The 55,879-nt window shown below is 70.4% G+C and carries 49 protein-coding genes (2 of these 49 cut by a window edge); 29 read left to right on the top strand and 20 right to left on the bottom strand.

The genetic code is table 11. From position 1 onward, the window contains the following. The 3 genes in view from CDN99_RS14145 to CDN99_RS14135 are tightly spaced (at most 22 nt apart) and all read left to right on the top strand, a layout consistent with a single transcriptional unit that may run on beyond the window. A protein-coding gene (locus CDN99_RS14145) for a branched-chain amino acid ABC transporter permease (RefSeq protein ID WP_088385500.1) crosses the window boundary here: on the top strand, positions 1-892 show its 3' portion. The gene continues 143 nt to the left of window position 1, outside the view; 892 of the gene's 1,035 nt are visible here — the last part of the coding sequence; the start codon falls outside the window, past its left edge; the stop codon is at positions 890-892. 22 nt (positions 893-914) lie between these two features. Further along, positions 915-2,756, top strand: coding sequence for a branched-chain amino acid ABC transporter ATP-binding protein/permease (locus tag CDN99_RS14140; RefSeq protein ID WP_088385563.1), 1,842 nt, complete (start codon positions 915-917; stop codon positions 2,754-2,756). A 1-nt stretch (position 2,757) separates the two neighbouring features. Then, positions 2,758-3,489 carry an ABC transporter ATP-binding protein gene (locus tag CDN99_RS14135; RefSeq protein WP_088385499.1) on the top strand — a complete coding sequence of 244 codons (732 nt, stop codon included), beginning with the start codon at positions 2,758-2,760 and terminating at the stop codon, positions 3,487-3,489. Positions 3,490-3,714: 225 nt separating this feature from the next. Here the strand turns inward: CDN99_RS14135 and CDN99_RS14130 are convergent, their stop codons facing one another. Beyond that, positions 3,715-4,245 carry a VOC family protein gene (locus CDN99_RS14130; RefSeq protein ID WP_238139521.1) on the bottom strand — a complete coding sequence of 177 codons (531 nt, stop codon included), beginning with the start codon at positions 4,243-4,245 and terminating at the stop codon, positions 3,715-3,717. A 345-nt stretch (positions 4,246-4,590) separates the two neighbouring features. On the opposite strand from CDN99_RS14130, the gene CDN99_RS14125 reads away from it, so the two are divergent. Next, positions 4,591-5,688: an HDOD domain-containing protein gene (locus CDN99_RS14125; protein WP_088385497.1), complete on the top strand. Its 1,098-nt coding sequence runs from the start codon at positions 4,591-4,593 to the stop codon at positions 5,686-5,688. 3 nt (positions 5,689-5,691) lie between these two features. On the opposite strand, the gene CDN99_RS14120 is transcribed toward CDN99_RS14125, so the two are convergent. Both CDN99_RS14120 and CDN99_RS14115 read right to left on the bottom strand, forming a co-directional pair. Next, positions 5,692-7,290: an ABC transporter permease/substrate-binding protein gene (locus tag CDN99_RS14120; RefSeq protein ID WP_088385562.1), complete on the bottom strand. Its 1,599-nt coding sequence runs from the start codon at positions 7,288-7,290 to the stop codon at positions 5,692-5,694. A 65-nt stretch (positions 7,291-7,355) separates the two neighbouring features. Further along, complete coding sequence (locus CDN99_RS14115; protein WP_088385496.1) at positions 7,356-8,222, bottom strand: LysR family transcriptional regulator; 867 nt, start codon at positions 8,220-8,222, stop codon at positions 7,356-7,358. A 114-nt stretch (positions 8,223-8,336) separates the two neighbouring features. Here CDN99_RS14115 and CDN99_RS14110 point away from each other — a divergent pair, with 114 nt between their 5' ends. Both CDN99_RS14110 and CDN99_RS14105 read left to right on the top strand, forming a co-directional pair. After that, positions 8,337-9,293, top strand: coding sequence for a DMT family transporter (locus CDN99_RS14110; protein ID WP_088385495.1), 957 nt, complete (start codon positions 8,337-8,339; stop codon positions 9,291-9,293). A gap of 181 nt (positions 9,294-9,474) precedes the next feature. Next, positions 9,475-10,035, top strand: coding sequence for a hypothetical protein (locus CDN99_RS14105; protein ID WP_088385494.1), 561 nt, complete (start codon positions 9,475-9,477; stop codon positions 10,033-10,035). Here the strand turns inward: CDN99_RS14105 and CDN99_RS14100 are convergent. Next, positions 10,022-10,567: a proline racemase family protein gene (locus CDN99_RS14100; protein WP_088385493.1), complete on the bottom strand. Its 546-nt coding sequence runs from the start codon at positions 10,565-10,567 to the stop codon at positions 10,022-10,024. The genes CDN99_RS14105 and CDN99_RS14100 overlap by 14 nt on opposite strands. Continuing rightward, complete coding sequence (locus CDN99_RS14095) at positions 10,564-11,229, bottom strand: GntR family transcriptional regulator (RefSeq protein ID WP_088385492.1); 666 nt, start codon at positions 11,227-11,229, stop codon at positions 10,564-10,566. Before CDN99_RS14095 ends, CDN99_RS14100 begins: the two co-directional genes overlap by 4 nt. Before the next feature lie 355 nt (positions 11,230-11,584). Here CDN99_RS14095 and yajC point away from each other — a divergent pair, with 355 nt between their 5' ends. From yajC to CDN99_RS14075, 4 genes are all read left to right on the top strand, one after another. After that, a complete protein-coding gene (gene yajC / locus CDN99_RS14090; protein ID WP_088385491.1) occupies positions 11,585-11,908 on the top strand; it encodes a preprotein translocase subunit YajC in 324 nt (107 codons plus the stop codon). 141 nt (positions 11,909-12,049) lie between these two features. Continuing rightward, positions 12,050-13,948, top strand: coding sequence for a protein translocase subunit SecD (gene secD / locus CDN99_RS14085; RefSeq protein WP_088385490.1), 1,899 nt, complete (start codon positions 12,050-12,052; stop codon positions 13,946-13,948). Positions 13,949-13,987: 39 nt separating this feature from the next. Further along, positions 13,988-15,022 carry a protein translocase subunit SecF gene (secF, locus tag CDN99_RS14080; protein ID WP_088385489.1) on the top strand — a complete coding sequence of 345 codons (1,035 nt, stop codon included), beginning with the start codon at positions 13,988-13,990 and terminating at the stop codon, positions 15,020-15,022. A gap of 33 nt (positions 15,023-15,055) precedes the next feature. Next, positions 15,056-17,437, top strand: coding sequence for a DUF1631 family protein (locus CDN99_RS14075; protein ID WP_088385488.1), 2,382 nt, complete (start codon positions 15,056-15,058; stop codon positions 17,435-17,437). 82 nt (positions 17,438-17,519) lie between these two features. Here CDN99_RS14075 and CDN99_RS14070 read toward each other — a convergent pair whose 3' ends face one another. The 3 genes from CDN99_RS14070 to CDN99_RS14060 form a co-directional block, all read right to left on the bottom strand. Next, the gene (locus CDN99_RS14070) at positions 17,520-17,972 is read right to left on the bottom strand and encodes a Smg family protein (protein ID WP_088385487.1); all 453 of its coding nucleotides are present in this window, start codon (positions 17,970-17,972) and stop codon (positions 17,520-17,522) included. 128 nt (positions 17,973-18,100) lie between these two features. Next, positions 18,101-19,210, bottom strand: a complete 1,110-nt coding sequence (gene dprA, locus CDN99_RS14065; protein WP_238139520.1) for a DNA-processing protein DprA — start codon at positions 19,208-19,210, stop codon at positions 18,101-18,103. Between the two features lie 69 nt (positions 19,211-19,279). Further along, positions 19,280-20,440, bottom strand: coding sequence for a LysM peptidoglycan-binding domain-containing protein (locus CDN99_RS14060; RefSeq protein ID WP_088385485.1), 1,161 nt, complete (start codon positions 20,438-20,440; stop codon positions 19,280-19,282). Positions 20,441-20,655: 215 nt separating this feature from the next. On the opposite strand from CDN99_RS14060, the gene def reads away from it, so the two are divergent. From def to CDN99_RS14005, 11 genes are all read left to right on the top strand, one after another. Further along, positions 20,656-21,171, top strand: coding sequence for a peptide deformylase (def, locus tag CDN99_RS14055; protein ID WP_088385484.1), 516 nt, complete (start codon positions 20,656-20,658; stop codon positions 21,169-21,171). Positions 21,172-21,185: 14 nt separating this feature from the next. After that, positions 21,186-22,142 carry a methionyl-tRNA formyltransferase gene (gene fmt / locus CDN99_RS14050; RefSeq protein ID WP_088385561.1) on the top strand — a complete coding sequence of 319 codons (957 nt, stop codon included), beginning with the start codon at positions 21,186-21,188 and terminating at the stop codon, positions 22,140-22,142. A 144-nt stretch (positions 22,143-22,286) separates the two neighbouring features. Then, a complete protein-coding gene (gene htpX / locus CDN99_RS14045) occupies positions 22,287-23,135 on the top strand; it encodes a zinc metalloprotease HtpX (protein ID WP_088385483.1) in 849 nt (282 codons plus the stop codon). 132 nt (positions 23,136-23,267) lie between these two features. Then, a complete protein-coding gene (locus CDN99_RS14040) occupies positions 23,268-23,687 on the top strand; it encodes a hypothetical protein (RefSeq protein ID WP_375134442.1) in 420 nt (139 codons plus the stop codon). Positions 23,688-23,870: 183 nt separating this feature from the next. Further along, positions 23,871-24,656, top strand: coding sequence for a head GIN domain-containing protein (locus CDN99_RS14035; protein WP_158218847.1), 786 nt, complete (start codon positions 23,871-23,873; stop codon positions 24,654-24,656). Positions 24,657-24,801: 145 nt separating this feature from the next. Then, positions 24,802-25,548 carry an AzlC family ABC transporter permease gene (locus CDN99_RS14030; protein WP_088385481.1) on the top strand — a complete coding sequence of 249 codons (747 nt, stop codon included), beginning with the start codon at positions 24,802-24,804 and terminating at the stop codon, positions 25,546-25,548. Beyond that, positions 25,545-25,874: a branched-chain amino acid transport AzlD family protein gene (locus CDN99_RS14025; RefSeq protein ID WP_088385480.1), complete on the top strand. Its 330-nt coding sequence runs from the start codon at positions 25,545-25,547 to the stop codon at positions 25,872-25,874. The genes CDN99_RS14030 and CDN99_RS14025 overlap by 4 nt, the downstream gene beginning before the upstream one ends. Before the next feature lie 158 nt (positions 25,875-26,032). Beyond that, a complete protein-coding gene (locus CDN99_RS14020; protein ID WP_088385479.1) occupies positions 26,033-27,226 on the top strand; it encodes a phosphoglycerate kinase in 1,194 nt (397 codons plus the stop codon). 396 nt (positions 27,227-27,622) lie between these two features. Further along, positions 27,623-29,941, top strand: coding sequence for an NADP-dependent malic enzyme (locus CDN99_RS14015; RefSeq protein WP_088385478.1), 2,319 nt, complete (start codon positions 27,623-27,625; stop codon positions 29,939-29,941). 407 nt (positions 29,942-30,348) lie between these two features. Beyond that, entirely contained in the window at positions 30,349-31,779 is a 1,431-nt protein-coding gene (gene pyk / locus CDN99_RS14010; protein WP_088385477.1) for a pyruvate kinase, read from the top strand. Between the two features lie 110 nt (positions 31,780-31,889). Further along, complete coding sequence (locus tag CDN99_RS14005) at positions 31,890-32,717, top strand: substrate-binding periplasmic protein (RefSeq protein WP_158218846.1); 828 nt, start codon at positions 31,890-31,892, stop codon at positions 32,715-32,717. Between the two features lie 19 nt (positions 32,718-32,736). On the opposite strand, the gene CDN99_RS14000 is transcribed toward CDN99_RS14005, so the two are convergent. Continuing rightward, positions 32,737-33,756 carry an STAS-like domain-containing protein gene (locus tag CDN99_RS14000; RefSeq protein WP_158218845.1) on the bottom strand — a complete coding sequence of 340 codons (1,020 nt, stop codon included), beginning with the start codon at positions 33,754-33,756 and terminating at the stop codon, positions 32,737-32,739. Positions 33,757-34,162: 406 nt separating this feature from the next. On the opposite strand from CDN99_RS14000, the gene fba reads away from it, so the two are divergent. Then, positions 34,163-35,227, top strand: coding sequence for a class II fructose-bisphosphate aldolase (gene fba, locus CDN99_RS13995; protein WP_088385474.1), 1,065 nt, complete (start codon positions 34,163-34,165; stop codon positions 35,225-35,227). Positions 35,228-35,319: 92 nt separating this feature from the next. Here fba and CDN99_RS13990 read toward each other — a convergent pair whose 3' ends face one another. Next, positions 35,320-36,864 carry an alkaline phosphatase D family protein gene (locus CDN99_RS13990; RefSeq protein WP_088385473.1) on the bottom strand — a complete coding sequence of 515 codons (1,545 nt, stop codon included), beginning with the start codon at positions 36,862-36,864 and terminating at the stop codon, positions 35,320-35,322. A gap of 181 nt (positions 36,865-37,045) precedes the next feature. Here CDN99_RS13990 and CDN99_RS13985 point away from each other — a divergent pair, with 181 nt between their 5' ends. Then, positions 37,046-37,942, top strand: a complete 897-nt coding sequence (locus CDN99_RS13985; protein ID WP_088385472.1) for a phosphoribosylaminoimidazolesuccinocarboxamide synthase — start codon at positions 37,046-37,048, stop codon at positions 37,940-37,942. A gap of 7 nt (positions 37,943-37,949) precedes the next feature. Then, positions 37,950-39,086, top strand: coding sequence for a tetratricopeptide repeat protein (locus CDN99_RS13980; protein ID WP_088385471.1), 1,137 nt, complete (start codon positions 37,950-37,952; stop codon positions 39,084-39,086). Positions 39,087-39,158: 72 nt separating this feature from the next. Here CDN99_RS13980 and CDN99_RS13975 read toward each other — a convergent pair whose 3' ends face one another. Both CDN99_RS13975 and CDN99_RS13970 read right to left on the bottom strand, forming a co-directional pair. After that, positions 39,159-40,211 (bottom strand): extracellular catalytic domain type 1 short-chain-length polyhydroxyalkanoate depolymerase, encoded by a 1,053-nt coding sequence (locus CDN99_RS13975; protein ID WP_088385470.1) that lies wholly within the window; start codon positions 40,209-40,211, stop codon positions 39,159-39,161. Positions 40,212-40,258: 47 nt separating this feature from the next. Beyond that, a complete protein-coding gene (locus CDN99_RS13970) occupies positions 40,259-41,995 on the bottom strand; it encodes a M24 family metallopeptidase (protein WP_088385469.1) in 1,737 nt (578 codons plus the stop codon). Between the two features lie 81 nt (positions 41,996-42,076). On the opposite strand from CDN99_RS13970, the gene pdxR reads away from it, so the two are divergent. Both pdxR and CDN99_RS13960 read left to right on the top strand, forming a co-directional pair. Then, on the top strand, positions 42,077-43,693 hold the full coding sequence (pdxR, locus tag CDN99_RS13965) for a MocR-like pyridoxine biosynthesis transcription factor PdxR (RefSeq protein WP_088385468.1): 1,617 nt from the start codon (positions 42,077-42,079) through the stop codon (positions 43,691-43,693). 136 nt (positions 43,694-43,829) lie between these two features. Next, the gene (locus CDN99_RS13960) at positions 43,830-44,093 is read left to right on the top strand and encodes a hypothetical protein (RefSeq protein ID WP_088385467.1); all 264 of its coding nucleotides are present in this window, start codon (positions 43,830-43,832) and stop codon (positions 44,091-44,093) included. 12 nt (positions 44,094-44,105) lie between these two features. Here the strand turns inward: CDN99_RS13960 and CDN99_RS13955 are convergent, their stop codons facing one another. From CDN99_RS13955 to CDN99_RS13925, 7 genes are read right to left on the bottom strand one after another with little or no spacing between them, the layout of a single operon-like run. Beyond that, positions 44,106-45,179 (bottom strand): ABC transporter ATP-binding protein, encoded by a 1,074-nt coding sequence (locus CDN99_RS13955; RefSeq protein ID WP_088385466.1) that lies wholly within the window; start codon positions 45,177-45,179, stop codon positions 44,106-44,108. Between the two features lie 14 nt (positions 45,180-45,193). Beyond that, positions 45,194-46,036, bottom strand: coding sequence for an ABC transporter permease subunit (locus CDN99_RS13950; protein WP_088385465.1), 843 nt, complete (start codon positions 46,034-46,036; stop codon positions 45,194-45,196). Continuing rightward, entirely contained in the window at positions 46,033-46,866 is an 834-nt protein-coding gene (locus CDN99_RS13945) for an ABC transporter permease (protein ID WP_088385464.1), read from the bottom strand. The genes CDN99_RS13950 and CDN99_RS13945 overlap by 4 nt, the downstream gene beginning before the upstream one ends. Further along, entirely contained in the window at positions 46,863-47,804 is a 942-nt protein-coding gene (locus CDN99_RS13940) for an alkaline phosphatase family protein (RefSeq protein WP_088385463.1), read from the bottom strand. The genes CDN99_RS13945 and CDN99_RS13940 overlap by 4 nt, the downstream gene beginning before the upstream one ends. Then, positions 47,801-48,874 carry an ABC transporter substrate-binding protein gene (locus tag CDN99_RS13935; protein WP_088385559.1) on the bottom strand — a complete coding sequence of 358 codons (1,074 nt, stop codon included), beginning with the start codon at positions 48,872-48,874 and terminating at the stop codon, positions 47,801-47,803. Before CDN99_RS13935 ends, CDN99_RS13940 begins: the two co-directional genes overlap by 4 nt. A gap of 5 nt (positions 48,875-48,879) precedes the next feature. Next, on the bottom strand, positions 48,880-50,097 hold the full coding sequence (locus CDN99_RS13930) for an alkaline phosphatase D family protein (protein WP_088385462.1): 1,218 nt from the start codon (positions 50,095-50,097) through the stop codon (positions 48,880-48,882). A gap of 4 nt (positions 50,098-50,101) precedes the next feature. Beyond that, positions 50,102-52,345 carry a TonB-dependent receptor gene (locus CDN99_RS13925; protein WP_088385461.1) on the bottom strand — a complete coding sequence of 748 codons (2,244 nt, stop codon included), beginning with the start codon at positions 52,343-52,345 and terminating at the stop codon, positions 50,102-50,104. Positions 52,346-52,648: 303 nt separating this feature from the next. On the opposite strand from CDN99_RS13925, the gene CDN99_RS13920 reads away from it, so the two are divergent. Continuing rightward, positions 52,649-53,407: a DeoR/GlpR family DNA-binding transcription regulator gene (locus CDN99_RS13920; protein ID WP_088385460.1), complete on the top strand. Its 759-nt coding sequence runs from the start codon at positions 52,649-52,651 to the stop codon at positions 53,405-53,407. Between the two features lie 3 nt (positions 53,408-53,410). Here the strand turns inward: CDN99_RS13920 and CDN99_RS13915 are convergent, their stop codons facing one another. Continuing rightward, positions 53,411-54,373 carry a tetratricopeptide repeat protein gene (locus CDN99_RS13915; RefSeq protein ID WP_088385459.1) on the bottom strand — a complete coding sequence of 321 codons (963 nt, stop codon included), beginning with the start codon at positions 54,371-54,373 and terminating at the stop codon, positions 53,411-53,413. A 171-nt stretch (positions 54,374-54,544) separates the two neighbouring features. Here CDN99_RS13915 and purE point away from each other — a divergent pair, with 171 nt between their 5' ends. Both purE and CDN99_RS13905 read left to right on the top strand, forming a co-directional pair. Then, entirely contained in the window at positions 54,545-55,009 is a 465-nt protein-coding gene (gene purE / locus CDN99_RS13910; protein WP_088385558.1) for a 5-(carboxyamino)imidazole ribonucleotide mutase, read from the top strand. Continuing rightward, positions 55,009-55,879 carry the 5' portion of a 5-(carboxyamino)imidazole ribonucleotide synthase gene (locus tag CDN99_RS13905; RefSeq protein ID WP_088385458.1) on the top strand. Its footprint extends 290 nt past the window's final position, so only the first 871 of its 1,161 coding nucleotides appear in the window; the start codon lies at positions 55,009-55,011; its stop codon lies off the right edge, out of view. The genes purE and CDN99_RS13905 overlap by 1 nt, the downstream gene beginning before the upstream one ends.

Genomic DNA, 55,879 nt, shown 5'->3' with positions numbered 1-55,879 from the left:
CGCGTTGACGCTGGCGGGACTGCAACTCGGCCAGACGCCGTTGACGATCCACTTCCTGATCGGGATGGCGCTGCTGGCGGCCCTGCTCGACCTGGTGGCCGCGGTCCGCGCGGGCCGTGTGGTGGCGGAACTCAAGCCGATCGCGCTGCGTGCCTTGCCGGGCCTGGCGATCGGGCTCTGCGCGTTGTGGTTGGCGCCGATGAAGCTGCCGCTGGTGGCGCAGGCGCTGCTGACGCTGGCCGTCGTCACGCCGATGGGCGGACTGCTCTACAGGCTCGCCTACCAGTCGCTGGCGGATGCGTCGGTGCTGGTGCTGCTGATCGTGTCCGTCGGGGTGCACTTCGCGCTGACCGGTCTGGGGCTCGTGTTCTTCGGCGCCGAGGGCTCGCGCAATCCGAGCTTCTGGGATGCGAGCTACGCGGTCGGCCCGCTGCTGTTCTCCGGCCAGACGCTGATCATCGTGATGGCGTCGGCGGCGCTGATCGTGGCGCTGTGGCTGTTCTTCGAGAAGAGCCTCTATGGCAAGGCCTTGCGCGCCACCGCGGTGAACCGGCTGGGGGCGCGGCTGATGGGCATCTCCAGCACTTCGGCGGGGCGGCTGTCCTTCACGCTGGCGGCGTTCATCGGGGCACTGTCGGGCATCCTCATCAGCCCCACCACGACGATCTTCTACGACAGCGGCTTCCTCATCGGCCTGAAGGGCTTCGTGGCCGCGGTCTTCGCCGGCCTGTCGAGCTACCCGGGCGCGGCGCTCGGCGCGCTGCTGGTCGGTCTGATCGAGTCGTTCAGCTCCTTCTGGGCCAGCGCGTTCAAGGAGGTCATCGTCTTCACCTCCATCCTGCCGGTGCTGCTGTGGCGCAGTTGGCGCGACCCGCACCATGAGGAGCATTGACGTGTCCTCCGATCGCTCCGCCATGAAACCCACGTCCGTGACCGCCGTCGCGTCGCCGCCCACCGCCGCGCCGGCACCGACCCGCGCCTGGTCTCGCCATGTCGTGCCCGGGCTGCTGCTCGTCCTGATCGCCGTGCTGCCGCTGCTGCCGGTGCCGGAGTTCTGGATCACGCAGCTCAACTACATCGGCATGTTCGCGTTGGTCGCGCTGGGCCTGGTGCTGCTGACCGGCGTGGGCGGGCTGACGTCCTTCGGCCAGGCCGCCTTCGTCGGCGTCGGGGCCTACGCGACGGCCCTGCTGAGCGCGCGCTACGGCCTGTCGCCGTGGATGGGCCTGGCGGCGGGCCTCGCGATCACGCTGCTCATCGCGCTGGTGCTGGCGCTGATCACGCTGCGCATGTCGGGGCATTACCTGCCGCTGGCCACGATCGCCTGGGCGTTGAGCCTGAACTTCACCATCGCCAACCTGGAGTTCCTCGGCAAGTACGACGGGCTGCTCGGCGTGCCGGCGATCGAGCTGTTCGGCGTCAGCCTGGCCGATGGGCGCTCGATCTACTACCTGATCTGGCTGTTCGCCATCCTGGGCGCGATCGCCGTGCGCAACCTGCTGGACTCGCGTCCCGGCCGCGCGATCCGCGCGCTGGGCGGCGCGACGGTGATGGCCGAGGCGATGGGCGTGTCGACCTTCCGCTACAAGGTCATCGTCTTCCTGATCGCGGCGCTGCTGGCGTCGATGTCCGGCTGGCTCTTCGCGCATGTGCAGCGGACGGTGAACCCCAGCCCCTTCGGGCTGAAGATGGGCATCGAGTACCTGTTCATGGCCGTCGTCGGCGGCGTGTCCAGCGTGTGGGGCGCGTTCGTCGGCGCGGGCGTCTTCAAGATCATCGAGGACCAGTTGAAGGAGCTGCTGCCGCGGCTGCTCGGCAGCAACGGCAACTTCGAGATCATCGTGCTCGGCATCGTGCTGGTGCTGATGCTGAAGTACGCGCCCAAGGGGCTGTGGCCGTCGTTGCAGCAAGGGCTGACGCGCTGGTGGCCGTCGCGCCCGCGCGAGCGTGACTGGGCCGGCGCCGCGGCGCTGCCGGCGCGCGCCAGGCCGCAGGCGGGCTCGGTGCTGCTGAAGGTCGACAAGCTGCGCAAGCAGTTCGGCGGGCTGGTCGCGGTGAACGACGTGAGCTTCGAGTTGCGCGCCGGCGAGATCATGGGCCTGATCGGCCCCAACGGCGCGGGCAAGTCCACGACCTTCAACCTGATCTCGGGCGTGCTGTCCGCGACGAGCGGTCGCCTGAGCTTCGCCGGGGAGCCGGTCACCGGCCTCCCGTCGCGCCAGATCGCGCGACGCGGCCTGTCGCGCACCTTCCAGCACGTGAAGATGATCCCGGACATGACGGTGCTGGAGAACGTCGCGCTGGGCGGCTACCTGCGCTCGCGCAGCGGCACGGCGCGGGCGATGCTGCGGCTCGACCGCGAGGAGGAGCGCCGGCTCTTCGCCGAGGCCGAGGCGCAACTGCGCCGCATCGGCATGCAGGACCATCTGGACGAGCTGGCGGGCAACCTCGCGCTCGGCCCGCAGCGCCTGATGGAAATCGCGCGGGCGCTGTGCAGCGACCCGTCGCTGCTGCTGCTCGACGAGCCCGCCGCCGGTCTGCGCCACAAGGAGAAGCAGGCGCTGGCCGACGTGCTGCGCCAGCTGCGCGCGGAGGGCATGAGCATCCTGCTGGTCGAGCACGACATGGACTTCGTGATGGGCCTGACGGACCGCATCGTCGTCATGGAGTTCGGCACCAAGTTGATCGAGGGCACGCCCGCCGAGGTGCAGGCCAGTCCCGAGGTGCGGGCCGCCTACCTGGGAACGGAACACTGACATGAGCGAGTTGTTGAAGGTCAGCGGCCTGCATGCCGGCTACGGCCGCGCCGAGGTGCTGACGGGCCTGGACCTGCGGTTGCGCGAGGGCGAGGTGGTGACCGTCATCGGCCCCAACGGCGCCGGCAAGAGCACGACGCTGAACGCGCTGATGGGGGTGCTGCCGGCACGCGGGCAGATCCTTTTCGACGGCGAGGACATCGGCGGGCTCGGGCTCGAGGACCGCGTGATGAAGGGTCTCGCGCTGGTGCCGGAGAAACGCGAGCTGTTCACCACGATGTCGGTCGAGGACAACCTGGTGCTCGGCGGTTTCAGGCCGATGCGGATGGGGATCAAGGGCTGGCGCGATGACCTGGAGCGGGTCTATGCGCTGTTCCCCCGCCTGAAGGAGCGGCGCGCGCAGTTGGCCGGCACGCTCTCGGGCGGCGAGCGGCAAATGCTCGCGGTCGGTCGCGCGTTGATGGCCCGGCCCAAGTTGCTGATGCTCGACGAGCCCAGTCTCGGGCTCGCGCCGCTGATCGTGAAGGAGGTGTTCCGCATCGTCGCCCAATTGCGCGAGGCCGGCGTCTCCATCCTCCTGATCGAGCAGAACGCCCGGGCGGCGCTGGAAGTCGCCGACTACGGCTACGTGCTCGAGACCGGTGAGATCGCGCTGGAGGGCAAGGCGGCGGATCTGGCGAAGGATCCGCGCGTGATCGAGACCTACCTGGGGGCGAGTCGGAAGCAGGCGTGATGGGCTGTTGCTCGTGCTCGTGCTCGTGCTCGTGCGTCAGGCGCCAGTGCTGGCGTGCATGCACCCACCGAGCACGATCACACCGACCGGGGAGGCCTTTGCTCCATGTCCCCCTTCGTCAGCCTGCCGGCTGCCGAATTCCTCCTAATACTTGCGCAAAGGCCTCCCCGGTCGGCGTGATCCGATAAGGCTCGGTCTTCGGCGACTGGGAGGTCCGGGCGCCGTTCAGTGAGCTTGGTTTTCCGCGAACATCTTCGCGAGCCGCTCCTTGAGCTGCTGCTCGGAAACCTCCTCCTTGTGCGTGGCCACCATCCACTTGTGGCCGAACGGATCGGCGATCTGCCCCATGCGGTCACCCCAGAATTGATCCGCCACCGGCATCTCCAGCTTGGCGCCCGCGGCCTGCGCAGCCTTCACCGTCGCGTCGACGTCAGGCACGTAGACGATCACGCACACTGCCGTGCCGTTCAGGCTCAGCGGGCTTAGCGCGCCGCAGTGCGAGCGCTCCTCGGTCAACATGAACTTCGCGCCGCCGACGGTCAGCTCCGCATGCATCACGCCGTCCGGCGCATCCAGGCGCAACTGCTGCTCGGCACCGAAAACCTTCTTGTAGAAATCGATCGCCTCCGGCGCGTTGCGCACCGTCAGATACGGAGTGGCACCGTTGGCGGCAGGAACGGCGGACACGGTCTGAACAGATGAACTCATCTCAGTCTCCATGGTTGGGTGGGTCACATCCGCACGACGAGCCAGCATGCGCCGTTTCGACATGCCGACGAACAATGATTCCGCGTCAGACTTCGTCCCGACCGACCGACCGACCGACCGACCGACCGACCGACCGACCGACCGACCGACCGACCGACCGACCTTGACCCGACCCGACCCGACCCGACCCGAGGTGAGGTGAGGTGAGGTGAGGCGGCTGGGCTGGGCGCCATGAGCTTTGGGCTTCATGGATCCGACACAAATGGGGTGCCTCGCCGCAAGCGGCGTGACGGACGGCGCTGAATCCCCGAGTCAGGGGGGCGCGTGACAGCGACGCGCAAGCGAGTCCGATCGCTTGCCCACCATAATCCGCCGACCCGAGCCGACCCCACCATGGCCTTGCTGTCCTCCCTGCGCAAACTGCTGTCCGGATCCGCCGACGCGAAGGCGACCGGCGCGGCCTCCGGCGTGGGCGGTGCGTTTCGGGCGCCGTCGGCGGCGTCGAGTGCCCACGCCGGGCCATCGCTGCAGTCCCAGGTGCCGGCGTCCCAAAGCCCGGCTTCGCTGGCCGCCGGCGCCGTGCCGGGTGCGGTGATGGAGTTGCCCGCGCTCGATGCGTCCGCCGAATGGTTGCAGTTCAGTGCCCAACTGCTGGGCTTGCCGCGATTGAAGGACATCCCCCCGTCGGCCGGCGAGCAGGCGTTGATGCAGCGCCTCCAAGCGCAGCGCGGTTCGCAGTGGGCCGATCTGTTGCCGCGGCTGCCTGCGGTGCTGCCGCAACTGATGCGGCTGGTGCGGCGCGACGACGTGGCGTCGTCGGATCTGGTCACGCTGCTCTCCCGCGATCCGAGCCTCGTCGGCGAGCTGATGCGGCTGGCCAATTCGCCGCGCTACCGACCAGAACGCGAGATCACCGATCTGGCCGGCGCCGTCATGGTGCTCGGCCAACAGGGGCTGAACCAACTGGTGATGAGCGTCGCCATGCGGCCGATCTTCAACCAGGCCAAGGGCCGCTACAGCAGCCGCGCAGGCACGCTGCTCTGGGACCTCAGCGAGCGCACGGCCTTCGCGACGCTGCGCCTGGCCAACGCCGGTGACGACGAGTTCGCCGCCTACCTCGCCGGGTTGAGCTCGCAACTCGGGCTGATGGCGCTGCTGCGCGCGCTGGACGGCATGTCCGCGCCGGCGGTGCCGCCGCTGGATCGCGAAGGACTGCACCGTCAACTGCTGCCGCTCAGCGCCGCGTGGTCGGCGCAGATCGTGGCGCATTGGGGATTCCCGACCAAGGTCGCCGAAGCGCTCGCGCCGCAGCCGGGCCGGGGCGCCGAGTCCGTGCTGCTCACCCAGTTGGTGCGCCAGGCGCAGGCGGTCGCGCTGCGGCAGCTGATGCAGCCGGGCCTGCAGCCATCGCAACTCGGCGACTGGTCGGCGGCGCAGCAACGCTGCTATGCCGAGCTCGGGCGCGAATTCGGCGCCGAGGCGGCGGACTGACCTTCAGCCGCCGCGCCTCCGCGCGATCCATCCCGAGAGCAGTCCGAACAAGCCGTCCAGCACCAGCGCCAGCGCCGCCGCGGGCAGCGCGCCGGCCAGCAGCATCGTCTGGTCGTTCAGCGCCAGGCCGGTGACGATGCGCTCGCCGTAGCCGCCCGCGCCGATGAAGGCCGCCATCGTCGCCGTGCCCACGGACAGGCTGGTCGCCGTGCGCAGCCCCGCGAGCATCACAGGCAGCGCCAGCGGCAACTGCACCAGGCGCAAGACCTGTCCCCGCGTGAGGCCCAAGGCTTTCGCCGCCGTCGTCAGGCCCTCGGGCACCTCGCTCAGGCCGACGGTGCAGTTGCGCAGCACCGGCAGCAGCGCGTAGAGCGTCAGCGCGACCAGCGCCGGCAGGGGCCCGATCCGGTTCATCGCCCAGATCAGCAAGGCCAGCAACGCCAGCGACGGCACCGTTTGCAGCAGCGCGCAGACGGCCAGCAGCGCCTCCCGCCATCGCGGCCACGGATGCATCGCCACCGCCAGCGGAACGCCCAAGAGCGCCGCCAGCGCCACCGCGCCCAGTACCAGTCCCAGATGCTGCAGCGTCAGGCGTCCGAGGTCGGATCCGGTGAGCCGGGCCCAGAAGCCGGCGCGCGGGGCCGGGCTGGTGTCCGGGTTCGATGGCGTCGCGGATGCCGGCGCCGACGCCGATTCCGTCGAAGACGAAGAGGATGCAGATCCCATTCGCTGTGACCGCGCGAGGAACTCGCGAGCGATCACGTCGAACGGCTGCTGCTTCAACTCGGCCTGCGCGTTCATGGCGATCATCTCGGCCTCGCCGATGCGACCTCTCAGCGTCTCCAGCGCCGCCCAGGCGCGAGGATGGCGCCGGGGCAGGTCGACGCGGTACAGCAGCACCGCGTCGTAGCGCGGGAAGAAGTGCGCGTCGTCCGCCAGCACCGTGAGCCCGAGCGCCGCGATCTGCGCGTCGGTCGTGTAGATGTCGGTCACGTCGATCTGCCCGTCCGCGAGCGCGCGGTAGGCCAGGCCGTGGTCCAACCCCTTCGGTTGTTGCGGCAGTCCGTACCGCTTCGACAGTCCCGGCCAGCCGTCGGCGCGACCGAGGAACTCGTTGCTGAGCCCGAGCCGCAAGGCCGGGTGCCTGACCAGTTGCGACAGCGAGGTGAGGCCCAGTTCACGAGCTTGTGCCGCGCGCATCGCCAGCGCATAACCGTTGTTGAAACCGAGCGGTACGCCGATGGCCAGGCCCAACGGCCGCAGTTCGGCCTGCAGTTGTTCTAGCGGCGCGCCGGTGGCGGCGTGCCCGAGGATCTCGCGCTCGATGGTGCCGATGTATTCGGGATAGACATCGATGCTGCCTGCCTTCAGCGCCGCATGCACGATCGCCGTGTTGCCCAGCCCTTGCCGCACCTCGACCTCGGCGTCAGGGTCGTCGGCGCGCACCGTCTGGGCCAGCACCTCCGCCAGGATGTAGCTCTCGGTGAAGCGCTTCGAGCCGATGCGCAGCGGCTCCGCCGCCCAGGCGCCGGCCGACGTCGCGGCGGCGATCACGCACACCAGGAGGAAGAGGCACGGCCTCAGCCAGCGGGGAATCAGCATCGGCGCAGCATAGTCGACGGGGCCGTCGCCCTCGCGGGGCCATGCCTTGCCATCCATTGATGAACTTACCGCGCGAGGGTCCGCAGCACCTGCGCCTGCATCGCGTCCGCCGCGGGCGAGCCCGCCGACGCGCGGCTGCGCAGCAGCACGACCTGCAGCACCGGAAGCGAGGCCGCGGGCGGCAGGCCGTGCCGTTCGCCGAGCAGCTCGAAGCCGCCGGGCACGCTGCAGCGCGAGAACAGCGCCACCGCCAGGCCGCTCTCCACCGCGGCCAGCACGCCGGCGGGGCTGGCGCTGTCGCAGACGATCCGATAAGGGCGCCTCGACGCGGCCAGCGCCGCCAACGCGGCGCGGCGCGCCTGACTGCCCGATTCGTAGACGGCCACCGGCAGTGGCGATTGCCGCCAGGCTTCGAAGCGAGGAGCCGCCGCCCACGCCAGCGGCTCCTCGAACAGCGCGCGGCCGCGGCCGGCCCGATCGCGCGTGACGACGGCGATGTCGACCTCGCCCCGAGCGACCTGCGGGATCAGCGCCGTCGATTGCTGGCAGACGAGGTTGAGCTCCACCGCCGCATGCCGTCCCGCGAAGTCGCGCAGCACCGGCGCGAGGTAGGGCACCGCGTAGTCCTCCGGCACGCCGACGGTGAGGCGGCCATGCAGGGTCTCGCGCTGCAGCGCCCGCACCGCCTCGTCATGCAGCGCGATCAGGCGTCGCGCATGGCCGATCAGCTCGTGGCCCGCCGGCGTCATGTCCAGGCGGCGCGGCGTGCGCACCAGCACCGGCTGCCCGACCGCCTGCTCCAGCTTGGCGATCTGCATGCTCAGCGCCGATTGCGACCGGTGCACCTGCCGGCCGGCCGCCGTCAGCGAGCCCTCGTCCACCGCCGCCACGAAGGCACGCAGCCAATCCAGTTGAAGGTCCGTCGACGGCATGGCGCTTCCCCGGCACGGCCTGCCGGGCCTCGTTGAGAGTCATTCGATTCCCTGATGCTAAGCGTGACGAGGATTCGCTTTGCTCGTGGAATGCCCAGGCCCACACTCAGCCGCATGTCGAGCTCTCCTCAGTCCGCCGCGCCCCTGGCGCCCGCCGTGCCGGTCGCCTCCACCGCGCAGGCGCAGCGCTCAGCCGTGGCCCGGGGTCGCGAAGGCCAGGCGCTGATGATCGGCGGCGGCCTGCTGCTCGGCACGATCGGCGTGTTCGTCGAGGAGGCCGGCCAGGATCCCGCCACGACGGTCTGGTTCCGCTGCGTTTTCGGTCTTGTGGCGCTGCTGGCCTGGGGCGCGGCGCGCGGCCGGCTCGGCGAACTGACCGGACTGCGCGGCCGCGCGCTGGCCGTGGTGCTCGCGGTCGGCTTGCTGACGGTGCTGAACTGGGGCCTGTTCTTCGCGGCGATCCCGCGCAGTTCGATCGCCGTGTCGACCGTCGTCTTCCATGTGCAGCCGTTCTGGCTGATGGCGATGGGGGCGTACGGGTTGCGCGAGCGGGTCACCCGCGCGCAATGGACGGCCGCGGCGGTGGCGCTTGGCGGGCTCGCGCTTGCCACGGGCCTGCTCGATCATGATGCCGCCTGGTGGAACAGCCAGCCGGGTTACGTCACCGGCTTGCTGATGTGCCTGCTCGGGTCGTTCAGCTACGCGGCGGCCGCCTTCATCGCCAAGGTCGAGGCGGCGCGCTGCGGCTCCTTCGCGTTGTCGGCCGGGCAGTGCGTCGTCGGCGCGCTGGTGCTGCTGCCTTGGCCGATGCTGCACGGGCTGCCGGCGTTCGGCGCGTCGTGGGCCTGGCTCGCCGGCCTGGGTGTGCTGCATACCGGCCTGGCTTACGTCGTGCTCTACGCCGGCATGGCGCGGCTGGGCACGGGGCGCATCGCGGTGCTGCAGTTCGTCTATCCCGGCGCCGCGGTGATCGTCGATTGGCTGGTCTACGGGCGCGCGCTCAGCCCGTCCCAGATGCTGGGTGTCGGATTGATCGGCGCGGCGCTGTGGACCTTGCGTCGCCGCGGCTGAGGAGCAGCCAACGGGCACCCCGCGCGGAAGGCGGCGGAGGGCGCGGGCCCGCCCGGACGTGCCGCTCTTCCGGCATCCGCGCGGACTGTCCCGCCAACCGCGCAGTCCATCGCCGTGTCGGTGTGCAAACGAACACCGACCTCGTAGAGTCCGCCGCATTCCACGCCAGCAGGAGCTCACGATGTCCGGTCACCCCGTCGCCAAACCCGCCTTCCCTGCCGCCACCCGGTTGAGCCTGCTGCTGGGCGCCGCCACGATCGCCCTGGGCGCGTGCGCGCAGCCGGCGCCGCCGCCACCGCCCGCGTCCGAGGGGTTCAGCGCGGGCGTCACGTTCGATGCGAAGGACGACGGCGCCAACCTCGACGTACCGCTCTATCCCGGCGCCACGCCGTACAAGGAACGCGGCGAGGACAAGTCCAGCGTCAGGATGGATCTGTGGGGCGGACTGTTCGGCATGCAATTGGCGGCGGGCAAGTTCCAGAGCGGCGACGATGCCGATCGCGTCGCGCGCTTCTATCGCAAGGCGCTGGCGCGCTACGGCACGCTGCTCGACTGCGGCGATCTGCAGGCCCCGCGCGGCAAGGCCAAGGACGGCGGCCCGTTGACCTGCGAGGACGACAAGCCCGAACCCGGCGGTCAGCTCTACAAGGTCGGGTTGCCGAAGAACTTCCGGGTCGTGGCGGTGAAACCGCTGAAGGACGGCACGACGCGGATCGACGTCGCCCGCGTCAGGTTCCGCTGAGGCCGTCGGCGGCCGGCGTGGCCGGTGTCGCCGGGGCCGCGCCGCCCCAGCAGTACGGGTCGTCGGCCTCCGTCACCATGGTGCCGTCGAACATGATGTGCGCGCGGCCGGTCGTCGCCTCGTCGTCGAGGCGGACTGTGCCGTCGAGCTCGAACTGCGCGCCGATCGCACCGGTCGGCGTGTCCAGTTGCAGCGGGCCCGGCCGCAGCTTGCCCAGGTGGGCCAGGGACGCCACCACGGCGACGGTGCCGGACGGGCTGCGGCTCACGATGCCGTCGGCATCGAAGAACAACACGCCCGCCAGGCTGCCGGGGCGCTCCGGGTCTGTCAGCAACGCGCCGAGCGTCCCGGGCGCGCTGCGCGGCGCGCCCGTCAGCGCCCGACGCCAGTGATCGTGGCGGGCCTGGAAGTCCGCCAGCCGGGACTCCATCGTCGAGCCCCGCAGCTCGGGTCCGCCGCTGACGATCAGGCGCGTCGGCGCGCCGTCGACGTGGGCATCGATGATCCGGGTGACGGCTGGCAGGAAGTTCATTCAATCACCTGTTGGGCGAACACGCGCAGATGGTCGATCAGGGCGTCCGAGGCCCGCGCGGCGGCCTCGCCGTCCCCGCCCGCGATGGCCTCGGCCAGGCGCTGGTGGCAGCGCGCGCCCTCGGCCACGTCGCCATGGTGCCGGTAGGCAAACCAGAAGCGGCGGCACTGGATGATCATGGGCAGCACCGCGGCGACCGCGAAGCGGTTGCGGCTGGCCGCGTGGTTGACCCGGTCCAGCACCTGGTCCACCCGCATGTAGGTCTCGAGGTCCTGGCGCTCCGCGGCGCCCGCCATCTGCAGCGCGCAGGCCATCAGCGCCGATCGCTGCGCCGGCGTCGCCCGGCGCGCCGAGCAGCAGGCGATCAACCGCTCCAGCACCCGGCGAGCTTCGAGCAGGTCCAGGTGCTCGGCGATCAGGATGTCGCTGACCAGCAGTCCGCGCCGCGGCAACTGCGCGATCAGGCCGTTGGCCACCAGCCGCATCAGCGCCTCGCGCGTCGGCGTGCGGCCCAGCCCGATGCGGGCGATCAGCTCCGATTCCACCACCGGCGCGCCCGGCCGCAGCTGCAGCGTGGCGATCAGCGTCTCGATCGCGTCATAGGCCTGGTCCGCCTGCCTGCGCTTGTCGATGTCCTGCAGTTCGAGGGTGTCTGAAGTCATGGGCGCGCATCATCGCAGTTGGCGACGGGCGGCCTGAGCCGCGCGCCTGCTCGCTTCCACGGCTTGACGCAGGCGCGTACGCGGCGCCACGCGCCGGACAACTCCGCCCCAGGCGCCACGGGCGCCGGCGATGATTTCATGGGACTCCTCCGCAAAAGTCCGCGTCGATATATTCCGGGACACTATGGATTGAGTTTGCGTTGGTCAACCCCAGTTAAATCCGCGTCCCGGCGGAGGGGGGCGGGTCGGACGAGCCGCATACAATCGCCGGTTCTTCCGTTCGCGCGGGCGTCAGCGCCCGACGGCGTCCCGGCTCCACGGCCGGCGCCAACGCTTTTTCCCGAGGGATATCGACGTGTTTATTTCCAACGCTTACGCCCAGGCCGCGGGTGGCTCCGACCCGACCGGCGGCTTCCTGCAAATGCTGCCCCTGGTGGCCGTGTTCGTCGTCATGTATTTCGTGATGATCCGTCCCCAGATGAAGCGCCAGAAGGAGCACAAGGCGCTGGTCGAGGCGCTCGCCAAGGGCGACGAGGTCATCACCTCCGGCGGCATGCTCGGCAAGGTGACCAAGCTGGGCGAGAGCTACCTGACCGTCGAGATCGCCCAGGGCGTCGAGATCCAGGTCCAGCGCGGCTCGGTGCTGCAGGTGCTGCCCAAGGGCACCGTCGCCAAGTAACGCTTGATGCCCCTGGGGGCGCGGTCGCGACAGCGGCCGCGTCCTCCTGACGACCCGGCCCGTGCTCCGCACCGGCCGGGTCCGCTTTCAGAGGCGCCGGCGGCCGATCGCCCCGGGGCCTGGTTTTCAGAGGACCTCCTCATGAACCGTTATCCGCTGTGGAAGTACGCGCTGCTGCTGGTGGCGCTGCTCGTCGGCCTGATCTACACCCTGCCCAACCTGTTCGGCGAAGCGCCGGCGGTGCAGGTGTCCAGCGCCAAGGTCATCGTCAAGGTGGACGACAGCGTCCGCCAGCGCGTCGAGCAGGCGATCACACAGGTCGGCGTGACGCCGGACTTCGTGCACCTCGAAGGGGGCTCGATCCGCGCCCGCTTCGCCGACACGGACAGCCAGATCAAGGCCAAGGACGCCATCGCCAAGGCGCTCAACGGCGACGAGACGGTCGACCCGACCTACATCGTCGCGCTGAACCTGGTCTCGCGTTCGCCGCAGTGGCTGACCGCCTTGCATGCCTTCCCGATGTACCTGGGCCTGGACCTGCGCGGTGGCGTGCACTTCCTGATGCAGGTCGACATGAAGGCCGCGCTGACGAAGAAGGCCGAATCGCTGTCGGCTGACATTCGCACCCTGCTGCGCGACAAGAACATCCGCCATGCCGGCATCGCGCGCGAGGGCGATAGCGTCGTCGTGAACTTCCGCGACGAGGCGACCCGCACGCAGGCCCAGAACCTGCTGCGCGACCAGATGCCCGACGTCGCGTGGACGCCCCAAGGCGCCGGCACCGAGCTGCGCCTGTCCGGCGAGCTGACGCCCAAGGCGATCATCGCGGTGCAGGACGCCGCGATCAAACAGAACATCACCACGCTGCACAACCGTGTCAACGAGCTCGGCGTCGCCGAGCCGGTGATCCTGCAGCAGGGCCGTGACCGCGTCGTCGTCCAGTTGCCCGGGGTGCAGGACACCGCCAAGGCCAAGGACATCATCGGCCGCACCGCCACGCTGGAACTGCGCATGGCCGACGACAGCGCCGAGGCGCAGGCGGCGCTGGCCGGTTCCGGTCCGGTGCCGTTCGGCACCGAGCGCTTCACCGAGAAGGGCGGCGCGCCCATCATCGTCAAGCGTCAAGTCGTGCTGACCGGCGACAACCTGAACGATGCGCAGCCGGGCTTCGACGAGAGCCACAGTCCGTCCGTCACGCTGAAGGTCGACGCCAAGGGCGCCCGGATCATGAAGGACGTCTCGCGCGAGAACATCGGCAAGCGCATGGCGATCATCCTGTTCGAGAAGGGCAAGGGTCAGGTCGTGACGGCCCCCGTGATCCGCGGCGAACTGGGCAACAGCTTCTCGATCACCGGCGGCGCCATGACCACGCAGGAAGCCAGCGACACCGCGCTGCTGCTGCGCGCCGGCTCGCTGGCCGCGCCGATGGAGATCATCGAGGAGCGCACCATCGGCCCGTCGCTGGGCAAGGACAACATCGACAAGGGCATCGCGTCGGTCACCTGGGGCTTCGTCGCCGTGGCGATCTTCATGTGCCTGTACTACATGATGTTCGGCGTGTTCTCCGCCGTGGCGCTGGGCTTCAACCTGCTGCTGTTGCTGGCGGTGCTGTCGATGCTGCAGGCCACGCTGAGCCTGCCGGGCATCGCGGCCATCGCGCTGGTGCTGGGCATGGCCATCGACGCCAACGTGCTGATCAACGAGCGGGTGCGCGAGGAACTGCGCGCCGGCATGGCGCCGCAACAGGCGATCCACGTCGGCTACGAGCGCGCCTGGGCGACCATCCTGGACTCCAACGTGACCACGCTGATCGCGGGGCTGGCGCTGCTGGCGTTCGGCTCCGGCCCGATCAAGGGCTTCGCGGTGGTGCACTGCCTGGGCATCGTGACGTCGATGATCTCGTCGGTGATGTTCTCGCGCGCGCTGGTGAACCTCTGGTACGGCCGCCGCAAGCGCCTGAAGGCGGTCGCCATCGGGACCGTGTGGAAACCCGGCACCGACGCCGGCGCGGGCGACGCCCCGGCCGCCGAGGCTCAATAAGGGCCCCGGCCCCTCGCAGAGAAGAGAGCGTACGACGCCATGGAATTCTTCCGAATCAAGCGGGACATCCCGTTCATGAAGCACGCGTTGATCCTCAACGCCGTGTCCTTCCTCACCTTCATCGCCGCGGTCTTCTTCCTGGTCACCCGCGGCCTGCATTTCTCGATCGAGTTCACCGGCGGCACCGAGGTCGGCGTGCAGTACACGCAAGTGGCCGACATCGAGCGGACCCGGCACATCGTCGAGCAGCTCAACCTGGGCGAAGTCCAGGTGACCAACTTCGGCACCTCGCGCGACGTCATGATCCGCCTGCCGGTCAAGCCGGGCGTCAAGCGCGACGAACTGGTCGACCGCGTCTTCGGCGAGCTGTGCAAAGCCGAGAAGGGTGCCGTGGTGCAGCACCAGGAGATCACCGCGCGCGGCGAATCCATCAGCAAGCAAGCCTGCGCCGTCAACGGCCAGGAACCGCTGAAACTGACCCGCAGCGACGTCGTCGGCCCGTCGGTCGGCGCGGAGCTGGCGCACGACGCCGCGATGGCGCTGGGCTTCACGGTGATCGGCATCATGCTGTACTTGGCCTTCCGCTTCGAGTGGAAGTTCGCCGTGGCCGGCATCATCGCCAACCTGCATGACGTGGTGATCATCCTGGGCTTCTTCGCCTACTTCCAGTGGGAGTTCTCGCTGGCGGTGCTGGCGGCGATCCTGGCGGTGCTGGGTTACTCGGTGAACGAGTCCGTGGTCATCTTCGACCGGATCCGCGAGGCCTTCCGGAAGTACCGCAAGCTCAACACCCACGAGATCATCGACCACGCGATCACGTCCACGATCAGCCGCACGATCATCACGCACGGCTCGACGCAGATGATGGTGCTGTCGATGCTGCTGTTCGGCGGCCCGACGCTGCATTACTTCGCGATCGCGCTGACGATCGGCATCCTGTTCGGCATCTACTCGTCGGTCTTCGTGGCTGCCGCCATCGCGATGTGGCTGGGCGTGAAGCGCGAGGACTTGGTCAAGGGCGGCCCCGCCAAGCGCGAGGACCCGGATGACCCGAATGCCGGCGCGGTGGTGTAGTAGAGTCATCCGCACCCTTCCATCTCACGCTCGATGACCGCCGCCGACGCAAGATCCCAGGCCCTGGCTTCGCAAGCGCGGCGCGTCCATACGGAAGTGCTGCTGCGCGGCCTGCCGGCCGTGGTGGCGGTGTTGACGACGGCGGTGCAGGAGCAGCTCGCGCAGCCGGCCGAGCACGCGCTGCAGATGGCGCGTCGCGACGCGTTCGACGCCTGGCAGCGCTGCGCCACGCCGTGGCATGCGCGCCTGGGCAAGGCGCTGCGACACGCGTACCACCATGGCCCGGGGGACTCGCGGTCGGCGTCGCTGAACTCGCGTCCGCAGAATCTCGCCTTGGTCAGCGACGACACGATCGAGCGCGAGATCATCGCCTCGCGCCTCGCGCTGGCGATGATGGACAAGGCCAGCTGGGAGTTCAGCGACCTGCGCAACCGGATGCAGTCGCTGGAGCGGGTCGAGGACCTGGCCCAGCAGGACCTGCTGCGCGCGCAGGTGCTGGCGCGGCTGGTGCTCGACGCCTGGTTCGATGCGGCCCTGACCAGCTCGGTCTGGCAGATGCTGCAGCGCTGGCTGCATCACGAGTTCTCGCAGCTGCTCAACGAGTCCTATCACGAGGCCAATCACTGGCTGATCCAGCAGGGCGTGATGCCCGACGTGGATCTGCGTCCGTTCATCCGCCGCAACGCGCCGTCCGCCAGCGTGGCGACGCAGTCCGCGGCCCTGGGTCCGACGCCGTCACCGGCCCAGACGCATGGCGGCATCGCGCCGTCGGCCGCCGCGACCGCGGGGCCCGGCGGTCCGGCCATGACGCCGGCGAGCCAGTCCGCCCAGCAGGTCATGGCCCAGTTGCAACGCGTGCTGGCGCGTCACGTGCCCGAGCTCGCGTCCGCGCCGACGCCCGCGCCTCGGACGATGTCCGGTGTCACCCCGTCGGTCCGCGGCGGGCAGGGCACGCCGGCCGGCGTCGCCAACAACGCCGGCGTCTACGCCGCGGCGGCCGGCCCGTCGACCCGGGGCGGATCGCCACGCCTGAGCGCCGCCATCAATCACGCCCAGGAGGCGGTGCAGCGGCGCGCCGATCAGGTGGAGTCGGCCAACCAGGAGTTGACGGCACCCCAGGCGCTCGACGACATCCGCAATCGCAACCAGGCGCTGAAGCAGGTCCTGAAGCAGGCCGCGGACACGCCGGCCGAGCGCGCCACGATCGAGCTGGTGGCGTTGCTGTTCCAGGCGATCCTGCAGGAAGAGCGCATCCCGTCCGCGATCCGCGTCTGGTTCGCGCGGCTGCAGATGCCGGTGCTGCGGGTGGCGGTGAGCGAGCCCGATTTCTTCGCCACAGAGGATCACCCGGCGCGCCGCCTGATCGACCGCATGGGCGCCTGCGTGATGGGGTTCAGCACGTCCACCGCCGAGATCGGCGACGCGCTGGAGCGCGAGATCAAGCGGGTGGTGCAGGTCGTCGAGGCCTACCCGGACACCGGCCGGCGCGTCTTCCAGACGGTGCTGACCGAGTTCGAGAAGTTCCTCGACCACTATTTCCAGCAGGAGAACGAGGTGTCCCGCAAGGGGGTCTCGCTCGCCCAGCAGGTGGAGCAGCGCGAGACGCTGGCCATCCAGTACACGATCGAGCTGCGCAAGATGCTGTCCGAGGTGCCGGTGCAGGACGGCGTGCGCGACTTCCTGTTCCAGGTCTGGGCCGATGTGCTGGCGGTGACCGGCGTGCGCTACGGCCCGCAGGCCGAGCAGACCAAGACGATGAAGCGCGCTGCCGCCGATCTGATCTGGTCCGCGAGCGCCAAGGTGTCCCGCGAGGACCGTGCCGAGGTGATCCGCCGGCTGCCCCCCCTGCTCAAGACGCTGCGCGACGGCATGGGCCACGCGGGCATGAACCACGAGCGCCAGGACGAGCAGATCCGCTCGCTGAACAATGCGCTGGCCGCGGCGTTCACCGCCAAGACCGCGGCGATTCCGCGAGAGCGGCTGGACGACCTGATGAGCCAGCTGGAAACGCTGGAGGCGATGCTGCCGTCCCCCGAGGCCGGCGAGATCAACGAATCCCTGGTGCGTGACCTGTCCAGCCATGAATGCGAGGGGCTGGAGGTGGTCGCCGAGGGCGGCACCGCGCCGACGCCGGCGATGCTGGCCTGGGCGCGCGAGCTGCAGGTCGGCAGCTGGTACATGCTGGACTACCGCGGCCGCGTCGAACCGGTGCAACTGGTCTGGCGCGGGATGCGCCACCACTTGATCCTGTTCGTGTCGCCGCAAGGCCGCGGCGTGCTCTTCCAGCTCAGCCGCCTGGCGGCGTTCCTGCAGGCGGGCCTGATGCTGCCGGCGCAGGACGAGTCGCTGACCGTCAAGGCCACGCGCAACGCGCTGGCCAAGCTCGAGGTCGATCCCTCCCGCCTGCTGGCCTGAGGCGCGCCGCAGCCCGCTCCAAAAGACAAAACCGGCGCCGCTCGCGCGGGGCCGGTTTTTCGAGTGTCGGGACTGGGGCGGTTCAGTGGATGAGGCGCTCTTCCGGCGCGACGAACAGCTCGTCCAGGATCAGCGCGTCGGGTTCCTCGCCCAGGCTCCAGAACACCATCAGCACGATGATCTTCAGGTCCTCCAGGTCCAGCGGGCCGCCGGGGATCGCCATGGCGCGGTCGATGACCATCTCACGCATCGCGGTGGGCAACACGCCGGCCGAGGCCAGGAAGCTGATGAAGCCGATCGAGACGTCGCCCAGGTGGTCCTGCTCCTCGCGGGAGTAGACCCGCATGCTGCGGGTGCCGGGTTCGCCGTGGTGCGATTGGGAGGCCGCGGCCAGGCCGTCCAGCCAGGAGAGCGCATCGCGGATCTCGTCGTCCTCGAAACCCACCGCCGACAGTTTCCGGGTCAGTTGCGCATGATCCGGGCAGGCGTCGGGGCGCCAATAGGTTTCGTACAGGTAGACGAGGACGTCAAACATGCGGGCACTATAACTCACCCCCTGAAACCCCTTTTGGCCGAAATGAAGCCCTCGGGAGGCGGAAATTCCCGCATGGGAGCGCGTTTTTCGCGCGATTTCCACGTGTTTTTCGCTAATTCGCAGCTTGATCAGGCTTGGCGGCGACGCTGGAACAGCGACCCCGGCAGCCGCGCGACATGGCCTTCCAGTTCGAGGTCCAGCAGGGTGGCGTTCAGTTCGTCCTGAGGCCACCCACTGCGCTGGGACAGCTGTTCCAGCGACACCGTGTCATGCCCGATCGCCCGCAGGAGGGGGTGATCGGGTGGCTCGACAGGGGCGCTCGGCGCAGGCGCGACGACGGCCGCGCCGTCCTCGTCGATCCCCAGCGACAGCGGGCTGGTGCGTGGCAAGCCGCCCGCGGGCAGCTCGGCGAGCAGGTCTTCCAACTCCTGAACCAGGCAGGCCCCCTGCTTGAGCAGGTGATGACAGCCCCGCGACTGCGGCGAATGAATCGATCCCGGCACCGCGAACACCTCGCGACCGGCCTCGGACGCCTGCCGGGCGGTGATCAGCGAGCCGGATTTCATTGCCGCCTCGACGACCAGGCAACCCTCGGACAGCCCCGCGATGATGCGGTTGCGCCGGGGGAAGTTCGGCCCCATCGGCGGGGTGCCGATGAAGTATTCGCTGAGCAGCAGTCCACGCCGTGCGACCTGACGGGCGAGGTCGGCGTGTTCGAGCGGATAGATCTTGTCCAGCCCGGTTCCCAGCACGGCGATGGTGCCGCCGGGGGTGTCCAGCGCGGCTTCGTGCGCGGCGCCGTCGATGCCCAGCGCCAGCCCGGAGACGACGCAGAAACCGGCCTGTCCCAACCCCCGGGCGAAATGGCGCGCGTTGTCGTCCCCTTGCGGGCTCGGGCGGCGGCTGCCGACGACCGCCACGCAGCGCTGCTGAAGCAGGTCGCGCCGACCGTCGAGGTAGAGCATCAGCGGCGGGTCCGCGATGTTCAGCAGCGGGGCGGGGTAGTCGGCGTCGCCGACCAGCAGGATCGAGCGGCGCTCGCCGCGTTCCAGCCAGGTTTGCGTGCGCTGCACCAGCCGGTCCAGATCGACGGTGGGCTGGGCCAGTTTGGCCGCCTCATCCGGCCCCAGCAGCGCGGCCCAACCGGCGGAGCCGGCATCGAGCGCGGCCGAGGGTGAGCCGTGTCGCGCCAGCAGCCGGCGCGCGGCCCCGCGCGAAACGCAGGACAGCAGGTGCAACCAGCCGCGCAGGTCTTCGGGGCTCATCCGTGTGGTCCTGACTGCGACCCGCGCGGAGAGCCCGATCGCTCAGGGCTGCGTGAAGCGGTCGCCCGCGACGACCGGTTCCTGCACCGACAGGATCAGGGCGTACGAGACCCGATCGAAGACCTGGAAGACGAAGAGCACGCCGTGGCGCTCATCCGGCAAACGGATATCTTCCCGCTTGGAGGTGGTCGTGTCGCGGACGACGCGGCCGGCATGCCAGAGCGCCAGCACATGGCCGCGCTCCATGCCGTCACGGGCGCCGCGGTTCAGCACCACGATCTGGTTCTGGCCGGCGGTGATCGCGTCGCCGTAGACCGAGACGATCCGGCCGTCGACCGGCTGGGCCGGCGCATGCGGCACGTAGCTCTTGTAGTCGCGCGGGGGAACAGGGGCCAGGCGGTCGCCCGATTGCACCTCCTGGCGCACCAGCGTCACGGTGAGCGTCGTCGGCACTTCGTCGCGACCCGTGCCGCCGCCGGGGCGGGTCACGTCGGCGGTGCCCACGTAGGGGGCCTCGAAACCGAGCAGCTCCTTGGTCACCGGGTCGCGCAGCGGATGCGGCTCGCGGAAGACGCGGTATTCGGTCTGGTTGGGCACGAAGTTGCCACGCGCGTAAGCGATGTCGCCCCTGGCCATCCAGACGCGGTTTTCCTGCGCGGAGACGATCCGCGGCGCGGTTTCCAGTTCGTTGGTGTTCAGCACGACCGCCTCGTTGAGGAACGGTTCGATCAGATGCTGCGGGATCGGCGCGATCGAGCCATCGGCGAGGGAGGTCGAGCGCACCCGGGGCGACAGCTTGGTCGAGTCGCCGCCGCCGGTGGCGCCGCTGACGTCGCGGCCGAACTGCAGCCGCGCGCGGCCGTCGGTCTTGACCAGCATCAGCACCTGTCCCGGATAGATCAGATGCGGGTTGCGGACCTGGTCGGTGTTCATGCCCCAGAGCTCGGGCCAGCGCCACGGGCTCTTCAGGAAGACGCCCGAGATGGCCCAGAGCGTGTCGCCCGCCTTCACGACATAGGTGTCGGGAGCGTTGGCGGCCAGCTCGGACACAGGTACGCCGGTCTGGGCGACCTGCTGCGCGGTTTGGCGCTGTTCGGGGGTGATCGGGTAGTTGCCGGCTGCGAGCAACGGGCCCGCGCAGAAGGCACCCACCAGCAGGGCTGCGGAGATCGTCGTCAAGCCCAGTGGCCGCCTTTGCGTCATTACTTTTTTCTCCTGCGCCGGGATGGAAGGCCCCTCGTGGCCGATGGCGCTTTTGTGGCGAGGTCCGCAGTGCAACCCAAATCGGCGAAAATCCAGCACTCGCTGGCGGCGATTCTGCCCAGATTCAGGGGTACCCGCAATGAACGGTGCCGCCCTCACTTGCAAGCCCTTACAAACAGGCGTTGTGTGCTTTCCACAGCGCTCGCGTCCTCACCATGGCGAAACTGACCATTCTTCGATACCCCGATCCGCGCCTGCATACCGTCGCCAAACCGGTGGCCGCGGTGGACGACCGCATCCGCGCGCTTGCCGCTGACATGCTCGAGACCATGTACGACGCCGACGGCGTCGGTCTCGCCGCTACGCAGATCGACGTGCACGAGCGAGTGCTGGTGATGGACGTGTCGGAAGAGCGCGACCAGCCGCTGGTGCTGATCAATCCGGAACTGGTCGCGGCCAGCGAGGAAATGATGGAAGGCGAGGAGGGCTGCCTCTCCGTGCCGACGATCTACGACAAGGTCATGCGTCACAAGCAGGTGACGGTGCAGGCGCTGGACCGCGACGGCCACACCTTCCAGTTCGACGCCGAGGGTTTGCTGGCCGTGTGCGTGCAGCACGAGATGGACCATCTCAAGGGCAAGGTGTTCGTCGAGTACCTCAGCCCGCTCAAGCGCGAGCGCATCAAGACCAAGCTGGTGAAGAAGGCCCGCGACGAGGCGAAGGACCGTTGATGGCGGGCAGCGGGTTGCGCGTCGCCTTCGCCGGCACGCCCGAGTTCGCGGCGATCGCGCTGCGGGCGTTGCTGGACGCCGGCTTCGAGGTGCCGCTGGTGCTGAGCCAGCCGGACCGGCCCGCGGGTCGCGGCATGAAGCTGCAGGCCTCGCCGGTGAAGCAACTGGCGGTGGAGCGCGGCATCGCCGTCGCGCAGCCGCGCAGCCTGCGGCTGGACGGCAAGTTTCCCGATGAAGCCGCGATCGGCCGCCAGGCGCTGCTGGACGCGCGTCCGGACGTGCTGGTCGTCGCCGCCTACGGGCTGATCCTGCCGGCCTGGGTGCTGACCCTGCCGCGCCTGGGCTGCCTGAACATCCACGGCTCGATCCTGCCGCGCTGGCGCGGCGCCGCGCCCATCCACCGCGCGATCGAGGCCGGCGATGTCGAGACCGGCATCACCATCATGCAGATGGACGAGGGCCTGGACACCGGCGACATGCTGCTGATCGAGCGTCTGCCGATCACGCCCGTGGACACTTCGGCCACGCTGCACGACCGCCTCGCCGTGCTGGGCGGCCGGATGATCGTCCAGGCGCTGGACATCGCCGCGCGCGGTGCGCTGGATCCGGTCCGGCAGCCGGAGGAGGGCGTCACCTACGCCCACAAGATCGAGAAGGCCGAGGGCCAGATCCGCTGGACCGACGAGGCCGTCCGGATCGCGCGACGGCTGCGGGCCTTCGACCCGTTTCCGGGTGGCGTCGCGCAACTGGACGGCGAGCCGCTGAAGGTGTGGCGCGCCGAGGTCGTCGATGCCGACGGCACGCCGGGCGAGCCGGGGCGCGTGCTGGCGGTGGCGCCAGAAGGCCCGGTGGTGGCGTGCGGCCGAGGCTCGGTGCGCCTGACCGAGCTGCAGCGCGCCGGCGGCAAGCGCCTGCCGGCGGCGGCCTTTCTTCAGGCGCGGCCCTTGCTGGTGGGCGAATCGCTGGCGTGACGCCGGGCGCCCGCGCGTCGCTTCAGCCTGTCCCGAACTGCGGGTCGACCAGCTTGAAGCTGCTGGTTCCGCCGCCATCTCATGGAGTCGGGACGGTGTACCGTCCCGACTTGTTCCGTTGATTCATTCCCGAGGAGGTAGCCCATGTTCAACCTGATGAAGACCGCCATCCTGATGGCCGCCATCACCGCGCTGTTCATGGCGATCGGCTCGATGCTGGGCGGGCAGACCGGCATGCTGATCGCGCTGGTCGTCGCGCTGGGCATGAACTTCTTCAGCTACTGGTTCTCCGACAAGCTGGTGCTGAAGATGTACAACGCCCAGGAGGTCGACGAACGCAGCGCGCCGCAGTTCTACCGCATGGTCAAGGAACTGGCCGAGCGCGCCCAGCTGCCGATGCCGCGCGTCTACCTGATCCAGGAGGACGCGCCCAACGCCTTCGCCACCGGCCGCAATCCCGAGCATGCCGCCGTCGCCGCGACGACGGGCATCATCCGCGTCCTGTCGGAGCGGGAGCTGCGCGGCGTGATGGCCCACGAGCTGGCGCACGTGAAGCACCGCGACATCCTGATCTCGACGGTCAGCGCGACGATGGCCGGCGCGATCTCGATGCTGGCCAACTTCGCCATGTTCTTCAGCCCGCGCGACAGCGAGGGCCGCCCGGCCAACCCGATCGTCGGTCTGCTGGTGGCGATCCTGGCGCCGATCGCGGCGTCGCTGATCCAGATGGCGATCAGCCGCGCGCGTGAGTTCGAGGCCGACCGCGGCGGCGCGGAGATCTCCGGTGACCCGCACGCGCTGGCCTCGGCGCTGGACAAGATCCATCGTTATGCGCAGGGCATTCCGCTGGAGACGACCGAGCGCCATCCGGAGACCGCGCAGATGATGATCATGAACCCGCTCTCCGGTGGTGGCCTGCGCGGGCTGTTCAGCACCCACCCGCCGACCGAGGAGCGCATCGCCCGCCTGCAGGCGATGGCCGGACCGCGCTGAGCGGACAGACCCGGCGAGGCCAAACGGAAAAACACCGCCTTCCGGCGGTGTTTTTGCCTGGAATGGGCGGTCGCGGGCCGACGCACAATGGCGCGGCTCAAGCACCGCCCGTCGATGGCCGATAAGGACAGCATGAAGGCACCCCTCCGTTCCCTGACCGCCGCTCGCCCCGCGCTGATGGCGGCGCTGCTCGGCTGCGCGGCGCTGCTGGCCGGCTGCGACCAGTTGGGCATCGAGGACCCGGCCAAGGTCGCCGCCGCCAAGGAGGCCGACGGCAAGGCCATCGGCGGCGCCTGCCGCAACGCGCTGCGGGCCATCGAGGACTGCTACGCCCTCAACCCCAAGGCCCAGAAGGCCGCGGTCTACGAGGGCTGGCGCGAGATGGACGAGTACATGCGCGAGAACAAGCTCGAGGGCACCCGTCCCCAGGTGGCCAACCCGGCCGCCGCCAAGGCGGGCGGCTCGGCATCCGACGGCGAGGACGAAGCGCCCGATCCGCGCTCCGCCAAGGGCAAGGTGGGCGACAAGGCGGCCGACAAGGCCGGCCACTGATCCGGGCGCGCCGCGAGGTCCGTCGCCCGGCATGCCGCTGAACGTGACGGCGTTGCGACGCCGCCTCGGAAAATCAGGCGACCGAGCAGTTGATTCCCCGAATGTTGCAGTTCGTCATCCGCCAATAGCCTGGACCGGCCACTCCGACCGATGATGGGATCATCAAGAGTCAGGAGATCCCACATGACCACTACTTTTTCCCGGTCCATCGCCTCGTCCGCTGGCCGCCGCCTCTTCGCCGCCACGTTGCTGAGCCTGGCCGCCGTGGGCAGCGCGCAGGCCTGGACCCTGAGCTTCGGCGGCTCGCAGCGTGTCGAGGGCAACGGCGACGTGTCGTCCGAGAGCCGCGATGTCGGCGCCTTCGAGGCCGTGTCGCTGTCGGGAGACTTCAAGGTGCTGGTGCGCCAGGGATCGAGCGAGAAGGTCGAGGTCCGGACCGACCGCAACCTGTTGAGCTACCTGGAGACCCGCGTCGTCGACGGCAGCAAGGGCCGCACGCTGGAGATCGCGGCCAAGCGCGGCTACAGCCTCGATGCCCGGGGCACCCCGACGATCACGCTGGACATGCGCCAACTGCGCGGCGTGTCGATCGCGGGCTCGGGCGACGTGCGCGTCGAGCCGATGAAGACGGGCAACTTCGACGGCAGCATCGCCGGCAGCGGCGACCTGCGCATCCAGGGCCTGGAGGCCGACCAGGTGACGCTGCGCGTCGCCGGCAGCGGCGACATGGTGCTCAACGGCAAGGCCAATTTCCTCAGCGTCACCGTGGCCGGCAGCGGCGATGTGAAGACGCGTGAACTGACGGTCGACGAGGCCAAGGTGAGCATCTCCGGCAGCGGCGACGTGACGGTGCAGGCGGTGCGCAAGCTCAATGTCCGCATCGCCGGCTCGGGCGACGTCGGTTATGTCGGCAGCCCGGAGATCAGCATGTCCAACGCCGGCTCCGGCTCGGTGCGCAAGCTGAAGTAAGTCGAGGCCGCCGCGGCGCCTGGCGGGATCCGCCGTCGCGCCGCGTGCCGCGCGGGGCGCCGCCAGGGCGCTTTGTGGACGCCGCCCGCCGCGGTCGCGGGCGAGGGGCGATCCGTTTCAGGAGCCGCGTAAGACAATCGCGCCCATGGCGGAAGGACTCGCGGCGCTGGTGCGCCACACGGAATTCAAGCGCGGCGCGCGTGAGATGCTCGGCATCACCCTGGGCATCTCGGCCTGGGGACTGGTGACCGGCGTGGCCATGGTCAAGAGCGGGCTCGGCGTCGGGCTATCGCTATTGATGAGCCTGGTGGTCTTCGCGGGCAGCTCGCAACTGGCGTCGCTGCCGTTGCTGGCGAGCGGCGCGCCGCTGTGGGTGCTGTGGGCGACGGCCTTCTGCGTCAACCTGCGCTTCGTCATCTTCAGCGCGCAGTGGCGCCTGTACTTCGAGCCGCTGCCGCGCGCGCAGCGGCTGCTGATCGGCTACTTCGCGGCCGACCTCAACTACGTCGCCTTCCTCAAGCGCTTCCCCGACATGAAGCCCGACCCGGCCAACCAGGTGCCGTACTTCTGGGGCGGGGTGGCGACCAACTGGTTCGCGTGGCAGGTCCCCGCGATCGCCGGCATCCTGCTGGCCGACCGCGTCCCGACGAACTGGGGCCTCGGATTCGCCGGCGTGCTGGCGCTGCTGGGGTTGAGCTACTCGCTGCTCAGGGACCGCAACACCTGGGTCTCCGGCGCGGTCGCGGGCTGCGCCGCGGTGGCCGCCTACGCGCTGCCGCTGCGGCTCAACATCCTGGTGGCCATCGCCGCGGCGGTGGCCATCGGCCTGTTGATGGAGCGCTGGCTGCCGCCGTCCTCCGCCACGTCCGGCACGGGCGGGAGGTCCGCATGAGCACGTGGGAGGCGATCCTGGGCATCGTCGGCATGGGCCTGATCACGCTCATCACGCGCAGCTTCTTCATGATCCCGAAGCACGAGATCCGTCTGCCGGACTGGATGCGCGACGGCCTGCGCTACGCGCCGCTGGCCGCGCTGGCGGCGGTGATCGTCCCGGAGATCGTCATGACCCAGGGCGAGCTGATCCACACGTGGAAGGACGCGCGCCTGTACGCCACCGCGGTGGCGACGGCCTACTTCTTCTGGCGGCGCGGCATCCTCGGCACCATCGTCAGCGGCACGGCGGTGATGCTGGCGCTGCGGATCGGGCTGGGCTGGTAGCGGCCGCCGGGATGGCGAGCGTGACCGGTTTCGGTCGCGTTCCGTAACCCGTCCGGACCATTCGGCGCGGGACCGGCTGGTAAGCTGCGGCCCGATTCGCCGGGCGGCGCGCTTGCCCGAGCCGGCTTCCCGTCTTTCAACTACGCCCTCGCACTCCCATGAACGTCCTGCGTTTCGCCGATCTGATCGCCGCCGGCAAGGTGGCCAACCAGCGCGTGTTCATCCGCGCTGACCTGAACGTGCCGCTGAACGATGCCGGCCAGATCACCGAGGACACGCGCGTGCGCGCCTCCATTCCCGCCATCGAGATGGCCCTGAAGGCCGGCGCCGCGGTGATGGTCACGTCCCACCTGGGCCGCCCCACCGAGGGCGAGTTCAAGCCCGAGGATTCGCTGGCGCCGGTCGCCAAGCGCATGGGCGAGCTGCTCGGCCGCGATGTGCCGCTGCTGGCCGACTGGGTCGACGGCGTCGACGTGAAGCCCGGCCAGCTCGTGTTGCTGGAGAACTGCCGCGTCAACAAGGGCGAGAAGAAGAACAGCGAGGAGCTGTCGCGCAAGATGGCCGCGCTGTGCGACATCTTCGTCCACGACGCCTTCGGCACCGCGCACCGCGCCGAGGCCTCGACCTACGGCATCGCGCAGTTCGCCAGGATCGCCTGCGCCGGCCCGCTGCTGGCGGCCGAGATCGACGCCATCACCAAGGCGCTGGCCAATCCCAAGCGTCCGCTGGTGGCGATCGTGGCCGGCTCCAAGGTGTCGACCAAGCTGACCATCCTGCAATCGCTGTCCGGCAACGTCGACGGCCTGATCGTCGGCGGCGGCATCGCCAACACCTTCATGCTGGCCGCCGGCCTGAACATCGGCAAGTCGCTGGCCGAGCCCGCCCTGATCGACGACGCCAAGGCCGTCATCGCGTCGATGCAGGCGCGTGGCGCCGCGGTGCCCATCCCCGTCGACGTGGTGACCGCCAAGACCTTCGCCGCCGACGCGCCCGCGACGGTGAAGGCCGCGACCGACGTGGCCGATGACGACCTGATCCTGGACATCGGCCCGAAGACCGCCGCGCTGCTCGCCGAGCAACTGAAGGCCGCGGGCACGATCGTGTGGAACGGCCCGGTCGGCGTGTTCGAGTTCGACGCCTTCGCCCACGGCACCGAGACCATCGCCCGCGCCATCGCCGCGTCGGACGCGTTCTCCATCGCCGGTGGCGGCGACACGCTGGCGGCGATCGCCAAGTACGGCATCGAGCAGGACGTCGGCTATATCTCCACCGGTGGCGGCGCCTTCCTGGAAGTGCTGGAAGGCAAGACCCTGCCGGCCTTCGAGATCCTGTCCAGGCGCGCGCAGGGCTGACAACGACGCCCCGCGTTCGGCGGTTTCGCCCGCGCCGCGCGTGAGCGCTCAAACGACAACGCGCCCTCCGGGGCGCGTTTCCGCTTCAGCGGGCACGGTTCTCGCACGCCGCCGACCAGACGCCGCGAGGCGCGCGGGCCGTCCCTTTCGCGGCAGATCGCTTGAGAACACGTCACGTTGCGGGCACCGCCCGAGGCGGGCTCGATGGGGCGTCATGCCGTGCATGGCTGATTGCCATCTTTGCATGGCAGTTAAAACTGAATTCATTCTGGGGCCGGAGCGGGAGGATTAAGCTTTGCGCCCCCCGTGACTCCGTCATCGCGGCCTCGTCGAGCCTCTCGACGCCCGCGTCCGTCGTGGTCCCCGGGGCCCATTTCCACCGCGACGGAGACATGCATGACTGACAAGAACGACGCCCTCGGCCTGAGCCCCGCCGAGGCCGCGCTGCGCGAAGCGGCGCTGGAGTACCACCGCAGCCCGACACGCGGCAAGATCGCCGTCACCCCCACCAAACCCCTGGCCAACCAGCGCGACCTGTCGCTGGCGTATTCACCGGGTGTCGCCTATCCGTGCCTGGACATCGAGAAGGACCCGGCCCTGGCGGCCGAGTACACCTCGCGCGGCAATCTCGTCGGCGTCATCACCAACGGCACCGCGGTGCTGGGCCTGGGCGACATCGGCCCGCTGGCCGCCAAGCCGGTGATGGAAGGCAAGGGCTGCCTGTTCAAGAAATTCGCCGGCATCGACGTCTTCGACATCGAGCTCGCGGAGCGCGATCCCGACAAGCTGGTCGAGATCATCGCGGCGATGGAGCCGACGCTGGGCGGCGTCAACCTCGAGGACATCAAGGCGCCCGAGTGCTTCTACATCGAGAAGCAGCTCAGCGCCCGCATGAACATCCCCGTCTTCCACGACGACCAGCACGGCACCGCCATCATCTCCAGCGCCGCGCTGCTGAACGGCCTGGAGCTGGTCGGCAAGGACATCGGCGCGGTGAAGGTCGCCGTGTCGGGCGCGGGGGCTGCGGCGATCGCGTGCCTGGACGTGATGGTGGGCCTGGGCGTGAAGCGCGAGAACATCTTCGCGGTCGACTCCAAGGGCGTCATCCACAGCCAGCGCGCCGACGCCGACAGGCTGGACGAGTCCAAGCGCCGCTATTGCCAGGTCACCTCGGCCCGCACGCTGGCCGACGTGGTCAAGGACGCGGACGTGTTCCTGGGCTGCTCGGCCGCCGGCGTGCTGACCGCGGAGATGGTCAAGACCATGGCGCGTCAGCCCATCATCCTGGCGCTGGCCAATCCGGAGCCGGAGATCCGCCCCGAGCTGGCCAAGGAAGCCCGCCCCGATTGCATCGTGGCGACCGGCCGCTCGGACTACGCGAACCAGGTCAACAACGTCCTGTGCTTCCCGTACATCTTCCGCGGCGCGCTGGACTGCGGCGCGACCAAGATCACCGAGGCGATGAAGCTGGCCTGCGTGCGCGAGATCGCCGAGCTGGCCAAGGCCGAGACGCCCCCCGAGGTGGCCGCCGCCTATCCCGGCCAGGACCTGGCCTTCGGCCCCGAGTACCTCATCCCGAAGCCGTTCGACGCCCGCCTGATCCTGCGCATCGCGCCGGCGGTGGCGAAGGCCGCCGAGGACTCCGGCGTGGCGACGCGCCCGATCGCCGACATGGCCGCGTACCGCGAGCACCTCTCTCGCTTCGTCTACCAGACCGGCATGTTCATGCGCCCCGTCTTCGCCGTGGCGAAGGCGAACCCGGCGCGCGTCATCTACGCCGAGGGCGAGGATGAACGCGTGCTGCGCGCCGTGCAGGTGGCGCTCGACGAAGGCCTGGCCAGGCCGACGCTGATCGGTCGCCCCGAGGTGATCGCGATGCGTCTGCAACGCGCCGGCCTGCGCCTGAAGCTCGGCGAGGACGTGGCCGTCATCGACCCCGAGAACGACCACCGCTTCCGCCAGTACTGGGAGGCCTATCACCACGCGATGGGCCGCCGCGGCTTCACGCCGGAGATGGCCAAGGCCGCGGTGCGCCGCTCCAACACGACCATCGGCGCGCTCGCCATCCAGCTGGGCGATGCCGACGCGATGATCTGCGGCATGGTGGGCCGCTTCGACTCGCACCTGGAGCACGTCAACGACCTGATCGGCCTGAAGCACGGCGTGTCCAACTTCGCGACGATGAACGCGCTGATGCTGGAGCAGCGCACGCTGTTCATCGCCGACACCTTCGTCAACGAGGACCCGACCGCCGAGCAGCTCGCCGACATCGCCGCGCAGGCGGCGGAGGAACTGCAGCGCTTCGGCCTGCCGCCGAAACTGGCCTTCCTGTCGCACTCGATGTTCGGCAGCAGCAAGCGGCCGTCCGCGGTCAAAATGCGCCAGGCCCGCGACCTTTTCGCCGCCCGTCATCCCGACATCGAATGCGATGGCGAGATGCACGGCGACGCCGCGTTGTCCGAGGACGTGCGCAGCACCTTCCTGCCGGACTCCACGCTGAAGGGCTCGGCGAACCTGCTGGTGCTGCCGACGCTGGACGCCGCGAACATCCTGTTCAACGTCCTGAAGGTCGTCAGCGGCCAAGGCGTCACGGTGGGGCCGATCCTGCTCGGCGCCAAGCGCCCGGTGCACATCCTGACCCCGTCCGCGACGGTGCGTCGCATCGTCAACATGACCGCGCTGGCCGTGGCGGACGTGCAGGCGGAGAAGGCCTGATCACGAAGGGGGCGGAGGGAGATGACGCTCCCTTGTCGCCCCGCGCTCCCTCGCATGCCGCCGCACCGCAGACAGCCCTGGATCGTCCGACGCCTCAACTGCGTCGCGGTGGCATGGCCGCCCCCGGCGAGGAGGCTGAAGCGAGGGCCCGCGGAGCGGGCTTCAAGAACTGACTGGGCGCCTCTGTTTGAGCCAAGCGAGCCGAAGGCGAGTGGGCGAGTTGGGCGCCCCCTCGCGAGGGCCGAGTCGCCGGGGGCGGTCATGCCGCCGGTGCTCGGTCCACCGAAGTCTGCCCCGAGGAATCCCGAGACGTTGGAAACTCAGCCGTAACCCGCCGAAACTGACCAGACCGCCCTCTACCGCCCCATAATCCCCCGCTGTAACTAAATTTCAGACAGAGACAAGACATGTCCCGTGCCACCAAGATCGTTGCCACCCTCGGTCCCGCGTCCTCGTCCCCCGAGGTGCTGGAGCGGATGATCCAGGCCGGCGTCGACGTGGTGCGTTTGAATTTCTCGCACGGCAAGGCGCAGGATCACATCGACCGGGCCCGTCTGGTGCGGGAGGTGGCTGATCGCGCCGGTCGTCAGGTCGCGATCATGGCGGACCTGCAGGGTCCGAAGATCCGCGTCGGCAAGTTCGAGAACGGCAAGATCGAATTGGTGAACGGCACGCCCTTCATCCTCGACGCCGCGCGCACCGAGCCTGGCAACGAGCTGGTCGTGGGCCTGGACTACAAGGAACTGCCGCGCGACGTGAAGCCCGGCGACACGCTGCTGCTCAACGACGGCCTGCTGGTGCTGACGGTCGAGGCCGTGCGCGGCTCGCAGGTCCATACGATCGTGAAGCAGGGCGGCGAGCTGTCCAACAACAAGGGCATCAACAAGCAGGGTGGCGGCCTGACTGCTCCGGCGCTGACCGCCAAGGACATGGAGGACATCAAGACCGCGATGTCCTTCCAGTGCGAGTACCTCGCGGTGAGCTTCCCCAAGAACGCCACCGACATGGAGATGGCCCGCCAGCTGGCCAACGTCGCCGGCGAGCCCTATCGCCACAAGCCCGGCATGATCGCCAAGATCGAGCGCTACGAGGCCATCCCCCACCTGGAGTCCATCCTCAAGGCCTCCGACGGCATCATGGTCGCCCGTGGCGACCTGGCCGTGGAAGTGGGCAACGCCGCCGTGCCGGCGCTGCAGAAACGCATGATCCGCCTGGCGCGCGAGCTGGACAAGCTCAGCATCACCGCCACGCAGATGATGGAGTCGATGATCACCAACCCGGTGCCGACCCGCGCCGAGGTCTCCGACGTCGCCAACGCCGTGCTGGACGGCACCGACGCCGTCATGCTCAGCGCCGAGACCGCCGCCGGCCGCTTCCCGGTCGAGACCATCCAGCAGATGTCCGCCATCGCGCTGGAGGCGGAGAACGCCGAGTTCGTCACCCTGGACACCGACTTCGCCAACCGCCAGTTCGGCCGCATCGACCAGTCGATCGCGATGGGCGCGCTCTTCACCGCGCACCACCTGGGCTGCAAGGCGATCGTGGCGCTGACGGAGTCCGGCTCCACCGCGCTGTGGATGAGCCGCCACCGCATCCACGTGCCGATCTTCGCGCTCACCTCGCAGGTGCTGACGCATCGCAAGATGGCGCTGTATCGCAACGTCACGCCGCTGCTGATGGACAACTTCGACGACCGCGACCTGGCGCTCAAGGCGGCCGAGGACTTGCTGGTCGAGCGCGGCGTCCTGATGCCGGGTGACACCTATGCGATCACCTGCGGCGAGCCCATGGGCTATCCTGGCGGGACCAACATGCTGAAGGTCTGCCGCGTCGCCTGACGACCGCCAAGCGCGTCGCGGCGGCCCGAGTCCTCGACCTCGCCGCCGCCATGCTCCAGGCCCCCGAGTCGCCAGAGACGCAGTCCCGATCCGGCCTTCCGCGCCGTTGCATGCTGCTCGGCGCGTTCGGCTCGTTGAGCGCCGCGGTCGCGCCTGACGCGCGGGCCGTGGCCGCCTCGCCGGCTTCCGCCACCCGACCCGCCTCCTCGGCCGGCGTGGCGCAGCGACCTGCCCACGTAGCCGGGGCCGCGCCTGCCGCCACCCCGTTCCCGCCTGCCAGCGTCGACGAGGGACCGATCAAGCTCGGCATCAGCGACCAGACCCACAAGCCCTTCGTCCTGCCGCTGCTCAAGCTGATCGCCGACGCGGCCGGCCTGAGCTGGGAGCTGATGCCCTTGCCCTGGCCGCGCGCGCTGCTGGGCGCGGAGCTGGGTCAGCAACTGGTCTTCGGCCTGTCGCGCAGCCCCGCCCGGGACAACATCTTCGTCTACAGCCAGCCGGTCTTCGTGAGCCGCGGCTGGCTGGTCGTGCCGGCCGCGAAGCCCTTCAAATTCGACAAGCCCGCCGACCTGCGAGGGCGCACGCTCTGCGTCGCGCGAGGCGCGTCCTACGGTCGCGCGTTCGACGAGGGCCGGCGGCAGTTGTTCCGCGTCGAGACCAGCGGCAACGACCTCGAGACCCGTGCCCGCATGCTGATGATGGGCCGCTGCGACGCGATGCTGGCAACGCACCGCGGCAGCGCGGCGGCGCTGCAACGCCGGCTGCGCGCGATGCGTGACGGCGAGCGCTTGCAGGTGCTGGCGATGCCGCTGGTGGAGGAGGGCATCCTCTTCGGCGTCGCGCGCGGCAGCCCCCTGGCCGCGTTGCTGCCGCGGCTGGACGACGCCGTCCACCGCAGCCGCGCCGCCATCCAGGCCTTGGTCGACAGCGACGTCTGAGGGCTCGGGGATCGAGCGCTCAGGCGCTGCGTGCCGCCTGCACCAGCGCGGCGATGCGCGGCGTCATGTTCAGCGGCACCAGCTCCACTTGCTGGTGCGCGCGGGCGAAGACGCGGAACAACTCGTCGGCGAAGGCGTGGCCGACGTCGTCGACGCCGCTGAAGTCCACCTCCGCGCGCTTGAACTGCGGCAGCCGCGCGGCCACCCGCCGCGCCTGGGCGCGCGAGTCCAGCGTCTGCCCCGGCCCGATGACCAGGTTCAGCAGGATGCGCGTCTGGTCGAAGGCGATGCCGCTGCCGTCGACGCTCCACTGGCCCAGCACCTGCTCCAGCGTGCGCGTGCTCTCCAGCGACATCGCCATGTAGATCGAGCTGCCCTGGCGCGGCAGGCCCTTGCCCGGCTGCCAGGCGTTGCCCTCCCACGCGCGGCGCTGGAAGGCCTTGCCGTTGGCGTGGATGTCGAAGACGTCCGCCAACTGCGAGCTGAAGAACAGCCCGCGGCCGGTGTGGGCCTGCGGCTGCGTGGTCAGGCGGCCCTTGCTGAGCTCCAGCATCGCGTGCCGCGCGTCGGCGAGCTCGTAGGTGTCGCAGATCTTGTCGAAGACGCCGCAGCCGTCGTCGGACACCAGCAGCTGCGCATGCGTGGGCGTCTGGCGCAGCGACACGGTGACGCTGGTGCCGCCGCTGTGGTCGATGGCGTTGTTCACCAGCTCGGTGAAGCCATGCTGGATCATCCGCGCGACGTGCCTGGGCAGCACGAAGTGCGGCGCGAAATCGCGCTGCCAGACGATGTCCTCCATCAGCCCGTGCAGCGTGTAGCTGCGCGCCACCTGGCGCAGCAGGCCGGCGCCGTAGACGGGCCGGCGGGCGGTGCCGCCGCGGGTCAGCCACTGGGCGTCCACCAGGCGGCGCAGCGCGGCCAGCGTGGCGCGGTGGCTGGCGCCGGTGCGCTCCTCCACGTAGGCGGGCAGGTCCAGCGAGTGCTCATTGGCGGCGGCGGTGATCCACAGCGTCAGTTGGTCGATCGCAAGACGGGTCATGCAGTTCCTGGGATGTCCGGGCGGGCGGTCCGTGGGCGGCATCCCCGGGGCAGGGCACGAAGCTTGCTCCTCCAGGGCAGGCCGCCCGGACGAGAGCCTACCGGCCCCGCTCGCTCGCGCGCAACCGCAGGGACCCTCGACCGGGGGGCGCCGAGTGCACACCGTGCAAGCGCCGCGCGGTCGCCGCACGCGCGTCGCGCGACCAGGGGCCGTCGGCGACCACTCGGCAAAGGCCTTGCGGGGTGTCGGGCGACGGCTGGTATGGCACCAGTTCAGGGGGGCGCCCAGGATCGTTACAGAGCCGGTCATGGTGGCTGGCTAGAATCCCGACCAGTTACGGCGCGGTTACGGCGGAGTTTCTGTGCCGGCCGCGGCCCAGGATTTTTCACTTCCTCGGAGAACTTTCATGGCACTCGTCTCGATGCGCCAGCTGCTGGACCATGCCGCCGAACACGGCTATGGCATTCCGGCGTTCAACGTCAACAACCTCGAACAGGTGCAGGCCGTGATGGCCGCCGCCGCCGAGGTCAACGCCCCGGTGATCCTCCAGGCCAGCGCCGGCGCCCGGAAGTACGCCGGTGAGGCCTTCATCAAGCACCTGATCCAGGCCGCCGTCGAGGCCTACCCGCACATCCCGCTGGTGATGCACCAGGATCACGGCCAGACCCCGGCGATCTGCCAGGGCGCGATCGACCTGGGCTTCAGCTCGGTGATGATGGACGGCTCGCTGATGCCGGACGGCAAGACGCCGGCCTCGTTCGACTACAACATCGACGTCACGCGTCAGGTCGTGCAACTGGCCCACAAGGTCGGCGTGACCGTCGAGGGCGAGCTGGGCTGCCTGGGCTCGCTGGAGACCGGCATGGCCGGCGAGGAAGACGGCATCGGCGCCGAGGGCGTGCTGGACCACGCCTCGCTGCTGACCGATCCGGAAGAGGCCGCGCAGTTCGTCAAGGCCACGGGCCTGGACGCGCTGGCCATCGCGATCGGCACCAGCCACGGCGCCTACAAGTTCACCCGCAAGCCCACCGGCGACATCCTGGCGATCAGCCGCGTGAAGGAAATCCACGCCCGCATCCCCAATACCCACCTGGTGATGCACGGCTCGTCGAGCGTGCCGCAAGAGCTGCTGGAAATCATCCGCCAGTACGGCGGCCAGATGAAGGAGACCTACGGCGTGCCGGTCGAGGAGATCCAGGAAGCCATCAAGTACGGCGTCCGCAAGATCAACATCGACACCGACATCCGCCTGGCGATGACCGGCGCGGTGCGCAAGTTCATGGCCGAGAACCCGGAGAAGTTCGACGCCCGCGAATGGCTCAAGCCCGCCCGCGAAGCCGCCAAGCTGATCTGCAAGCAGCGCTACGTCGAGTTCAACTGCGAAGGCCAGGCCGGCAAGATCAAGGCGCGCTCGCTGGTGGACACCGCCGCCGCCTACGCCAAGGGCGAGCTGGCGCAGGTCGTGCAGTGACCTGATCACGCGCCGATGCGATGACCACGGGGCCCTCGGGCCCCGTGGTCGTTTCCGGCAGGACGCGATGCCGGGCGCGGGCGCCGACGGGTTCAGGCCTGCTGCACGCCCGGCCGGCCGGCCTCGACCGTGAAACTCGCCAGCGAGGCCACGGGGCTGTCCTCGTCCCAGGGCTTGAGCACATGGCGGATCTCGGCCTGCAGGCGTCGCTCGTCCAGCTCGAAGAGCATGTAGCCGCGCGTGTCGCTGCGCGCCAGGTGGATGTGGGGATTCAGCGGGCGCCAGGTGTCCATGTGCGACTGCGCGCGGCCCTCGCTGCTGATGGACGTGGCGCAGAACTCGCTGGCGATGATCGGCGCGCGCTCGCTCTGGAAGTCGAGCTTCAGGTCGGCGACGACGTTCGCGTGCACGTCGCCGCCCAGCACCACCGGGTTGCGCGCGCCCGCCGCCACCATGTCCTTCAGCAGCCGCTGGCGGGCTTCCGGGTAGCCGTCCCACCCATCGGTCCAGAAGCGGCCGCCCTTGGACATCGGGATGTGGGTCAGACGCGCCATCAGCGTCTGCTGGGCCAGCAGGTTCCAGCCCCGGTCGCGGTCCCAGCCCTTGGCCAGCCACGCTTCCTGCTCGGCGCCCAGCAGCGTGCGGCGGGGATCCTTCAGCGCGGCGCAATCATTGGCCATCACGGTGTTGGCGCCGCCGTGCCCTGGCAGCGGACACGCCTGCGGGTCGCGGTACTGGCGATCGTCGAGCGCGTGGATGCGGGCCAGGCGGCCCCAGTCGAAGCGTGTGTAGAGCCGCATCCGGCCGTCGTCCGGTTTCCAGGACTTGGGAAAGGGCATGTGCTCCCAGTACGCCTGCACCGCGCCGGCGCGGCGGTGGTGGAAGTCGGGGGACAGCGCGAAGTCGACGTCCCCGGCGTAGTCGTTGTCCACCTCGTGGTCGTCCCAGATGCTGATCCACGGCGCCTGCGCATGCAGCGCGCGCAGTTGCGCGTCGCCCTTGTATTGGGCGTAGCGGGCGCGGTAGTCGGCCAGCGTCATGCAGCGGCCGCCGGCGTGGCGGCGCGGGGGATGGCGGTCGGCGGGCGTGCCGTACTCGTAGATGTAATCGCCCAGGAAGATCACCACGTCGGGCTCGCGCGCGCTCAGGTCCGCCCAGGCGGCATAACGACCCTGGTCCCAGCGCTGGCAGGACGCGGTGGCGAAGCGCAGCGAGCGCACCTGCGCGTCCGGCGCCGGCGACGTGCGGGTGCGCGCGGTCGCGGTCTGCTGGCCCAGCGCGCGGAAGCGATACCAATACCAGCGATCCGGCTTCAGGCCCTGCGGCTCCGCGTGGACGCTGTGGGCCTCCGCGGCGAAGGCGATCTCGGTGCCGCGCGCGGCGATGCGCTCGAAGCGCTCGTCCTCGGCGATCTCCCATTGCAACTCGACCCGCTCCGGCAGCGCCGCGCCGGTCAGGCGCGTCCACAGCACCACCGTGTCCGGACGCGGGCATCCGGAGGCCACGCCCAGCGCGAAGCGGTCGACGGCGTCCGCCTGCGCGTGGGCATGACGCAGGAAGGCCGGCGTGCAGCCGGCCGCCAGCGCGGCCTGCAACAGCTGGCGACGGGGCAGGGAGGCGGGAGGGCGTTGGCTCATGCCGCCGACTCTAGCCCCGACGCGGCGCGCGGGGAACCCTCGCCGCGCCGGCGCCAGCGTCGTCGTCGTGCCGTGCCGTCATCGACTGCGGCGCGCGCCGGACGCGACCTGGCGGTCGAGGTTTCTACCCGTCGCCTCTAGAATCCCCGCTTTGCCTCCGGCCCCGCCCGTCCGCACGACCATGACCGCCGCCCTGCACACCTCCTCGCTGACTTCACTTCCCCTGATCGCGCGCGGCAAGGTGCGCGAGAACTACGCGGTGGGCGACGACCGCATCCTCATGATCGCGTCGGACCGCATCTCGGCCTTCGACGTGATCATGGACGAGCCGATCCCGGGCAAGGGCGCGCTGCTGACGCAGATGGCGCTGTTCTGGTTCGACAAGCTGGACGGCATCGTGCCCAACCACCTGACCGGCGACGATCCGCTGTCGGTGGTCACCGCGGCGGAGCAGGCGCAGGTGCGCGACCGCGCGATGCTGGTCAAGCGCCTGACGCCGCTGCCCATCGAGGCGGTGGTGCGCGGCTACCTGGCCGGCAGCGGCTGGTCCGAATACAAGACCAACGGCAAGGTCTGCGGCGTCGAGCTGCCGGCCGGGCTGCAGAACGCGAGCAAGCTGCCGCAGCCGATCTTCACGCCCGCCACCAAGGCCGAGATGGGCGACCACGACGAGAACATCGATTTCGAGCGCTGCGCGCAGATCATCGGCCGCGAGCTGGCCGAGCGCGTGCGGGACATCGCGATCCAGCTCTACCAGCGCGCGGCCGACTACGCGCTGACCAAGGGCATCATCATCGCGGACACCAAGTTCGAGTTCGGCCTCGATGCCGACGGCACGCTGACGCTGATGGACGAGGTGCTGACGCCGGACTCGTCGCGTTACTGGCCGGCCGAGAGCTACGCCGTGGGCGGCAACCCGCCGAGCTACGACAAGCAGTTCCTGCGCGACTGGCTGGAGCAGGCCACGGTGGACGGCCGGCCCTGGGGCAAGGTCGCGCCGCCGCCGGCGCTGCCGGCCGAGGTCATCGCCAACACGTCGGCGAAGTACCGGGAAGCGCTCGAGCGCCTGACGCGCTGAGGCCCGCATGCACGACGCCTCGCCGGAAGCCGCGCCCGCGCCCGTGATCAAGTCCCGGCTGCTGAAGCAACTGGACAAGGACATCGCCGCGGCCAAGTCGCCGATGGCGTCGGCGGGCGCGCGGGCCAAGCGCGCGATGCTGCTGGCGCGGCACGGCGCGGTGGTCGAGGCGCGCGAGGCGCTGACGGCGCTGCACCAGCTGTCGTTCCAGCATCCGCATCCGGAGATCGGCGCCTGGCTGCATCTGGCCGAGGGCCTGATGAGCTACTACAACGGCTTCGTCGTGCAGCAGGCGCAGGACCGCATCCAGCGCGCGCAGACGATCGCCGCGACGCTGCCGGCGCTGGCCGAGGTGCGTGTGCTGGCGGCGGCGTGGCTCGCGCAGCTGGCCTTCATCCGGCACGACCCGGCTGCGCTCGTCGAGCATGCCCGGCGCTGCCTGGACGAGGCCGGGCCGGACCACAACGTGGCGCAGGCGCGCGTGGCGATGGCGATGGGCGTGGGCTGGCACTATGCCGGCGACATCGAGATCGCGCAGCGCTGGTACATCCGCGCGCGCCGCCACGCGTCGATGGAGGGCGACGACGCATCGCTGTCCGCCTTGATGTTCAACATGGCCGGCATGCGTGCGTCGCAACTGCGGCGCGAGAGCCTGTCCGCCCACGCGGCGCGCGGGCCGGAGCTGCTGCTGACCGTGGACTCGGTGCGTCACTACGACGCGGCCGTCGGCGCGCAGATGATGAACGAGCTGACGCCGGTGCTGCGCGCGCAGGTGCTGACGATGCAGGGCCGCTTCGACGAGGCGCGCCAGCTCTACGAGGAACACCTGCCGCAGGCGATGTCGCTGGGGCTGGAGCGGCTGGGCAGCAGCCTGCTGTCGGACCTGGCCTGGTGCCGCGTCAACCTGGGACAGCACGAGCTCGCGCTGAGCCAGGCGCGCGAGGCGGAGATCGAGCTCGATCCCGATTGCGAGCTCGACGATCGCGCGATCACCCACAGCCGGCTGGCGCAGACCTTCCGGCTGCTCAGCGAAACGGCGGATGCCGACCGCCACCAGACGCTCGCCGACGAGGCGTGGGCGCAGTTCGGCGCGCAGCAACTGCAGTGGCGCGAACTGCTGCTCGCCAGCGACCTGCAGCCGTAGCGAAGGCCGGCCTCCCGAATCGGCGCCGCGTCAGCCGCGGCGAGCGATGCCCTGCTTCCGTCGCGACGGCGGTCAGGTCACGAAGCGCTTCGCCACGAAGCGCCAGATCATCGTCGACGCATCCGGCCCGCCGGCATCGCTGAAGGACTCCTTCGCCGCGCCGCCGCTCCAGGCATGCCCGAGGCCGTCGATCTCGACCAGCGTGGCGGCGATTGCCGCGCCCCGCTTGAAGTCGGTCACCGTCATCGGATGACGCCGCCCGCGCTGCGCGCTGCGTGAGCGTTCGGTCGTCGTGGCCGCGGCGCGTGCCCATTGCCGCGCGGCCTCGGCGGCATTGCTGGGGACGACCACGTGGTCCTTCGTGCCGTGCAGCACGAGCAGCGGCGGCAACGGGCGTGCGTCCGGCGAAGGCGAACTCGCGAATCGACCCTGCATCGCGCGCAACGCCGTCGCCGTCGAGTGCGCCAGGCCCGGCGGCACCCCGGAGTGGATCGCCACCGCCTTGAATCGATCGGGATGCCGGGTCGCCAGCAGCGCGGCCATGCTGCCGCCCGCGGACAGCCCCGCGATGGCGACGCGGTCGCGGTCGGCCGGGTAGAGCAGGCAGACCTGGTCGATGGCCGCGAGGATCAACGCGGCCTCGCCCTGGGCGCGGCCGGATTCGGTCTCGAACCAGTTCCAGCAGCGCTGCGGATTGGCCAGGCGGCTTTGCTCCGGATAGAGCACCAGGAAGCGCTCGCGGGCGGCGAGGCGATTCATCCGCGTGCTGCGCGAGAACCCCGCCGCGTCCTGTCCGCAGCCATGCAGCATGACGAGCAGTGGCAGGCGCTCGCCCGCCGCGATGCCGGCGGGACGGTAGAGCCGGAAGCGCCGCATGCCCGCCGCGGCGGTCGCCACGCCGGCCAGCCAGTCGCCCGCGTCGGCGGACGGCGGGCGCGGGGACCTCCCCGGGGCGGTGCTCTTCGCCTGCGCGCCTTTCGCCGTCGTCGTTGTCTTGACCGTGGCGGCCTTCCTCGCGGCCGACCGGGCCGCCGTCTTGACAACCAGCGCCACTTGGCGGGTGATCGCGCGGACGCCGCGCTGCCAGGCCTTGCTCAGGGAAGGGGGTCGGGAACGCCTGGCCATGGGAATCGGTCGCTGGGGCCGTGGTGGCGGCCAGGGTGGAGGCGAGCCTATTCGGCCATGGATCCGTGACAAGCGTCTGTGCGATGGCGAACTCCCCTGCCGCGCGGCAGGCCATCCAGCAACACGTCCTCGAAGAAGGCCCCGATCGGGCGGACCAGGTCGCGCACGTGCACCTCCAGCACCCAGATGCCGGACGCGGGAATGAAGTCCGCCTCCGCCAGCCGGTGGCCGCCGTACAGCGCATGGGGGAAGTCGGACACGCGATGCCCGGCGGTCTCCCGCACCAGCGTGCAGCCGCGCGAGGCGGCCCGCTCCTGCGCGAAGGCGTAGAGATCGATGCCGCGTCGGCCGTGCAGCCAGGCCGCGCGCGTCTCGTCGAACACGGCGCGGGCGGCCGCGACGCAGCGCGCATGGTCCTCGTCGGCGCCGAGGTGGAAGGTGTCGCCGTAGTCGCCCTCGTAGCCGTCCCAGACCGGGCCCAGGTCGACGGTGAAGATGTCCTCGCGCTGCAGCCGACGGCCCGGATCGATCGGCTGGCGCGAGCCGAGCGGCGTGTCCGCGCCGATCCGCGCGTAGGTCGGATGCCAGTTGCACGCGGAGCCCATCGCGCGAAGCAGGGTGTCGGCCATGTCGATCATGTCGCGCGCGGTCATGCCGGGCTCGATGCGCGCGACGATGCGCGCCAGCGCCTCCCGTGAGCGCTCGCGGGCCTGGAGGATGCCGTCCAGCGTGAAGCGCGCGCCGACGCGCTCCCAGGGATGCGACGGTGCGACGGGGGCGGGCGGCGGGGCGTGGCCGGATTGCGGCACGAAGGCCTCCGCGTGGAAGCGCGCCGGCGGCAAGCCGGCGGCGGTCAGGCTCGCGCGGGCGTCGGTCACCATGGCGGGGTGGCCGCACGCGTGGACCCGCGTCGCCGACCAGTCATGGCCGTCCGCGAGCGCGGCGTCCTGCACGTGGCGGACCGGCGCTTCCCATCGGAAGGACGGGAAACGCCGTGCCAGCTCGTCGAGCGCCTCGGCGTCGTAACGATCGGCGGCCTCGCGTCCGCCCCAGTAGAGCGTGACGCGGCGCGGCGTCGCGCTTCGCAGCGCCGCGCGCAGGATCGCGCTCACCCCGGCGTAGCCGGTGCCGGTGGCCAGCAGCACCAGGCTCGTCCCCTCCTGGGGCGCCTCGCGCCAGCCGCAGTCGCCGTGCGGGCCGTCCAGGCTCAGCGCGTCGCCGGGTCGCAGCGTCGCCAGCGTCCGGTCCGTGAAGGCGCCGCCCGGCACGCGGCGGATGTGGAACTCGAGCCGCACGCGGTCCGCCGTGATCGTCGGCAGATTGGCGATGGAGAAACTCCGGCGCTCACCGGACGCCGTCAACACGTGCATGTGCTGGCCGGGCTCGCACACGAAGGCGCCAGCCTGCTGCAAGTCCACGACGAGGCGGGTCACGTCGGGCCGGAGCGACTCGACCGCCTCCACGCGGGCGGCGTATCGCGCGGGCGCGCAGGCCGGTACTGTCCAGTGCGCGAAGGCCAGCGTCAGGTCGGAGGTGGCCCGGCACTGGCACATCAGGATCTCGTCCGGACGGACACGGTAGGCGGCCAGGGACGGCGGCCGCACGCGTGCCGCGGAGCCGGAGAGCACCTGCGCCCGACAGGACCCGCACTCGCCGCGTCGGCAGGAAAACGGCACCGCGACGGACTGCGCGAGCGCCGCGTCCAGGATCGTGGCCTCGCCGGTCAGGTCGAAGGTCCGGCCCTGCGGGGCGAGGGTGCATCGGAAGGCGGTCGGTCGGGACATGGGGTGGCGCGCGGCGGGGTTGATCGATGCGGTGCAATCTATCGAGAATGCGGCCCAGCTCCTACGTCCACTTTCGAGAAAATGACCAGGCCACTTCACGAGCTGTCCCGTGCCGAATCCAGCCTCGACCTGCCGACGCAGCCGCGTCGGGACGGCGAACTGAAGCAGACGTGGATCTATCGGCAACTGCGCGACCGGGTGCTGGCAGGCACGCTCGCCGCCGGGACCCGGCTGCCGTCCACGCGGGATCTGGCCGCGCGATGGCGGGTCTCGCGGGCGACGGTGGCGCTCGCCTACGACCAGTTGCGGTCCGAGGGCTACCTGGTCAGCCGGGCCGGATCGGGGACCTTCATCGCGGCGGTCGTGCCCGATACCTTGACGACGGCCCGAGGCCCGCGACGCGCGGGAACATCGGCAACATTGCCGGGATCCGCCTCGATGTCCGCGACCGCATCGACATCGACGCCGATCGCGGAGCGTGCGACGCGCGCGACGTCGGGGATCCGGGCGCTCGGGGCGAACGAAGCGATGACGCCTGCCGTGCCCATGACCGAGCTGGGACGACCCTTCGTGGCGCGGGTGGCGGACGCGGCGCTGTTCCCGATGGACGCCTGGCGCAAGGCGCTGGCGGACGCCGTGCGCGGGGCCTCGGCGCATGACCTGACGCATGGCGATGCGATGGGCGCGGCCTCGCTGCGCGCGGAGATCGCGAAGTACCTCGGACTCTCGCGCGGCATCGCGTGCCACGCCGACCAGGTGCTGGTGCTCTCCGGGATCCGGCACGGCCTGGCCCTGTGCGGCCGCCAGTTGTTGACCGGGCGGGAGACCGTCGCCGTCGAGGATCCGAGCTACCTGCACGCCGAGCCGCTGCTGGCGCGGTATGCGAAGCGCGTGGTGCGCGTGCCCATCGACGCGCAGGGCCTTCGCGTCGACGCGCTGAGCGCCGCCGGGGATGTGCGGCTGGTCCACGTGACGCCGGCGCATCAGTCGCCGACCGGCGTCACGATGCCGGTGTCACGCCGGCTGGCGCTGCTGCGATGGGCCGCGGACGGCGATCGGTGGATCGTCGAGGACGATTACGACAGCGAGTTCAGCTACGACAGCGCGCCGCTGCCCGCGCTGAAAAGCCTGGACCGTGCCGACCGCGTCATCCATTGCGGCAGCTTCAACAAGACGATGTTCGGCGAGCTCCGCATCGGCTACGCCGTGCTGCCCGACGCGCTGGTGCCGTCGTTCCGCGAGGCGCGCCACCTGACCGGCCGCGCCAACGGCGTGATCGAGCAGCTCGCGCTGGCGTCGTTCCTCGCGAGCGGCGCGTTCGCGCGCCATCTGCGCCGGTCCCGGCTGGTCTACGCCCGGCGCCGCGATGTGGTGATCGCCGCGCTGCAACGGGCGCTCGGCGCCGGCCGGCTCCACGTCACCGGCGCGCAGGCCGGCTTCCACCTGGTGTGGTGGCCGCCGCCAGGCTTCGACGTGGCCCGGTTGCGCGAGCTCGCCGACGCGGCAGGCCTGGTCCTGCCCTGGATCTCGCGCATGACGTCGCGCTCGGACCTGCCGGACGGGGCGATGCTCGGTTACACCGGTCTAGGCGACGACGCCGTGCGCGCGCACGCGGACACGCTGGCCCAGCTCATCGAGCGCACGCTCGGGGAGTCGCCCGGGAGGGCTCGGTCCGCGAAGCGTCGTCCCAGGGCCTGAACGGGCCGCCAACGCCCCAACCACCGCGCCGGGGCGGTGTAAACGCGATAACGAGCGCCGACGGCTCTTTGATATGGTTCCGGCTTCCGCATGGACCGAGCCACGCGGTCAGAACCACATTCAGGAGGATCTCGTCATGCATCGCCCCCACACCGCCCTGGCTCTGCTGGCCGCCGTCGCCGCGCTGACCCTGAGCGCCTGCGCCTCGACCGAGGCTACGCCGGAGGACGCGAAGACCAAGACCGCCCAGGCCCGGGACTGCGTCCAGACGCTGGGCAGCAACCTCTGCCGCCGCAGCGATCAGGGCGCGCTGGCGCCGACCGTCAGCATCTCCGGCGACGCGCTGCGCCGCAAAGGCGGCGAGATCGTCCGTCCGCAGAATGGGACCACGGGCGACTGAGCCCGCTCGGGCTCAATCCTCGATCCACCGCAGCGCCAGCTCCTCGATCGCGAGCAGCACCGTGGCGCCAATCGGCGGCTCCGGTGCCTCATGCCCGCGCCACAGGGTCAGCGTCTGGCCGCCCGGGCCGTCGAGCTCCCACGCGACCCGTTGCTGTCCGGGATAGATCGCCCGCAGCGTCGCCGAGAGGCGCATCGCCTGCGGGCTGGCGGGCGCGCTCGCGTCCACCACCGTCAGCGCGTCCACCGGCGCGATCCAGTGACCGTCGTCACGCCGCCAGGTGCCGTCGAGGACGCGTGCATCCAGGCGGTTGAACATGCCGAGGAAATCCGCCACCCGCCGGTTCGCCGGCGCGCGGCGCAGCTCGCGCGGTGACGCGCATTGGGCGATGACGCCGTCGAACATCACCGCGACGCGGTCGGCCAGCTCGAAGGCTTCCTCGCGATCGTGCGTGACGATGACGCAGCTCTGACCGAGCTCGCGTTGCAGCCGCCGGAACTGACGGCGCAGCGGCAGCCGGAAGTGCTCGTCGAGCGCGGAGAACGGCTCGTCCATCAACAGCAGCATCGGCCGTGTCGCCAGCGCGCGGGCCAGCGCGACGCGCTGCCGTTGCCCGCCCGACAGCGCCTGCGGCAGGCGGTCGGCCTGTGCCTGCAGGTCGATCAGCGCCAGCAGCTCGTCGGCGCGGGCATCCGCCACCGCGGCGTCCTGGCCGCGGGCGAGCGGGCCGAAGCGGATGTTCTCGCGCACCGTCAGGTTGGGGAACAGCGCGTAATGCTGGAACACCATGCCGATGTCGCGGCGCTGCGCGGGCAGGGCCGTCACGTCCTGGCCGGAGAGCTCGATGCGGCCGGCGTCCAGCGCCTGCAGGCCGGCGATCGAGCGCAGCAGCGTCGTCTTGCCGCAGCCCGACGCACCCAGCAGCGCGACGACCTCGCCACGGGCCAGCGTCAGGTCGATGTCCCGCAGCACGGGGCGGCCGCCCAGCGCCAGCCGGGCGCCGCGCACCGCCATCTGAGGCACCTTGGCGGGAGCGAGGCCCTCGGCGGCGGCGGGGGCGGTGATGGCGGGGGAGATGGGGGTCATCGTCGGAGGCGGGGTCAGTTCGTCGGTGATGTCCAGCGCCGCGTCAAGGCCGCGACCAGCGCGACGATCGAGGCCACGCCGGCGAAGGCGATCACCATCAGCGCCGCCGCCTGGTGGCCGTTGACGTTGCGCAGGCTGTTCATCAGCGGTTGCAGCAATTCCAGCTGACCGCCGAGCAGCAGGTTGGCGATCGCGAATTCCATCGCCGCCGTCACCCATGCCAGCAGGAAGGCCGCCAGCAGCGTCGGCGCCAGCAGCGGCAGCAGCACGCGACGCAGCGTCAACGCGTCGCTCGCACCCAGCGTGCGACCCGCCTCGATCAAGGAGGCCGCGCCCAGTTGGGCGAGCGCCGATTGCAGCGTCTTGTGGACCAGCGGGAACAGCGTCGGCGCCACGACGGCGACGTACACCAGCGGCACCGGCAGCCAGGCGCCCCAGCGGCCGACGAAGAGCTCCAGCGCGCTGATCGCGATCACCACCGGCGCGATGGCGAAGGGCAGCAGCGCCGTCAGGTCGAGCAGGCGCAGCAGGCGGCGCGCCGAGGGGCCGGTATCGAGCTGCGCGGCGAGCGCGGCCGGGATCGTCGCCAAGGCGCCGCACAGCAGCGCCAGCATCGCGCTGGCCAGGGCCAGCAAGGCCGTGCGCAGGATGGCGCCTTGAACCCGAGGGTCGAGCAGGGCTTGCGCGATCCAGCGCAGCGTCGGTTCTTCCGGCCACCAGTGACGGTCCCAGCGGTTGGTGAGCCCGTACAGCAGCAACGCCGCCATCGGCACCAGCACCGCGATCAGCAGCGCCGTCAGCGCGAGCGTGGAGAACGTCGGGGGACGGCGCCGCGGCGCCAGGGCGCGCGTCGTCATGCCAGGCCCTTGCGCAGGCGCGCCGCGCCGAGGCGGCTCAGCCCGATGACGATCGCGAGCATCGCGAACAGCAACAGCGCGAGCAACGCCGACAGTTCCGGCTGCGCGAAGATGTCGCCGCTGACCAGCGCGGCGATGCGCACCGCCAGCACGTGTGCCGCGGTGCCGTTCAGCGCGAACGGCGTGGCGAACGCCGCGGCGGCATTCGCGAAGAGCAGCCCGAAGGCTTCGACCAGGCTGGGCAACATCAGCGGCAGGCCGACGCGCCGCCAGTACAGCACCGGACCGGCGCCGAGCGTCGCGGCCGCGTCCTGCAGGCCGTGGTCGAGGAGCCGGACCGGCGCGATCAGCAGCAGCGTCGCGAGCGGTGCCTGGAAGCAGACATACGCGAGCAGCAGCCCGCCCTGGCCTTGCAGATCGATCCACGGCGTCCAGCCCAGCGCCTGCATCGCGACGGTGATCACGCCCTGCGCGCCGAAGAGCAGCAGCAAGGCCACCGCCAACGGCACGCCCGAGAAATTGGCGCCCAGGCTGGCCAGCAGCGTCACCGGATGCGCCAGCCTCGGCGATCGCACCAGTGCGATCGCGGCGCCGAGGCCGATCGCCAGGCCGATCAGCGCGGACAGCGTCGACAGCCACAGCGTGTTCCACGCGGCTTCGAGGTAATAGCCGTCGGAGGTCAGGTCACCGATGGCGCAGCCGTCGCCCTGCGTCGCGCAGTCGACCAGGATGGCCGCCGCGCGCCAGCCGAAGGGCAGCAGTAACGCGATGCCCATCAGCAGCGCGAGCGGCAGCGCCAGCCACCACGCCGTGCGCGCGGACAGCGTCATGCCGCGGGCACCTCGTCACCGTCGGCGCCGTTGAGGAGGCCCAGGCCGTCGATGCCGTCGCCGAGGTCGTTGCCCGAGCCGTGGCCGTCGATGCCCAGCCGCGCCAGCAACCACGAGGCGATGCCGGTCTGCCGATCCGGCAACGGCAGTTCGACCGCGCCGTCGTGCGGCACCCAGATCAGCGGCACCTCGCGCTCGACGGCGAGCGGACCGCCATGCATGCGGTCGGCGTGCATGCCGTGGTCGCTGGTCAGCAGCAGGTCGAAGCCGGCCGCATGCCAGCGCGGCAGCAACTGCGCCAGCAGCATGTCGAGCTTGCGCGCGCTCATCGCGTACGCGGTCGATTCGCCGCCGTGCAGGTGGCCCGCGAGGTCCGGGCCCATCGGATGGATGAAGAGCAGCGACGGCCCCGAGGCCGGCAAGTGCGCGCGCCGCAGCGATTCGGCGTCGGCCAGCAGGTGGCTGTCGGGGTAGTCGTCTTCCCAGTACCAGCGCGCCGCCGAGAGGCCGCAGCCCGCCGGCACCGCGTCGCGATGCCGCAGCGGATCGAAGACCTCGCCGGCCAGCAGCTCGTAGAACCAGTGATAGGCGGCCACGGCTGCCGGCACGCCGTGGGCCTCCAGCGCCTGGAACAGGTGCCGCGTCAGCCGTTGCCCCGCCTGCCCGTTGCCGAGGATGCCGTGCGTCAGCGGCGGCTCGCCGTTGATCACGGTGGCGTAGAGCGGGCGCGACAGGCTGGGCAGCTCGCAGCGCAGCGAGCGCCATTGCGCCCGGCCGGCCTCGTTCAGCGCCTGCAGGTAGCCCATGTAGTCCCGCGCGGTGTCGGCGCGCAGACCGTCGGCCAGCAGCACGACCAGCTTGCGCGGCGCGGCGTCGACGGTGCCAGCGTCGTCCGCGGCGTGACGGTCCGATGCGCCGCGGCGCGCGATGCCGGTCATCGCGCGGCTCCGAGCACGTCGCGCTGCCACGCGCGCGGCAGCTTCTTGACCTCTTCGGTCCACACGGCGGGCTTCAGCGCGCGTGCCTTCGCGTACTGCGCCTCGGGCACCAGCAGTGACTTCAGGTCCGGCGGCAGCGTCAGCTGCGCGATGCGGATCGGCCGAGCATGACCGCGCGCCAGGTTGAGCTGGCCGGCGTCGCTGAAGATGAACTCCCGCGTCAGCATCGCCGCGTTGGGATGCGGCGCGTAGCGGTTGATGAGGGTCGAGTAGCCGCTGGTGATCGAGCCGTCGGACGGGATCAGCACCTCGTAGTCATCGGCGTTGGGCAGCTTGGCGCGGTAGGACAGGGCATTGAAGTCCCACAGCAGGAACACGTCCGCCTCGGCGCGCTCCATGAGCGCGGGAGTCGCGTTGACGGTGACCAGGCGCTTGTCCTTCGCCAGCTTCGCGAACGCGGCCAGGGCCGGCTGCAGCCGGGTCTCGTCGCCGCCCAGCGCGACCGCCGCGGCCAGCACCGCGGCATTCGACTGCGCCGCGCGGCCGACCTCGCCGATCAGCACGCGCGCGTTGCTCGCGAACAGCGCCTGCCAGCTGCGCGGCGCTTGCGGCACCCGCTTGCGATGGACGGCGAACGCGATCGTGCCGGTGTACGCCAGCGCCCAGTGGCCTTCGGCATCCTTGGCCCAGTCCGGCACCTGCGCCCAGGTCGAGGGCTTGTAGGGCTGCGTGATGCCGCGCGCCTTGGCGATGGGGCCGAACTCGAAGCCGACGTCGCCGATGTCGGCGCTCGCGTTGGCTTTCTCCGCCTCCATCTTGGCGATCTCCTCGGCGCTGCTCATGTCGGTGTCGACGTGGGCCAGGCCGTACAGGCGCTGCAGGTCGGCCCAGGTGGCGCGCCAGTTGGCCCAGTCGTCCGGCATGCCGAGGCTGTGCACGCGGCCTTCCTTGCGCGCGGCGGCGATCAGCGCCGCGAGGGCCGGCGCGGTGGGCGCTCCCTGCGCGACGGCATTCAATGCGAAAGGCCCGCACAGGGCGGGCAGGGTCCGGAGCAGGGCGCGTCGGGACATGGGCATCAGGTCATCTCCTCGTGGATCGCAGGATCGTCCGCCTGCGCGGTCTGGGCGCGGCCCGGCCAGCGCAGGCCGGACAGCAGCAGGTCCTTGGTCACCTGGGGCCGGCCGTCGACGTCGCACAGCTGGATGCGCAGGCGCAGATCATCGGGGTTATCCGTGACGGGTTCGATGTCGACGACGCCGAAGTTGAGCGCCGCGATCACCGCCGAGCGCCGGTTGCGGTTGGGCGTGGGGATGTCCCAGACCTCGGTCAGCCCGCTCGACGTCGCGTCCCACAGCGGATATCCGCCGGGCACGTCGACGCTGGACAGCTCCGCGTAGTGCATGTCGCCGCTGAGGAAGACGACGCCCTCGGCGCCGGTGCGGCGGATCAGCTCGACCAGGCGGGCCCGCTCGCGCGGGAAGTTGGCCCAGCATTCCCAGCCGCTGCCGTCGGCGGCGAACTGCACGCTGGAGCCGATCAGGCGCACGTCCGCCGGCACGCGCAGTTGCGCTTCCAGCCATTGCCATTGCGCCTGGCCGAGCAGCGTCGCCTCGGGCCGGTCGTCCGGCACGTACCAGCCCGTCATCGGCTGGCCGCTGAGCTTGGCGCGCAGCACCATGGCGCCGTAGCTCGACTTCAGCGACGGGTCCGCCGTCAGCGCGGTGCGGTTGAAGCGCAGGTCCGGCAGGATGACCTGGATGCGGCGGCCGAAGGCTTCGTAGACATAGCTCTGGTAGACGCCGTCGGCGCGGCGCCGCGGCGAGTCCGCCGGCTCGCCCCAGGCATCGCAGAACAGCCGCTGCGAGAGCTGCTTGAGCGGGTAGTCCGCGCCTTCGTCGTCGTCGCCGAAGTCGTGGTCGTCCCAGATCGCGATGTGCGGCGTGGCGCGGCGGAAGGCCTGCAGCGGCTCGACGGCCATGAACTCGGCGTAGCGCTGGCGCAGCGTGGCCTCGTCGCGGGCGTCGGCGTACAGGTTGTCCCCGAGGAAGACGAACAGGTCCGGCTTCGCGGCACCGATCGCGCGCCAGATCGGCTGCGGCTTGGACTGCTTGGCGCAGGACCCGAAGGCGATGCGGAAACGCCGCGGCGCCTCCCTCGACGCCGGGCTCGCCGACGCGGGCGCGGCGGCGGGGCCCTGGGGCTCCGCGCAGCCGGCCAGCGGGGCCGCCAGCGGCGCGGCCAGCGATCCCGCCAGCAGGAGCTGGCGGCGCGTCAGATGGGAGGCGCGGGCCATGGCGTCAGAACTTGCCGGTCAGCGTCACGTAGAACTGACGCGGCGCGCCCGGCAGCAGCGTGGCGTAGGTGCCGGTCGGATCGCTGTTGGTGAAGCCGTTGCTGCCGATCGTCGAGATGTAGTGCTTGCCCAGCAGGTTGTTCACGCTGGCCTGCAGGCTCAGCTCGCGCAGCATCGACACGTTCTTCATCCGGTAGCCGGCGCTGGCGTTGACCAGCGTGCGGTCCGGCACCGAGGCGTCGTTGGTGTACGAGTAGTAGCGCTTGGACATGTAGTCCACGCCGACGTTGCCGAACAGCGCGCCGTCGTCATACCCCAGTTGCGACTTGAACATCGTGTCCGGCGCGTCCGCGACGCGCTTGCCGCTGATGGCGATCGTGGTGGTGCCGCTGACCACGTCGTCGCGGTAGGTCGACTTGGACAGGCTGACGCTGTTGTACCAGGTCAGGCCCGGGGCCAGGCGGAACGACAGGGCCGCTTCCAGGCCGGTGGTGCGCACGGCGCCGACGTTGGACAGCACCACCGGGTTGCCCTGGATGCCGGTGCCTTGCTGCACGCTCAGCAGGCGGTTCTTGAAGTTGACCAGGTAGGCGCTGACGGAGCCCTCGTAGCCGCGGCCGCCGGTGCGCCAGCCCGCCTCGAAGGTGTCGGAGGTCTCCGGCTGCAGGCTGCCCTTGATGGCGTTGAAGCCAGCGGTGGTGGTCGCGAACGGCGAGGTGCCGGTGGCGGCGGCCTGGTAGGCGCGCATGTTGCGGGCGATGGTGCCGTACACCTCCTGGCTGGGCGACAGGCGGTAGTTGATGCCCAGCTGCGGCAGGAAGTTCTTCTTCGCGGTGATCGAGCCCGACGGCATGCCGGTGCCGACTTCGAGCTGGCCGTCGATCTTGACCTTCAGCGACTTGAAGCCCGCGCCCACCGTCAGGTCCTTGGCCACGGCCCAGGTGTCCGACAGCGAGAACTGCGAGGTCTTCGTGTTGAACGCGTACTGCCACTGCGTCAGGAACGGATTGCTCGGGAACTGGTAGACGCTGGAGGCGGGCGAGGCGGCGTAGAAACGGCGGGCCTGGTCGAAGTCGTTGTCCTCGAACCAGACACCGGCCTTGACCACGTGATCGCCCAGCTCGACCTCGGCGTTGGACACCACGCCGTAGCGCTGGATGCCGTACTCGGTCGTGCGCTCCGAGATCGGTGTGCCGTCCGGCGACGCCTGGTAGGGCGTGAACCACAGGCCGCGGCCCTTGTTGTGGTGGTAGTAAGCGGTGGTCTTCCAGGTGGCGTTCGGGGCCAGGCGCAGGTCGGCGGTGAGGCCGGCCAACTCGTCGTTGCGCAGGCCGGCGCCGGCGTAGTACTGGTCGTCGCAGGCGGCCACGTAGGTGCTGCCGTTGGCGCCGCACAGCGTGTTGGCGGCCTTCACCGCGGCGGCGAAGTCGGGATAGAAGTTGTCGAGCTTGTCACCCTTGCGCTTGATCAGGTCCAGCGACAGATCCTGGTAGTCGACTTCCTGGCGGCGCGAGGTATTGAGGAAGGCCGAGACGCGATGCTCGCCGATCGCCTTGACCCACTTCAGGTTCCACTGCTCCAGCTTCTGCTTGCCGTCGCCCTTCCACTTGTCGGCGGACTGGTCGGTGTAGCTGACGTAGAACTGGCCCAGCGCGGTGTCGCCGCTGTCCACGCGCAGGAAGGTGCGGCGGGCGGAATCGCTGCCGAAGGTCTGCGAGGCGCGGACGCCGAACGCCGCTTCCGGGTCGGTCGAATAGAACTGCAGGGTGCCGGCCAGGTTGCTGGACGAGGCGGTCTCCAGCGCGCCGGCGCCTTGCGACAGCGAGGCGCGGCCGACGTTCTCGCTGGAGATCGCGCGGCTGATGTGCAGGCCGTTGAAGTTGCCGTAGGACATGTCGCCCAGCGGCACGTCGTCGAGCGTGAAGCCGATCTGGTTCTGCGAGAAGCCGCGCACGGTGAAGCGCGTCGACCACTCGTAGTTGCCCAGGCCGTCGGCGGACTGGAAGTTCACGCCGGGCAGGCGCGCCACGGTGGCCAGCGGGCTGGCGCCGGCGACGGCGTTCTCGAATTCGGCCTTGCTCATGCTCTGCACGGAGCGCAACTGTCCGCGGCCGACGGTGACCGTCACGCGGTCGAGCTCGGCGCGTTCGGTGGCGTTGGTGGACGTGTCGCCGGCGGTCTGCGCGAAGGCGGGCAGGGCCAGGCTCAGGGCCAGGACCAGGGCGGTGGGCTTCAACGGATGCGTCATGGTGTGGACTCGGCGTTCGTGTGAGGTCGGTGAGCTCCGGACGGAGCCGGACAAGAGGGGTGGTGCGTCGATCGAACGGCTGCACTGTCACAAGAGTCCAAGACAACACAACGACAAACACGAAAAACCACAGCGGAGACGGTGTACGGTGCGTGGAATCCACAACTTCACAGAAAAATCCTCAAACTGTCATGAAGTTGCTGCGTGGGGCTGAATCAATGCGGGGTCCGGCGACGCGGGGCGGGCGGCGGTGGCCGTGCCCGGCGCCGATCTGGCGCATCAGACAGGGAGATAAACAGATCCATGTGGTCCCAGGAACGACACGACAAGATCCTGCTGCTGCTGCGCGAGCGGCAACGGCTGACGACCGACGAGGCGGCGCGCGAGCTGGGTGTGTCGCGCGAGACCGTGCGGCGCGACCTGATCGAGCTGGAGCAGGGCGGCAAGCTGGCCCGCGTCCACGGCGGCGCGGTGCCGTCCGAGGTGCCGGCCGAGGCGAGCTACGCGGAGCGGGCGCAGTCCCGCCGTCGTCAGAAGCAGGCGATCGCGCGGCAGGCGGCGACGCTGGCGCAGCCGGGCATGAGCCTGTTCATCGACGCGGGCTCGACGACGCACGCGCTGGCGCAGGCGCTGGCCCTGGCGCAGGAGCTGCGCGTGATCACCAACTCGGTGGCGGTGGCCGACGCGATGGCGGGCCGGCAGGGGCACGAGGTGATGCTGCTCGGCGGCGGCTACGTGGCGGAGACGTCAGGCACCTTCGGCGAATTCACCGTCGCGGAGATCGCGCGGCATCGCGTCGACGTGGCCTTCATTTCGCCGACGGCGCTGGACGCGCGCCAGGGCGCCACGAGCTATCTGTGGGCCGAGGTCGCGGTGGCGCAGGCGATGCTGGCCCGCGCGCGGCAACGGGTGCTGCTGGCGGATGCCAGCAAGCTGGGGCAGGGCAGCCGGATGCAGGTCTGCGGCTGCCCCGACATCGATGTGCTGGTCACCGATGCGGAGGCCGATCCGCAGGAGCTGGATCGGCTGGCGCGGGCGGGCGTGGCGCGGGTGATGTTCTGAGGCTCAGAACAGCGCCATGCTGAGCTTGCGGCGGTACTGGTCCAGCAGCGGGTCGGCCGAGGCCACCGCGCTGGGGCCGGACAGCTGCAGGCCGGCACCGGCCTGGGGCGCGGCGCCGCCGTGCGCCGTCGCGGCCGGCTTGGTCATGATTTCCAGGATCGCGACGTAGGTCTTGCGCGCGAGCTGGTCGTTCCAGGTCTTGTCGCGCATGATGATTTCCAGCAGCTCGTCCATCGCGCCGGTGAAGTCCCGGCCGGCGAAGAGGCCTTGCGCGAGCGCGAAACGCGCGTCGAAGTCGCGCTTGTTGGCGGCGATCGCGGCTTGCAGGCCGGCTGGGTCCAGACCCTGCTCGGCACGCTCGGCGGCGGCGATCCAGGTGGCCAGCGCGGCGAACCGGGCATGCGGGGTGATCGTGTCGGCGGCCAGGTGCGCGACCGGCGCGAAGGCGGCCTTGGCATGCTCGATCTGGTCGTCCTCCAGCAGCGCGCGGACCAGGTCGAAGCGGGCGGTTTCGTTGGCGGGGTCGGCGTGCACGGCGTCCTGCAGCTTCTGCAGCGCGGCGTCGTTGTCGCCTTCATCCATCAGCTCGTGCGCCTCGGCCAGGTCTTCCTCGGCCTCCAGCGCCTCGCCGGTGGGGACGTGACGGTCCAGGAACTCGCGGATCTGCGCTTCCGGGATCGCGCCGACGAATCCGTCCACCGGCTGGCCGCCGACGAACATCACGCAGAACGGGATCGAGCGCACGCCGAAGGCCTGGCTCAGCTGCGTGGCGATCTCCGGCTGGTCGTCGCTGTTGAGCTTGGTCAGCTTCCAGCGGCCGGCGTAGGCGACCTCCAGCTTCTCCAGCATCGGGCCCAGGGTGCGGCACGGGCCGCACCAGGGCGCCCAGATGTCCAGCAGCACCGGTTGCTGCATGGAGGCCTGCAGCAGGTCGGCCTCGAAGTTTTGGAGGGTGATGTCGGTCATGGTTCGGGTCTGGGGGAGCGTGGCGGGACGTCCAGGGACGTGGGGCTCGGCGGCAAGAACGGCACCTGGGGCGGCCCGCCTACAATTCAAGGTTTCACGATTTGACAGATCGAGGACCGACCCGTGAGCAGTGCCACCACTCCCGACTTCGCCCCCGTCATCGGCGTGGTGATGGGCTCCAGCAGTGACTGGGAGACCATGAAGCACGCCGCCGACATTCTGACCGAGTTCGGCGTCCCGTTCGAGGCGCGGGTCGTTTCCGCCCATCGCATGCCCGACGAGATGTTCGCGTACGCCGAATCGGCCGAATCTCGCGGGCTGCGGGCCATCATCGCCGGCGCCGGCGGCGCGGCCCACCTGCCCGGCATGCTGGCCGCCAAGACGCTGGTCCCGGTGCTGGGCGTGCCGGTCGCGAGCCGGCATCTGCAGGGCGTCGATTCGCTGCACTCGATCGTGCAGATGCCCAAGGGCATTCCGGTCGCGACCTTCGCGATCGGCACCGCCGGCGCGGGCAACGCGGCGCTGTTCGCCGTCGCCGTGCTGGCCCGGGACAACCCGGCGCTGCGCGAGCGGCTGGCCGCGTTCCGCCTGCGCCAGACCGCCGCCGCGACCGCGATGACCGAGGAGCTGCGCTGATGCCGTTGCTGCCGGGTCACGCCACGCTGGGCGTGCTGGGAGGCGGCCAGCTCGGCCGCATGTTCGTCCACGCCGCGCAGGCGCTGGGCTATCGCTGCGTGGTGCTGGACCCGGACGAGTCCAGTCCGGCCGGCGCGGTCGCCCACGACCATGTGCGGGCGGATTACCTGGACGCGCAGGCGCTCGAGGACCTGGCCCGCCGCTGCGACGCGATCACCACCGAATTCGAGAACGTCCCGGCCCGCGCGCTGGAGCAACTGGCGCGCACGCGCGTCGTCGCGCCCGGCGCGGCGGCCGTCGCGGTCTGCCAGGACCGCGCGCGCGAGAAGGCGCACTTCGACGCCAGCGGCGTCCCCTGCGCGCCGTACGCGGTGCTACGCGGCACCGCCGACCTGGCGGCCGTGCCCGACACGCTGCTGCCCGGCATCCTCAAGACCGCGCGCCTGGGCTACGACGGCAAGGGCCAGCGCCGCGTCGCGGACCGGGCTCAATTGACGGCCGCCTTCGATGAGCTCGGCCGCGTGGACTGCGTGCTGGAGCAGATGCTGCCGCTCGCGCTGGAGCTGAGCGTGCTGGTCGCGCGCGGCGCCGACGGGCAGGTGCAGACCTATCCGGTGCAGCAGAACCTGCACCGCGACGGCATCCTGGCCGTCACCGAGGTGCCGGCGCCGCAGGTCGATGCCGCGATGCAGGCGCAGGCGCGCCAGTCGGCCGCGGCGATCGCGGCGGGCCTGGGCTACGTCGGCGTGCTGTGCGTGGAGTTCTTCGTGCTGAAGGACGGTCGCCTCGTCGTCAACGAGATGGCCCCCCGGCCGCACAACTCCGGCCATTACACGATGGACGCCTGCGACGTGTCTCAGTTCGAGATGC

It is taken from the genome of Roseateles aquatilis (assembly GCF_002205645.1).
Lineage (GTDB): Bacteria > Pseudomonadota > Gammaproteobacteria > Burkholderiales > Burkholderiaceae_C > Roseateles > Roseateles aquatilis.
The sequence above is the reverse complement of the archived record's forward strand: the minus strand, read 5'-3'. Positions and strand labels throughout refer to the sequence as shown.

Excerpts from the sequence above, each read along its gene's own strand:
- purE (WP_088385558.1), top strand. The coding sequence starts at position 54,545 with ATGGGCTCCAGCAGTGACTGGGAGACCATGAAGCACGCCGCCGACATT.
- CDN99_RS14005 (WP_158218846.1), top strand. The coding sequence starts at position 31,890 with ATGCTGCTCGGCGCGTTCGGCTCGTTGAGCGCCGCGGTCGCGCCTGAC.
- CDN99_RS13930 (WP_088385462.1), bottom strand. The coding sequence starts at position 50,097 with ATGGCCCGCGCCTCCCATCTGACGCGCCGCCAGCTCCTGCTGGCGGGA.
- CDN99_RS14135 (WP_088385499.1), top strand. The coding sequence starts at position 2,758 with ATGAGCGAGTTGTTGAAGGTCAGCGGCCTGCATGCCGGCTACGGCCGC.
- CDN99_RS13955 (WP_088385466.1), bottom strand. The coding sequence starts at position 45,179 with ATGACCCCCATCTCCCCCGCCATCACCGCCCCCGCCGCCGCCGAGGGC.
- CDN99_RS13960 (WP_088385467.1), top strand. The coding sequence starts at position 43,830 with ATGCATCGCCCCCACACCGCCCTGGCTCTGCTGGCCGCCGTCGCCGCG.
- CDN99_RS14015 (WP_088385478.1), top strand. The coding sequence starts at position 27,623 with ATGACTGACAAGAACGACGCCCTCGGCCTGAGCCCCGCCGAGGCCGCG.
- CDN99_RS14105 (WP_088385494.1), top strand. The coding sequence starts at position 9,475 with ATGTCCGGTCACCCCGTCGCCAAACCCGCCTTCCCTGCCGCCACCCGG.
- CDN99_RS14120 (WP_088385562.1), bottom strand. The coding sequence starts at position 7,290 with ATGCTGATTCCCCGCTGGCTGAGGCCGTGCCTCTTCCTCCTGGTGTGC.
- CDN99_RS14130 (WP_238139521.1), bottom strand. The coding sequence starts at position 4,245 with ATGCTGGCTCGTCGTGCGGATGTGACCCACCCAACCATGGAGACTGAG.
- CDN99_RS14040 (WP_375134442.1), top strand. The coding sequence starts at position 23,268 with ATGAAGGCACCCCTCCGTTCCCTGACCGCCGCTCGCCCCGCGCTGATG.
- CDN99_RS14115 (WP_088385496.1), bottom strand. The coding sequence starts at position 8,222 with ATGCCGTCGACGGACCTTCAACTGGATTGGCTGCGTGCCTTCGTGGCG.
- CDN99_RS13970 (WP_088385469.1), bottom strand. The coding sequence starts at position 41,995 with ATGTCCCGACCGACCGCCTTCCGATGCACCCTCGCCCCGCAGGGCCGG.
- CDN99_RS14020 (WP_088385479.1), top strand. The coding sequence starts at position 26,033 with ATGAACGTCCTGCGTTTCGCCGATCTGATCGCCGCCGGCAAGGTGGCC.
- def (WP_088385484.1), top strand. The coding sequence starts at position 20,656 with ATGGCGAAACTGACCATTCTTCGATACCCCGATCCGCGCCTGCATACC.
- CDN99_RS14000 (WP_158218845.1), bottom strand. The coding sequence starts at position 33,756 with ATGACCCGTCTTGCGATCGACCAACTGACGCTGTGGATCACCGCCGCC.
- CDN99_RS13950 (WP_088385465.1), bottom strand. The coding sequence starts at position 46,036 with ATGACGACGCGCGCCCTGGCGCCGCGGCGCCGTCCCCCGACGTTCTCC.
- CDN99_RS13985 (WP_088385472.1), top strand. The coding sequence starts at position 37,046 with ATGACCGCCGCCCTGCACACCTCCTCGCTGACTTCACTTCCCCTGATC.
- pdxR (WP_088385468.1), top strand. The coding sequence starts at position 42,077 with ATGACCAGGCCACTTCACGAGCTGTCCCGTGCCGAATCCAGCCTCGAC.
- CDN99_RS13925 (WP_088385461.1), bottom strand. The coding sequence starts at position 52,345 with ATGACGCATCCGTTGAAGCCCACCGCCCTGGTCCTGGCCCTGAGCCTG.
- CDN99_RS13945 (WP_088385464.1), bottom strand. The coding sequence starts at position 46,866 with ATGACGCTGTCCGCGCGCACGGCGTGGTGGCTGGCGCTGCCGCTCGCG.
- secF (WP_088385489.1), top strand. The coding sequence starts at position 13,988 with ATGGAATTCTTCCGAATCAAGCGGGACATCCCGTTCATGAAGCACGCG.
- fba (WP_088385474.1), top strand. The coding sequence starts at position 34,163 with ATGGCACTCGTCTCGATGCGCCAGCTGCTGGACCATGCCGCCGAACAC.
- CDN99_RS14030 (WP_088385481.1), top strand. The coding sequence starts at position 24,802 with ATGGCGGAAGGACTCGCGGCGCTGGTGCGCCACACGGAATTCAAGCGC.
- CDN99_RS14075 (WP_088385488.1), top strand. The coding sequence starts at position 15,056 with ATGACCGCCGCCGACGCAAGATCCCAGGCCCTGGCTTCGCAAGCGCGG.
- CDN99_RS13935 (WP_088385559.1), bottom strand. The coding sequence starts at position 48,874 with ATGTCCCGACGCGCCCTGCTCCGGACCCTGCCCGCCCTGTGCGGGCCT.
- htpX (WP_088385483.1), top strand. The coding sequence starts at position 22,287 with ATGTTCAACCTGATGAAGACCGCCATCCTGATGGCCGCCATCACCGCG.
- CDN99_RS13920 (WP_088385460.1), top strand. The coding sequence starts at position 52,649 with ATGTGGTCCCAGGAACGACACGACAAGATCCTGCTGCTGCTGCGCGAG.
- CDN99_RS14125 (WP_088385497.1), top strand. The coding sequence starts at position 4,591 with ATGGCCTTGCTGTCCTCCCTGCGCAAACTGCTGTCCGGATCCGCCGAC.
- CDN99_RS13915 (WP_088385459.1), bottom strand. The coding sequence starts at position 54,373 with ATGACCGACATCACCCTCCAAAACTTCGAGGCCGACCTGCTGCAGGCC.
- CDN99_RS13980 (WP_088385471.1), top strand. The coding sequence starts at position 37,950 with ATGCACGACGCCTCGCCGGAAGCCGCGCCCGCGCCCGTGATCAAGTCC.
- CDN99_RS14095 (WP_088385492.1), bottom strand. The coding sequence starts at position 11,229 with ATGACTTCAGACACCCTCGAACTGCAGGACATCGACAAGCGCAGGCAG.
- pyk (WP_088385477.1), top strand. The coding sequence starts at position 30,349 with ATGTCCCGTGCCACCAAGATCGTTGCCACCCTCGGTCCCGCGTCCTCG.
- secD (WP_088385490.1), top strand. The coding sequence starts at position 12,050 with ATGAACCGTTATCCGCTGTGGAAGTACGCGCTGCTGCTGGTGGCGCTG.
- CDN99_RS13940 (WP_088385463.1), bottom strand. The coding sequence starts at position 47,804 with ATGACCGGCATCGCGCGCCGCGGCGCATCGGACCGTCACGCCGCGGAC.
- CDN99_RS14070 (WP_088385487.1), bottom strand. The coding sequence starts at position 17,972 with ATGTTTGACGTCCTCGTCTACCTGTACGAAACCTATTGGCGCCCCGAC.
- CDN99_RS14110 (WP_088385495.1), top strand. The coding sequence starts at position 8,337 with ATGTCGAGCTCTCCTCAGTCCGCCGCGCCCCTGGCGCCCGCCGTGCCG.
- CDN99_RS14025 (WP_088385480.1), top strand. The coding sequence starts at position 25,545 with ATGAGCACGTGGGAGGCGATCCTGGGCATCGTCGGCATGGGCCTGATC.
- CDN99_RS14035 (WP_158218847.1), top strand. The coding sequence starts at position 23,871 with ATGACCACTACTTTTTCCCGGTCCATCGCCTCGTCCGCTGGCCGCCGC.
- CDN99_RS14060 (WP_088385485.1), bottom strand. The coding sequence starts at position 20,440 with ATGACGCAAAGGCGGCCACTGGGCTTGACGACGATCTCCGCAGCCCTG.
- CDN99_RS14140 (WP_088385563.1), top strand. The coding sequence starts at position 915 with ATGAAACCCACGTCCGTGACCGCCGTCGCGTCGCCGCCCACCGCCGCG.
- CDN99_RS14100 (WP_088385493.1), bottom strand. The coding sequence starts at position 10,567 with ATGAACTTCCTGCCAGCCGTCACCCGGATCATCGATGCCCACGTCGAC.
- CDN99_RS13990 (WP_088385473.1), bottom strand. The coding sequence starts at position 36,864 with ATGAGCCAACGCCCTCCCGCCTCCCTGCCCCGTCGCCAGCTGTTGCAG.
- CDN99_RS13975 (WP_088385470.1), bottom strand. The coding sequence starts at position 40,211 with ATGGCCAGGCGTTCCCGACCCCCTTCCCTGAGCAAGGCCTGGCAGCGC.